The 55454-nt window shown below is 55.2% G+C and carries 54 protein-coding genes; 38 read left to right on the top strand and 16 right to left on the bottom strand.

From position 1 onward, the window contains the following. Positions 1–1462 (top strand): excinuclease ABC subunit UvrB (gene uvrB / locus WC600_15725; GenBank protein MFA4904182.1); only part of this gene is annotated, 1462 nt, incomplete at its 5' end. A 326-nt stretch (positions 1463–1788) separates the two neighbouring features. Next, positions 1789–1998 (top strand): hypothetical protein, encoded by a 210-nt coding sequence (locus WC600_15720; protein MFA4904181.1) that lies wholly within the window; start codon positions 1789–1791, stop codon positions 1996–1998. Between the two features lie 50 nt (positions 1999–2048). On the opposite strand, the gene WC600_15715 is transcribed toward WC600_15720, so the two are convergent. The 4 genes from WC600_15715 to WC600_15700 all read right to left on the bottom strand — a co-directional run bounded on the left by WC600_15715 (position 2049) and on the right by WC600_15700 (position 5338). Further along, entirely contained in the window at positions 2049–3359 is a 1311-nt protein-coding gene (locus tag WC600_15715; GenBank protein MFA4904180.1) for a radical SAM protein, read from the bottom strand. 150 nt (positions 3360–3509) lie between these two features. Continuing rightward, positions 3510–4592 carry a molecular chaperone DnaJ gene (gene dnaJ, locus WC600_15710; GenBank protein MFA4904179.1) on the bottom strand — a complete coding sequence of 361 codons (1083 nt, stop codon included), beginning with the start codon at positions 4590–4592 and terminating at the stop codon, positions 3510–3512. 125 nt (positions 4593–4717) lie between these two features. Then, on the bottom strand, positions 4718–5023 hold the full coding sequence (locus WC600_15705; GenBank protein ID MFA4904178.1) for a DUF167 domain-containing protein: 306 nt from the start codon (positions 5021–5023) through the stop codon (positions 4718–4720). A 15-nt stretch (positions 5024–5038) separates the two neighbouring features. Then, positions 5039–5338, bottom strand: coding sequence for a YggT family protein (locus WC600_15700; GenBank protein MFA4904177.1), 300 nt, complete (start codon positions 5336–5338; stop codon positions 5039–5041). A gap of 318 nt (positions 5339–5656) precedes the next feature. Between WC600_15700 and WC600_15695 the strand changes: the two genes are divergently transcribed. Together WC600_15695 and WC600_15690 are read left to right on the top strand one after the other, a co-directional pair. Beyond that, positions 5657–6937, top strand: a complete 1281-nt coding sequence (locus WC600_15695) for an MFS transporter (protein ID MFA4904176.1) — start codon at positions 5657–5659, stop codon at positions 6935–6937. A 174-nt stretch (positions 6938–7111) separates the two neighbouring features. Further along, positions 7112–9049, top strand: coding sequence for a RecQ family ATP-dependent DNA helicase (locus tag WC600_15690; GenBank protein ID MFA4904175.1), 1938 nt, complete (start codon positions 7112–7114; stop codon positions 9047–9049). Between the two features lie 170 nt (positions 9050–9219). On the opposite strand, the gene nagZ is transcribed toward WC600_15690, so the two are convergent. Beyond that, on the bottom strand, positions 9220–10749 hold the full coding sequence (gene nagZ, locus WC600_15685) for a beta-N-acetylhexosaminidase (protein MFA4904174.1): 1530 nt from the start codon (positions 10747–10749) through the stop codon (positions 9220–9222). 55 nt (positions 10750–10804) lie between these two features. Here nagZ and WC600_15680 point away from each other — a divergent pair, with 55 nt between their 5' ends. After that, positions 10805–12334 (top strand): sodium/solute symporter, encoded by a 1530-nt coding sequence (locus tag WC600_15680; GenBank protein ID MFA4904173.1) that lies wholly within the window; start codon positions 10805–10807, stop codon positions 12332–12334. A 90-nt stretch (positions 12335–12424) separates the two neighbouring features. Here the strand turns inward: WC600_15680 and WC600_15675 are convergent, their stop codons facing one another. Next, the gene (locus WC600_15675; protein ID MFA4904172.1) at positions 12425–13192 is read right to left on the bottom strand and encodes a metallophosphoesterase; all 768 of its coding nucleotides are present in this window, start codon (positions 13190–13192) and stop codon (positions 12425–12427) included. Positions 13193–13607: 415 nt separating this feature from the next. On the opposite strand from WC600_15675, the gene rpsB reads away from it, so the two are divergent. From rpsB to WC600_15650, 5 genes are all read left to right on the top strand, one after another. Beyond that, positions 13608–14399: a 30S ribosomal protein S2 gene (rpsB, locus tag WC600_15670; GenBank protein ID MFA4904171.1), complete on the top strand. Its 792-nt coding sequence runs from the start codon at positions 13608–13610 to the stop codon at positions 14397–14399. 265 nt (positions 14400–14664) lie between these two features. Next, on the top strand, positions 14665–15528 hold the full coding sequence (tsf, locus tag WC600_15665) for a translation elongation factor Ts (GenBank protein ID MFA4904170.1): 864 nt from the start codon (positions 14665–14667) through the stop codon (positions 15526–15528). A 90-nt stretch (positions 15529–15618) separates the two neighbouring features. Further along, positions 15619–16356, top strand: coding sequence for a UMP kinase (pyrH, locus tag WC600_15660; protein ID MFA4904169.1), 738 nt, complete (start codon positions 15619–15621; stop codon positions 16354–16356). Beyond that, entirely contained in the window at positions 16346–16903 is a 558-nt protein-coding gene (gene frr, locus WC600_15655; GenBank protein MFA4904168.1) for a ribosome recycling factor, read from the top strand. The genes pyrH and frr overlap by 11 nt, the downstream gene beginning before the upstream one ends. A 17-nt stretch (positions 16904–16920) precedes the next feature. Continuing rightward, positions 16921–17694, top strand: coding sequence for an isoprenyl transferase (locus WC600_15650; GenBank protein MFA4904167.1), 774 nt, complete (start codon positions 16921–16923; stop codon positions 17692–17694). A gap of 56 nt (positions 17695–17750) precedes the next feature. Here the strand turns inward: WC600_15650 and WC600_15645 are convergent, their stop codons facing one another. Next, positions 17751–18836 carry a hypothetical protein gene (locus tag WC600_15645; protein ID MFA4904166.1) on the bottom strand — a complete coding sequence of 362 codons (1086 nt, stop codon included), beginning with the start codon at positions 18834–18836 and terminating at the stop codon, positions 17751–17753. 360 nt (positions 18837–19196) lie between these two features. Here WC600_15645 and WC600_15640 point away from each other — a divergent pair, with 360 nt between their 5' ends. The 5 genes from WC600_15640 to WC600_15620 all read left to right on the top strand — a co-directional run bounded on the left by WC600_15640 (position 19197) and on the right by WC600_15620 (position 23917). Further along, positions 19197–20240, top strand: a complete 1044-nt coding sequence (locus WC600_15640; GenBank protein MFA4904165.1) for a DUF4331 family protein — start codon at positions 19197–19199, stop codon at positions 20238–20240. A gap of 310 nt (positions 20241–20550) precedes the next feature. Continuing rightward, positions 20551–20943: a class II SORL domain-containing protein gene (locus WC600_15635; protein ID MFA4904164.1), complete on the top strand. Its 393-nt coding sequence runs from the start codon at positions 20551–20553 to the stop codon at positions 20941–20943. 111 nt (positions 20944–21054) lie between these two features. Continuing rightward, positions 21055–21963, top strand: coding sequence for an alpha/beta hydrolase (locus WC600_15630; GenBank protein MFA4904163.1), 909 nt, complete (start codon positions 21055–21057; stop codon positions 21961–21963). A gap of 21 nt (positions 21964–21984) precedes the next feature. Continuing rightward, complete coding sequence (locus WC600_15625; GenBank protein MFA4904162.1) at positions 21985–22734, top strand: SDR family oxidoreductase; 750 nt, start codon at positions 21985–21987, stop codon at positions 22732–22734. 103 nt (positions 22735–22837) lie between these two features. Beyond that, positions 22838–23917, top strand: coding sequence for a serine protease (locus WC600_15620; protein MFA4904161.1), 1080 nt, complete (start codon positions 22838–22840; stop codon positions 23915–23917). Positions 23918–24007: 90 nt separating this feature from the next. Here WC600_15620 and uvrC read toward each other — a convergent pair whose 3' ends face one another. After that, positions 24008–25855 (bottom strand): excinuclease ABC subunit UvrC, encoded by a 1848-nt coding sequence (gene uvrC, locus WC600_15615; GenBank protein MFA4904160.1) that lies wholly within the window; start codon positions 25853–25855, stop codon positions 24008–24010. Between the two features lie 79 nt (positions 25856–25934). Here uvrC and WC600_15610 point away from each other — a divergent pair, with 79 nt between their 5' ends. Further along, entirely contained in the window at positions 25935–26771 is an 837-nt protein-coding gene (locus WC600_15610; protein ID MFA4904159.1) for an aldo/keto reductase, read from the top strand. A gap of 462 nt (positions 26772–27233) precedes the next feature. Then, a complete protein-coding gene (locus WC600_15605; protein ID MFA4904158.1) occupies positions 27234–28340 on the top strand; it encodes a PQQ-binding-like beta-propeller repeat protein in 1107 nt (368 codons plus the stop codon). A gap of 434 nt (positions 28341–28774) precedes the next feature. On the opposite strand, the gene WC600_15600 is transcribed toward WC600_15605, so the two are convergent. Both WC600_15600 and WC600_15595 read right to left on the bottom strand, forming a co-directional pair. After that, on the bottom strand, positions 28775–29425 hold the full coding sequence (locus tag WC600_15600; GenBank protein MFA4904157.1) for a carboxylesterase family protein: 651 nt from the start codon (positions 29423–29425) through the stop codon (positions 28775–28777). Positions 29426–29818: 393 nt separating this feature from the next. Further along, positions 29819–30592, bottom strand: coding sequence for an RNA methyltransferase (locus WC600_15595; protein MFA4904156.1), 774 nt, complete (start codon positions 30590–30592; stop codon positions 29819–29821). Between the two features lie 166 nt (positions 30593–30758). On the opposite strand from WC600_15595, the gene WC600_15590 reads away from it, so the two are divergent. Both WC600_15590 and WC600_15585 read left to right on the top strand, forming a co-directional pair. Beyond that, positions 30759–31277, top strand: coding sequence for a Slp family lipoprotein (locus WC600_15590; GenBank protein MFA4904155.1), 519 nt, complete (start codon positions 30759–30761; stop codon positions 31275–31277). Between the two features lie 68 nt (positions 31278–31345). Further along, the gene (locus tag WC600_15585) at positions 31346–31687 is read left to right on the top strand and encodes an MTH938/NDUFAF3 family protein (GenBank protein ID MFA4904154.1); all 342 of its coding nucleotides are present in this window, start codon (positions 31346–31348) and stop codon (positions 31685–31687) included. A 311-nt stretch (positions 31688–31998) separates the two neighbouring features. On the opposite strand, the gene WC600_15580 is transcribed toward WC600_15585, so the two are convergent. From WC600_15580 to WC600_15560, 5 genes are all read right to left on the bottom strand, one after another. Continuing rightward, positions 31999–32577, bottom strand: a complete 579-nt coding sequence (locus WC600_15580; GenBank protein ID MFA4904153.1) for a hypothetical protein — start codon at positions 32575–32577, stop codon at positions 31999–32001. A 43-nt stretch (positions 32578–32620) separates the two neighbouring features. Next, the gene (locus WC600_15575; protein ID MFA4904152.1) at positions 32621–32929 is read right to left on the bottom strand and encodes a zinc ribbon domain-containing protein; all 309 of its coding nucleotides are present in this window, start codon (positions 32927–32929) and stop codon (positions 32621–32623) included. After that, positions 32916–33455: a hypothetical protein gene (locus tag WC600_15570; protein ID MFA4904151.1), complete on the bottom strand. Its 540-nt coding sequence runs from the start codon at positions 33453–33455 to the stop codon at positions 32916–32918. Before WC600_15570 ends, WC600_15575 begins: the two co-directional genes overlap by 14 nt. Positions 33456–33561: 106 nt before the next feature. Beyond that, a complete protein-coding gene (locus tag WC600_15565; protein MFA4904150.1) occupies positions 33562–33897 on the bottom strand; it encodes a ferredoxin-thioredoxin reductase catalytic domain-containing protein in 336 nt (111 codons plus the stop codon). Then, positions 33894–34151: a glutaredoxin family protein gene (locus tag WC600_15560; GenBank protein MFA4904149.1), complete on the bottom strand. Its 258-nt coding sequence runs from the start codon at positions 34149–34151 to the stop codon at positions 33894–33896. The genes WC600_15565 and WC600_15560 overlap by 4 nt, the downstream gene beginning before the upstream one ends. 294 nt (positions 34152–34445) lie before the next feature. Between WC600_15560 and WC600_15555 the strand changes: the two genes are divergently transcribed. From WC600_15555 to WC600_15465, 19 genes are all read left to right on the top strand, one after another. After that, entirely contained in the window at positions 34446–35195 is a 750-nt protein-coding gene (locus WC600_15555; protein MFA4904148.1) for an RNA 2'-phosphotransferase, read from the top strand. Positions 35196–35344: 149 nt separating this feature from the next. Then, positions 35345–36019 (top strand): YdcF family protein, encoded by a 675-nt coding sequence (locus WC600_15550; protein MFA4904147.1) that lies wholly within the window; start codon positions 35345–35347, stop codon positions 36017–36019. 199 nt (positions 36020–36218) lie between these two features. Continuing rightward, entirely contained in the window at positions 36219–38066 is a 1848-nt protein-coding gene (nuoF, locus tag WC600_15545; protein ID MFA4904146.1) for an NADH-quinone oxidoreductase subunit NuoF, read from the top strand. A gap of 60 nt (positions 38067–38126) precedes the next feature. Continuing rightward, the gene (locus WC600_15540) at positions 38127–38531 is read left to right on the top strand and encodes a heme-binding protein (protein MFA4904145.1); all 405 of its coding nucleotides are present in this window, start codon (positions 38127–38129) and stop codon (positions 38529–38531) included. Positions 38532–38652: 121 nt separating this feature from the next. Beyond that, positions 38653–39585 carry a hypothetical protein gene (locus WC600_15535; GenBank protein ID MFA4904144.1) on the top strand — a complete coding sequence of 311 codons (933 nt, stop codon included), beginning with the start codon at positions 38653–38655 and terminating at the stop codon, positions 39583–39585. A gap of 31 nt (positions 39586–39616) precedes the next feature. Next, positions 39617–39973 (top strand): NADH-quinone oxidoreductase subunit A, encoded by a 357-nt coding sequence (gene ndhC / locus WC600_15530; GenBank protein MFA4904143.1) that lies wholly within the window; start codon positions 39617–39619, stop codon positions 39971–39973. 45 nt (positions 39974–40018) lie between these two features. Further along, positions 40019–40537, top strand: a complete 519-nt coding sequence (locus WC600_15525) for an NADH-quinone oxidoreductase subunit B family protein (GenBank protein ID MFA4904142.1) — start codon at positions 40019–40021, stop codon at positions 40535–40537. Further along, positions 40534–40989 carry an NADH-quinone oxidoreductase subunit C gene (locus tag WC600_15520; GenBank protein MFA4904141.1) on the top strand — a complete coding sequence of 152 codons (456 nt, stop codon included), beginning with the start codon at positions 40534–40536 and terminating at the stop codon, positions 40987–40989. The genes WC600_15525 and WC600_15520 overlap by 4 nt, the downstream gene beginning before the upstream one ends. Positions 40990–41082: 93 nt before the next feature. After that, on the top strand, positions 41083–42285 hold the full coding sequence (gene nuoD, locus WC600_15515; GenBank protein MFA4904140.1) for an NADH dehydrogenase (quinone) subunit D: 1203 nt from the start codon (positions 41083–41085) through the stop codon (positions 42283–42285). A 39-nt stretch (positions 42286–42324) separates the two neighbouring features. Next, positions 42325–42708 carry a hypothetical protein gene (locus WC600_15510; protein ID MFA4904139.1) on the top strand — a complete coding sequence of 128 codons (384 nt, stop codon included), beginning with the start codon at positions 42325–42327 and terminating at the stop codon, positions 42706–42708. A 134-nt stretch (positions 42709–42842) separates the two neighbouring features. Next, positions 42843–45449: a molybdopterin-dependent oxidoreductase gene (locus WC600_15505; protein MFA4904138.1), complete on the top strand. Its 2607-nt coding sequence runs from the start codon at positions 42843–42845 to the stop codon at positions 45447–45449. Between the two features lie 4 nt (positions 45450–45453). Next, the gene (gene nuoH / locus WC600_15500) at positions 45454–46485 is read left to right on the top strand and encodes an NADH-quinone oxidoreductase subunit NuoH (GenBank protein MFA4904137.1); all 1032 of its coding nucleotides are present in this window, start codon (positions 45454–45456) and stop codon (positions 46483–46485) included. Positions 46486–46488: 3 nt separating this feature from the next. Beyond that, entirely contained in the window at positions 46489–46920 is a 432-nt protein-coding gene (locus tag WC600_15495; GenBank protein MFA4904136.1) for an NADH-quinone oxidoreductase subunit I, read from the top strand. Between the two features lie 53 nt (positions 46921–46973). Further along, complete coding sequence (locus WC600_15490) at positions 46974–47471, top strand: NADH-quinone oxidoreductase subunit J (protein ID MFA4904135.1); 498 nt, start codon at positions 46974–46976, stop codon at positions 47469–47471. 25 nt (positions 47472–47496) lie between these two features. Next, entirely contained in the window at positions 47497–47802 is a 306-nt protein-coding gene (nuoK, locus tag WC600_15485; protein MFA4904134.1) for an NADH-quinone oxidoreductase subunit NuoK, read from the top strand. 10 nt (positions 47803–47812) lie between these two features. Further along, the gene (gene nuoL, locus WC600_15480) at positions 47813–49711 is read left to right on the top strand and encodes an NADH-quinone oxidoreductase subunit L (GenBank protein ID MFA4904133.1); all 1899 of its coding nucleotides are present in this window, start codon (positions 47813–47815) and stop codon (positions 49709–49711) included. Positions 49712–49721: 10 nt separating this feature from the next. Continuing rightward, positions 49722–51257: an NADH-quinone oxidoreductase subunit M gene (locus tag WC600_15475; protein MFA4904132.1), complete on the top strand. Its 1536-nt coding sequence runs from the start codon at positions 49722–49724 to the stop codon at positions 51255–51257. Next, positions 51254–52717, top strand: coding sequence for an NADH-quinone oxidoreductase subunit N (locus WC600_15470; GenBank protein ID MFA4904131.1), 1464 nt, complete (start codon positions 51254–51256; stop codon positions 52715–52717). The genes WC600_15475 and WC600_15470 overlap by 4 nt, the downstream gene beginning before the upstream one ends. Positions 52718–52859: 142 nt before the next feature. After that, positions 52860–54329, top strand: a complete 1470-nt coding sequence (locus WC600_15465) for a PAS domain S-box protein (protein MFA4904130.1) — start codon at positions 52860–52862, stop codon at positions 54327–54329. A gap of 307 nt (positions 54330–54636) precedes the next feature. On the opposite strand, the gene WC600_15460 is transcribed toward WC600_15465, so the two are convergent. Continuing rightward, complete coding sequence (locus tag WC600_15460; GenBank protein MFA4904129.1) at positions 54637–55155, bottom strand: SH3 domain-containing protein; 519 nt, start codon at positions 55153–55155, stop codon at positions 54637–54639. Between the last annotated feature and the right edge of the window lie 299 nt (positions 55156–55454).

Below are 55454 nucleotides of genomic sequence, written 5' to 3'. Positions count from 1 at the left end.
AATCTTGTACGAGCGCAATGACATTGATTTCCATCGCGGCACGTTTCGGGTCCGGGGCGACCGGGTGGAAATCTTTCCGGCCTACGAAGAGGACCGGGCCATCCGGATAGAGTTTTGGGGCGACACAGTGGAGGCCATCCGTGAGATCGATCCCTTGCGGGGCAAGGTCTTGCGGCAGCTCAAGCGCGTGACCATTTACCCCGCCTCCCACTACGTCACCCCGGACCTGGTGCGCCGCCAGGCCATGTCCGCCATCGAAGCGGAGTTGGGGGAACGCCTGGATTGGTTCCGGGAGCAGGGCAAGCTCCTGGAAGCCCAGCGTTTAGAGGAGCGCACCCGTTTCGACCTGGAGATGATGAAGGAGTTGGGCTTCTGCCACGGCATCGAGAACTATTCCCGCCATCTTACGGGCCGGTCTCCGGGGGAGCCCCCCCCTACCCTCCTGGATTACCTGCCCCGGGAGTCCCTGGTGGTCATCGACGAGTCCCACATTACCATTCCCCAGCTTCAGGGCATGTATCGGGGCGACCAGTCCCGCAAGCGGACCCTGGTGGATTACGGTTTCCGCCTGCCGTCGGCCCTGGACAACCGGCCGCTCAACTTCGAGGAGTTCAAGACCCGGGTGCACCAGCTTATCTATGTCTCCGCCACCCCCGGTCCCTATGAAGTCAAGCAGGCTGAAGGCCGGATCGTGCAGCAGATCGTGCGCCCCACCGGTCTCATGGACCCCTGGATCGTGGTCAAACCCGCGGCCAACCAGGTGGACGATCTCCTGGGAGAACTCCGGGCCCGGCTGGCCAAAGGCGAGCGGGTGCTGGTCACCACCCTGACCAAACGCATGGCCGAAGACCTCACGGAGTATTACCAGGACCTGGGCCTCAGAGTCCGGTATCTCCATTCCGACATCACCACCCTGGAACGCATGGAGATCATTCGTGATTTACGCCTGGGGGTCTTCGACGTGCTGGTGGGCATCAACCTGCTCCGGGAGGGGCTGGACCTGCCGGAAGTCTCGCTGGTGGCTATCCTGGATGCGGATAAAGAAGGCTTCCTGCGCTCCGAGCGTTCACTCATCCAGACCTGCGGACGGGCCGCCCGGCACGTTAATGGGCAGGTTCTGTTTTATGCCGACCGCGTGACCCCATCCATGGCCGCGGCCATCGACGAAACCAAGCGGCGGCGGCTCCTCCAGGAAGCCTATAACCAGGAGCACGGCATCACTCCGGAAACCATCCAGAGCACAATCAAAGACGTCCTGGCCTCGGTGTACGAAGCCGATTACGTCACCGTGCCCATGGCCGCGGAAGAACAGATGCCTTACCTGGCGGAGAATATCCCCGCCACCATCAAACGCCTGAAAAAAGAGATGCAGGCCGCGGCCAAAAAACAGGAATTTGAGCGCGCCGCCACCTTGCGAGACCGCATCCGGACTCTGGAGGCGGAGAATTTGAAATATGCTTGAGAGTTTTTGAGGGAAGGGCGGGGTAATCAGTGATCAGTAATCAGTAATCAGTGTTATTGTTAAATGGTCAAGGATTGGTGGCACAAGAGAGAGAATAATGAATAATGCCCGTCACGCTCGCAGTTTCAGAGATTTGCTGGTTTATCGTAAAGCTCTTGAAGTAGCAAAAAGAATCTTCGAAATGTCGAAGAATTTTCTCAAAGAAGAGATATATTCTCTTACCGATCAGATAAGAAGAGCCTCTAGGTCCATAGGGGCATAAATCGCGGAGGCCTGGGGAAAACGGCGTTATGAAAAATATTTTATCAGTAAGTTAACAGACGCCGATGCAGAACAAATGGAAAACCCAACATTGGCTTGATGTTGCCACCTCTTGTGGATATCTGGCGAAGGAGGAAAAGGGAATATTAGACATGCAGCTACAAGAAATCGGGCGAATGCTCAATGTCATGATGGCAAAAGCCCCCTCATTCTGTAGACAGGATATTTTTATAATTCAGGAACAAACAGACACTTTTATTATAGAAGATCACTGATTACCGAGACTACTGATCACTGATCACTGATTACCGGCCCTCCCCTCCCCTCAAAAATAATAATTCAACGGCTGAAAGCGGCGGCGCACGGCCCAGGCGAAATAGAGGTTGAAGACCAGCATATTGAAGGCGTAGGGCGACCGGTGGAAGCGCTTGAGCATGCCCAGGGGCGAATAGTACCGCCGGTTAGCGCGCCAGTAGCCTTCTTGCAGTTCCCGGGCCGTCATATGCTTGGGGTGGTAAACCACTTGGAAACCGGTGTAATGGGTCCAGTCGTGATCGAAGATGCGCCCTTCCTGGAGTAATTGCGATTGCACCTTGGTGCCGGGCCGGGGGGCCAGGATGAACATGAACGCGGCCGGAGCCTTGACGTGGTTGAGGAAATCCACTGTGGTATCGAAGATCTCCGGCCCGTCGCCATCCAGCCCGAACATGACGTTGATCGAAAAGCCAATGCCCCGGTCCCGCAAAGCCTTGAACTGCCGTTCATAATCCTTAATCTTATTCTGCTTCTTGTTGATGGCCTTGAGGCTGTCCGGGCTGATGGACTCCATGCCGATGTTCACATGTTGGCAGCCGCTGCGGGCCAGGAGATCCAACACCTCAGGGTCATCCCCAACGTTGGCCGTAGCCAGGCACCCGTAAACCATCTTCAGCGGGATGAGGCGCTCCATGACCTCAAGGGCGTGGCGGCGATTGGCCACAAAGTTGTCATCCACGAAGTAGATAAAACCGCTGTCGGTAAGGCGTTTGATTTCCTTGATTTCGTGGATCACTTCGTCCACGGGGCGATGCCGGAACTTGCCGCCGTAGACCTGGGTGACCTCACAATAACTGCAGTTATAGGGGCACCCCCGGGTCGTCTGGGAAGGGATGTTCCAGACCTTGTAGCGCTTGAGATCCAGCAGGTCATAGCGGGGCACCGGCAGGTTCTTCAGGTCCGAGAGTTTCTCGGCCTGGTAGCGGGGCTGTAACCGTCCGGCCTGGAAATCCTGAAGGAGCCGCGGCCAGGTTGCCTCGGCTTCCCCCAACACCAGGGCATCGACATGTTCCTGGCATTCATCCGGGGCCAGGGTGGCATGAAAACCGCCCATCACCACGGGAATACCGCGGCGGCGGAACCCCGCGGCCAGTTGATAAGCCCGGGGGGCCTGATGGGACATACAGGTAAGGCCCACCAGGTCGCAGTCTTCCCGGAAGGTGATGTCCTCCAGCATGTCATCCTTGATCTCCACCCGAATATCCGGCGGAGTCAGGGCTGCCACGTACGGCAGGGTCATGCCCAGCAGCCAGCGTCCTTTGCGGCGGTCCAAGCGGCCGTTTTCCTTAAAGCCAGTGGGTTGAATCAGCAGGACTTTCATGATTAATCGAGATTATACTGCATTAGGGGGATTTTGGTCAGGAAACCTGGCTCGGCAAGGCACTATCCTAAATTTTATACAACCACGTGAGCCCTTTCATGAGTCGGTCAGGTGGCGGAACCTCGCGCGGCATGCCGGCCGGTTGAGTCCCTAGGCTCTCATCCCCTTTACCCCGTTTAACTCCCCGTTATCTTGCAGCCTGAGGAATTCCCTCAGGAGTTGCTTTTGCAGATCGGTGAGTTGGGTGGGGGTTTGGAGGTCCACCACGACTACCAGATCACCCGGAGCTTTGCCCCGCAGACCGGGCAAACCGAGACCCGGAATGCGGAAGGTGGCCCCAGGCTGAGTACCGGGTGGGATCTGCAGAAGGGTTTGGGACGTCATGGTGGGTACTTCGACCTCGGTGCCCAGGGCGGCCTCTATGAAAGAAATTTGCGCCCGGTAATAAAGGTCTTTGCCTTTCCGGGTAAAGATGGGGTGAGGGGTGACATAAATTTCCAGGTAGAGGTCCCCCGGCGGCGCACCAAAGGACCCTGCTTCCCCTTCCCCCCGGAGGCGCAGGCGGGTGCCCGAATCCACCCCGGGCGGGATGCGCACTTGAATCTGCTTCTTTTCCTTGATCACCCCATTGCCCTGGCAGACGGAACAGGGAGAACTGATAACCGTGCCGGCCCCCTGGCAGTCCGGGCAGGTGTTGAAAACCTTCAAGAGCCCCTTAGACTGGCTCACCTGCCCTTCCCCCTGACAGCGAGGGCATATCTGAGGCTGACTACCGGGTTCCGTGCCGCTGCCGCCGCACCGTCGGCACGCGACGCGCCGTTCCACGGTCAGGCTGGTGCTCAGGCCCCGGACGACCTCTTCCAGGGCCAGCACCACTCGCTGCCGCAGGTCGGCCCCGGGTTGGGGCTGCTCCGGTTGCTCCCGGGTACGGCCGAAATTGAAGAAATCTTCGAAGGCTTCCCCAAAAGAACTGAAAATTTCCTCAAACCCGTTAACGCCCCCCAAGTCCAGCCCCGCCAAGCCGGCATCGCCGTAAAGGTCGTAAAGCTGGCGTTTTTCCAAATCGGCCAGAACCTGGTAAGCTTGGGAAACTCGTTTAAATTTATCTTCCGCGGCTTGATCGCCCGGGTTTTTGTCCGGATGATACTGGAGGGCCAGCCGCCGGTAAGCGGTTTTAATCTCCTCCTGGGTGGCCTCTCGCAAGACCTCCAAAATCTCATAATAGTTCGTCATCCCGAAGCGACCACGAGCCCCTTAGGATTGAAGTTGGCGGTAGATCACATTGTGCCCATAATTGTTATCATCCAGTCCCGCGTTGTCAAGGACAGCCGCGGATGTTGACCTTGCAAACAGTAGCTTTACCGGGGCTCTGGCACCAGGCGATCCAGGCGTTCCCCCAAGTCGGGGGAGAGATCGTACACGGCCACCACTTTGGTGCGGCTTTGGCCGCCGCCAGTGAGTTTGAGGGAACTCTTGGGGAGATCCAGGACCTTGGCCAGGAAGGCAATGAGTTCCTGGTTGGCTGCGCCCTTTTCCGGGGGTGCGGCCAGGCGCACTTTGAGGCGGTCGCCGTACAGGCCCATCACCTGGGTGCGCTGGGCCCCGGGCACCACCGTCAGGCGCAGGACATAGCCCTTGGCGGTCGGCATAAAGAAGCTGGTCATGCGCTCAATCCAGGTTCAGCCGATGCGCTGGGCCAGATCCCATAAGGTCATAACCAGGAAGCGCCGCAGAAAAACGATAGCAATCAGGATCAGTATGGGAGAGAGATCCAGGCCGCCGAAGATCAGAGGCACCCGGCGCCGCACCCAACCCATGACCGGTTCGGTGATATTATAAAGGAATCTAACAATGGGGTTATAAGGATCAGGGTTGACCCAGGACAGGATGGCCCGGGCAATGATCACCCACATGTAGATATTCAAGGCCAGGTCTATAATTGAGGCCAGAGCTTCTATCAGGTGTCTCAAAGCAAACATTCCCACATCTCCACGTCTTAGATATTGAGTATATAATGTTATGTATATAGGGCCGGGCTCGGTCAGTTGTCAAGCCCGGACTCACCGGCCGGCGGCCCGCACCGGGCCTGGGCGATGAGAGCCCAGGGGGACCCCATTGCAGAAGTCCCAGGCTTTTTCTAAAATAAATATCATTACTTATCGACTGCGGCCCACAATCATGTCGAGCTTCGCCAACCTGAACTACAATGAGCTGCCTTACCTGATTATGCTTACCCCTGACCCCGATATGGCCGCTGGCGCCAGCCCCGCCCAGCCCACCGCCCCGTGGGAGGCGAGATGAACCCAGTGCGGTTTCCCACCTTTGCGGCCCTGCGCCACCGCAATTTCCAGCTGTTTTATGGCGGCCAGATGATCTCCCTCACGGGCTCTTGGATGCAGTCCGTAGCCTTTAGCTGGCTGGTTCTGTTGCTCACCAACTCTCCGTTCTACCTGGGCCTGGTGGGCGCCCTTCAGACCCTGCCGGTGCTGCTTTTTTCGTTTTTGGGCGGGGTGGTGGCCGATCACGCCTCCAAGCTCAAATTATTGTTCATCACCCAGGCCGTCCTTATGCTCCTGGCCCTGGTCTTGGGGGTCCTGGTTGAGGTCAACATGGTCAAGGTCTGGATGCTGTGCATTCTGGTGTTCCTGTCGGGCACGGCTATGGCCTTCGACATCCCGGTGCGCCAGGCCTTTATCGTTGACCTGGTGGGCAAACCCGATCTGCCCAACGCCATCGCCCTCAACTCCACCCTCTTCAATGCCACCCGGGTGGCGGGACCCGCGGTGGGCGGCGTAATCATCGCCGCGGTGGGCATGGCCAACTGCTTCTTCCTGAACGCCGCCAGTTTCCTGGCAGTGCTCCTGGCCCTGATGCTGATGAAACTGCCCCGAAACGACATCGCGCCCTGGAAGCCCTTTCTGCATGCCTGGAAGGAGCTTCTGGATTACCTGCTGGAACGGCGGGAACTGAAGCTCATTCTCCTGCTCATGACCACAGTTGCGGTGCTCGCCATGCCCTACTTCGTGCTCCTCCCCATCCTGGCCCGGGACACCCTGGGAGTGGGCCCCCGGGGCTTCGGGCTCCTCATGGCCATGAGCGGTGTGGGGGCCTTCCTGGGCGGCCTCACCCTGGCCCGGCGCCTGCAACGGCGCCCCCCCATGCCCTCCTTTCTGGCGGGCCAGGGCTTGTTTCTCTTGGGGCTCCTGGGCCTGGGCCTTTGCCGCAACTATTACGCGGCCCTGGGCTGCATCGCTCTGTCCGGGTTCGGCATGGTGACCCAACTTTCCACCGGCAACAGCCTTCTGCAACTCAATGTGCCGGATGAGCTGCGCGGCCGTCTCATGAGCCTCTTCGGACTCATCGTCATGGGCTTCGCACCCATCGGCAGTATTGCATACGGTGGTGCGGCCCACTTTGTGGGGGCCGGCCCCACCATTGCCGGTGGAGCCGTCATTGCCGCGCTGGTGGCCGGGGTGATCCTCTGGCGAAACCCGGACCTGCGCCACTTTGGCTTTACGCCGACAGACCAGGAAGCCGCCGACACCGTACCGCCCTCCATCACACCTTTTAGAGGATAGCACCGCTTTTCGGTTGCTTCTTGATTCACAGAATAAATATCGGACTGGAAACCAAGATTGCTATAATTTGATTGATTTTATTATCGGTACGGTCGACAAAGATGATAAATGTATTTCGAATTATATTCCGCAAAAAATGATGACAATTTAACGCGAGCTTAAACTGGAGTGACCATGCTGGAAAAGGAATTACAGAAATATTTCGGATTCAATTCGTTTAAAACTGGGCAAAGAGAAGTCATTTCCAAAATAGTAGCCCAACAATCCGCTGCGGCAATTTTTCCAACCGGCGCTGGAAAATCCCTCTGCTATCAACTCCCCGCAATGATCCTACCTCATCTGACCTTAGTGGTTTCTCCATTACTCGCTCTTATGAAAGATCAAATAGACTTTTTAGTGATCAATAAAATTCCTGCTGCGCGCCTTGATTCCACCCTTAGTAAGAATGATTCTGATCTCATTTTTGAAAGAGCTAACAACGGCGAATTAAAAATACTGATGATTTCAGCTGAACGTTTCAAAAATGAACGTTTTCGTTCCCATCTGCAAAGAATGAAGATATCGCTACTTGTCGTTGATGAAGCCCATTGCATTTCAGAATGGGGACACAATTTTCGTCCTGAATATTTAAAGTTACCTATGCATCAGAAAGAATTTAATATTGGACAGGTCCTATTATTAACTGCGACTGCAACAGAGCAGGTTATTGACGACATGTGTTCTAAATTCAAAATTCCTAGAAAAAATATCATTGTTACCGGATTTTATCGTCACAACCTTTTCTTACAGGTTACGCCAACTATAGAATCTCAAAAGGATACACATCTTTTGCAACGAATTCACGAAGATCAAAAGGCCCCGACGATAGTTTATGTAACTCTGCAAAAAACTGCTGAACATGTTGCAGATTTTCTGCGGGCAAATGGCATTAATGCTTTTCCATATCACGCTGGAATGCCCACTGAGGCAAGGGAACGGATCCAGAATGAATTTTTAGCTGGAAAACTGGATTGCGTAGTTGCAACTATTGCTTTTGGAATGGGAATAGATAAGAAGGATATCCGGCGAGTCATTCATTATGATTTACCGAAATCAATTGAAAATTATAGTCAAGAAATCGGACGTTCAGGCAGGGACGATAAATCCGCATTTTGCGAAGTTATGGTAAATAGAGATAATATTAGCGTATTGGAGAATTTTATTTATGGCGATACGCCGGAAGCGCAGGCGGTTCATAAATTACTACAAAAAATACAATATCACCAAGGTAATATCTGGGAAACTAAAATAACCGCACTTTCTAATGAGTTGAATATTAGGATTCTTCCACTCAAGACCTTACTTGTTTATCTCGATATGGCTGGTATTATCCGTCCCAAATACACCCGCTTTGACGAATACAGCTTCAAATATCAGACTGACCCTTCAGTTATAATAGATAAGTTTCAGGGAGAAAAGCAAGATTTTGTTAGGGTTATTCTCAATAATTCTATTACAAAAAAGCTTTGGACCTATGTTAATATACCGAAAATCATCCAAAATTATGATACGGCAGATCGACAACGCGTTATTACTGCATTAGAGTATTTCAATGAAAAAGGCTGGATTGATCTTCACTCCAGACAAGCAATAGAAATCTACGAGATCATAGCTCGCGATTTTCATATAGATGAGGTGTGCAGAACGTTATGCGATCTCTTCGAAAATAAGGAACACCATGAGATCCAAAGAATTCATAATATGCTTATTTTTTTCGAAAGTTCCTCTTGTATCAGCAAACGGCTTGCCCTATACTTTGGTGAACTTATTGATAAAGAGCGCTGCGGACATTGTTCATTTTGTAAAAATGGTAAAGCTGTTATTCAATATACAACTAAATTAAAGGCTTTTGACTCGTTCAACTTTGGCAACCTTACCAAAGGATTTAATGAACTTATGGGAGAGCATCACTCAATATTAAATGTCACAAAGTTTCTTTGTGGGATTTCATCTCCGATTTTTACAAAATTCAAGGTTAAAAACCTACCGCATTTTGGCATTCTTGAAAAGTATCCTTTCTTGATTGTCAAAAACTGGGTTGCTGAGTTTGTAAAGGAAGCCCCAGGCCAATGATTTTAAACAATCCGCTAGGACCGACTTACTTTTTAGAGACTGCCGCCAGGTTCTGCGCAGCCACAAAAGAGCGCACTTTATCTCGAACCGGCCAAACCTTGACTAACTAAGCGCTTGCAAGTGTGTGCCAAGCCTTCAGTACCTAGCTTCCAGGCTCCCGCCCTCCCCCCTCAAAGAAGAGGAGAAGAGCACATTTTTTCAATGGCAGCCTTGATCTGGCAGGCTCGCCAGCCGAAATCGGTCAGGCAGGCTGCATCTTTCCTTATAAATTCCGCATCATCAGGGTCGCGCAAAAGGTCAACCACCAAGTCTTTGGCGGCAGCCTGGATCGCGTCCAGCAGATATTTATTGTCGGGATAGAGATGCGCATCAAAACAGAAGAGGATGGTCAGGTCTGAGTGCTTTGCCAGGGTCACGGCCTGCTGAATTTCTGCCTCCGTCGGCTCAAAGGAGACCAGTTGAATCTCGGGAGCACAACCAAACTTCTGAAACTCTCTCCGCATGAACTCTTGCTCATCTAAGACTTCCTTTTCAATCATGACGTTGGCATCGAGCCGGGAAAATTGCGGAAAGATAACCCCGATACTTTTTTCGCCGCTCTTAAGCGGCAGTAATTTTCTCTCATCTTGCAGAACCACCACGGTTTCACGGCAGATTTGCGCCGCCAGGCCGGCCCCTGCCGGTTCGGCGCCGGGTTCTCCTCCCGCAAATCTTTGTTTTCTCTTTGACTTCAATCTCCGGATCCGGTCGACGCTCGCCTCCAGTTCTTGCAGGGATAGAAGCTGACCCTTATAGGCCTCCAGAAGTTTTTCGTAAACTTCTTTCTGACCCTGAGGGGTATGACAGACCAAGAGCAGATCATGTCCCGCCTTCGCGGCTAAAATCCCTGCTTCCCCGATAGGGCAGAGCACCTTGACCGCGCCCATCTCCAGATCGTCGCTGGTTATGACACCCTTAAAACCTAGCTCGCTTCTCAGGTAATCGTAAATAATTCTCCTGGAAAAAGTGGCGATCATTTTTGGATAAGGATCAAGTTTGGGGTAGTAAGGATGCGACGACATAACCAGATCAATCCCGATATCAATCGCTTTTACGAAAGGTTTAAGATGGAGCGCTTCCATCTCTTGCCAGGTGGAATTGATGACCGGCAACTCCAGATGGGCATCCACGGGTGCATGACCCTTGCCGGGAAAATGCTTGGCGCAGGCTGAGAGTCGCCCCTGTTGCATGGCGGCAATCCGCGCCGCGCCCAGCTCTGCCACCATTCGCCACTCCTTGCCGTAGGACCGTATGCCGATATTCGGGCTGTAGGCGTCGGTCAAAACATCCAGTACCGGCGCCAGATTCACATCCACCCCCAGTCTTCTCAGCTCTTTGGCCTCGATTTCGCCCTGCTGTCTGGCATAGTCAACTTTGCCTGCGCCGCCCACCGCCAGATTATCCGGGAACACGGTAATGCCGTCCCTGAACATGATGACCCGCCCGCCTTCATGGTCCACGGTCACGAGCAACCTTCGGCCCAGAGCCTCTTCCAGATCACCAATCAGCTTTTTGAGCTGCTGGGGGGAGTTAAAATTTCTCCGATAGAGAATTAGCCCGCCCGCATGCAACTCCTGAAATTGACGGACAATCTCAGGTGTGATTTCGGTTCCGGGAATGCCGATGACCAGACGTTCACCCACTAATTCTTCTAATTTCATGGTACTTTCATTTTAACCATGCAAATAATTTTTTGATACGATAGCCTGGATCTTTATGGAAATTCAAACCTTTTTTGTAAGCGGCAGCAGTTTAACCTGGCAGGATTACTCTGTTCTTTCCGCGCTGCTGGTGCTGTTGATTTTTGTCGGCCTTTATTGTGGCAGAGAAGAAAAATCCACCAATGACTTTTTCCTGGGCGGCAGAACCATCCCCTGGTGGGCGGCCTGCCTTTCCTTTGTTGCCACCGAAATCAGCGCAATCACCCTCATTGCGGTCCCCGCGGTCGCTTACATGGAAAACTGGGAATATGCCCAGTTTTTTATCGGCTCTTTTCTGGCCCGGATCGTCATCGCCTTTCTGTTTATCCCGGCTTTTTACCGCTATAACTGCACCTCCATCTATGAATTTTTAAATTATCGCTTCGGACCGGCAACCCAAATCGCCGGCTCGATCCTGTTTTTCATCACGCGTCTGTTGGCTTCCGGTGTGCGGCTTATGGTCGCTTGTTTGGCGGTCAGCATCCTAATCGGCTGGTCCATCATGCCGACTATCCTGCTTTTTTCCGTCATCTGCATTCTCTATATCGCCTGGGGCGGGATCAAGGCGGTAGTCTGGACCAATGTGGTGCAAGCCCTGACCTTCACCGTTGCGGGAGTAGTCGCGATCGCCTTCCTGCTCACTCACATTGACGGCGGCGCCGCGGCCGTAGTCGCCATTGCCGGCAGCGCCGGAAAACTGAAAATCTTCAACTGGGGCCCCTCCCTGGCGGAAGCCGGACTGCCGGTATTTTTGAAGAGCCTGTTCACGGACCCCAATCTCTTGGTGCTGGCAACTTTGAACGGGTTTTTTGGCTCAATGGCGGCCTTTGGGACTGATCAGGAGATTATGCAGCGGCTTCTCACCGTGGAAACCAGAAAAGCCAGCCAAAAAACCATGCTTATGACCCCCATCGGCTCCTTTCTGGTAATGATGCTCTTCCTGTTTATTGGCGCTTGCCTTTACGCCTTCTATGTTCAGCATCCCGGGCTGGCTCTACCGGGCAAATTGGACAAAATTTTTCCCCATTTTATCGAGCAGACCATGCCCCCTGTGATGCGCGGGCTGATGCTCGCAGCCATTGTCATGGCGAGCATTGACTCACCCTTAGGTTCCCTGACCTCTTCATTTGTCACGGACATCTATCGCCCGGTGATTAATAAGTCGGGAACTGAACGCCACTATCTCTTAATTTCCCGGCTCTGCGTGGTTGTTTTCGGCATTATCTTAGGGTTCATCGCCTACTTTTTCAGCTATTTTGAGAAATTTCTCTGGCTCGCCTTTAAAATCGGCGGGGTCACCTACGGCTCTCTGCTGGGAGTTTTTCTTCTGGGCCTTTTGACCACAAGGCGCTGCAACCGGATCAATGTCGTCGCCATGACTGCCTCCGCCCTGGGTATGCTGGTGCTGTTGATTCTTTCCGAGAAAGCCATAGTCCCGCTGGGCTGGACCTGGCTTTTGTTGATAGGCACCTTTTTGACTTTTATCACTGGTTGGCTGTTTGGGAAAAAACCCGCGAGTGCAACTGACCCGCCGCTTAAACCCTGATGCGCCACTTGAGACCTCGGCGCAAATCTCCTGTATGATAGCCACCCTCAGCTCATTGAACCTCATGCGAGAGCGCCTACGTAGCCTATTTTATGCTGCAGTTGAGCTAATTGGGATGTCTTTTACGGTTATAACCCCTTGCGTAATATCGATTTCCCTAGCCCAATCTTTGCCGGGTGAATTGTCTGAAGCTAAGAAATATTGTATGCCATTAATGTTTTTCCATAATTCTGAAGCATGTTTGTGGCCGAAACATACAATATCAACCCTTTGATAGATAGTGCGGATCAATTCCCGCGCATCTTTTAATTCCAAAAAAGGGTCATTATGTATGAACGGATGGTGATGGAAAAACAAGATTTTTGTCCTATCAGACAGAAATGGGTCCAGGAGAATTGTATTCAAAAAGGACAGTTGCCTCTCTCCTACCTCACCACAAGCAAAATCAAAAGGGTGGTCAGTCTCCAGGTTGCTGTCCAGGGCGATCAGCATTATTTTATCGTGTTCATCCGTGATAAAATTGACTACTGGTGTGAGGTCTCCTGTAAAGGTTCCGCCTTGTTGTAAAGGGAGGCTAAGCATCTCGTCAAACCGCTCTGCCCGCTCTCTACTATAGAAATTCCCTGCTGCCCCAAAATCATGGTTTCCGGGGGCGATAAAGATATCATCTTTAAAAGGTTCCAAGGCTTCATAAGCCCGGTCAAATTGTTCCTCATGGCCATCGTCGGAAATATCACCCGTTACAATGAGTTTATGTTCCGGGTAATGTTGCTTAATAAATTGAAGCAGAATTATTGCATCTTCATTGTCTCTTTCATCCCGATGAAAATGAAGATCACTGATGTGGATGAATTTCATGTTTTCCCTCCTTTTGTATATGTCTTTTTCTACGTACGTCCATAAAGGTTCTCTGGGCCTTCAAACGCGTCTGCACTGCATTCATGCAACTTATCCGTCTTAGATGAGTTTATCAACGCAGAATAACAGCATTACTTCCAAATTTTTTCAATAAAGTTAAGAGCTATAACTCGAATGTCAAGCCAGCCAGATACTTCGAAACTTGCTCCAGATCTATCGCTGGACTGATATGGCCCTACCTTTCATAACCTTGCCAATTCGAATTCCTCCCAAAAACCCTTGTCAAAATTCGACTATTTTGTTATAAAAATATGATTTGAAAAATTCTCACGCACGGTGAGGGCGGGCTGGTGCCGACCATAATTGGCCGGTGGCCCCGCTGGCCACGGTGCGGCGGACCAAACCAGGAGGAAGTATGTCATACGTCACCATGAAGGAATTGCTGGAAGCCGGGGTCCACTTCGGCCACCAGACCCGCCGCTGGAACCCCAAGATGGGTCCTTACATCTTCGGCGCCCGGAACGGCATCCACATCATCGACCTGCAAAAAACCGTCCAGTTTTTTAAAGTCGCCTACAATTACGTGATCGAAACCGTCGCCAACGGCGGCATCGTCTTGTTCGTGGGCACCAAGAAACAGGCCCAGGACGCCATCAAGGAAGAGGCGACGCGCTGCGGCATGTTCTATGTTAACCATCGTTGGCTCGGGGGCATGCTCACCAACTTTCAGACCATCAGCCGTTCCATCGCCCGCCTTAAAGAGTTCGAGGCCATGAAAGAAGATGGGACCTTAAAGCGCTTCCCCAAGAAAGAAGTCCTCGTGATGGAAAAGAAGGCCGCCAAGCTGGAACGTTCCCTGGGCGGCATCAAAAATATGGGCCGCCTGCCGGATATCGTCTATGTTGTGGACCCCCGCAAGGAAGACATCGCGGTGGCGGAAGGCCGCAAAACGGGCGTCTCGCTCTTGGCCATCGTGGACAGCAACTGCGACCCCACGGAAATCGATTATCCCATTCCGGGTAACGACGACGCCATCCGCGCCATTCGTCTGCTCACCTCCCGGGTAGCCGATGCGGCGTTGGAGGGCAAGAAGCTGGCCGAGGAACGCCGCCAGGCCATCACCGACAAGGAGTTGGCCGAAGCGGAGGCCGAGATGCCGGCCGAAGCAGCCCCGGCCCCGGAAGTAGCCGAGGCGCCGGAAGCCTAGCCCGCACTTCGACATATATAACGATTGCCAGAAGTTATTTCCTCTTATTCCCCTCTCCCCTTGTGGGTCAGGGTGAGGGGTTAATAAGAAAAAACTTTTGGCGATGAATATAAAATTCACCTGTCGAGGGACAAGATCGGCAGAGAAATTCCCCCAACCCCCCTTTCCACAAGGGGGGCGTCTGTTGAATCCGCCTTCTTTAAAGGTTGGAAACTTCAGTCCCTCATGGGCTAACGTGATTTAGGGGGATTAAGGAGGCACGACGTTGGAAATTACAGCTGAACTGGTAAAAACCCTGCGCGCCAAGACCGACGCGGGGATGATGGATTGCAAAAAGGCTTTGAAAGAAACCGGCGGTGACCTGGAGGCGGCGGTGGCCTACCTGCGCCAGAAGGGTCTGGCCGTGGCTTCCAAACGGGCCGACCGGACTACCTCCGAGGGCGCCATCTGGGCTGCCATCTCCCCGGATCATAAGTCCGGCACCCTGATGGAGGTCAACTGCGAAACGGATTTTGTCGCCAAGACCCCGGCTTTTTGTGAATTGGGCGCCAGGTTGACCGAGCACCTGGCCGCAGTGGCGCTTCAGACCGTGGACGAGCTGTTGACCCAGCCCTGCCCCCATGATCCCAAGCTTTCGGTGACCGATTACCTCAACGAGACCATCGCCAAGACCGGGGAGGCCATCCGGATTCGGCACTTTACCCGCTATCAGGGTGATCTGGTGGTCGCGTACATCCACCATGGCAGCAAAATCGGCGTCATGCTGGAGTTGAGCGGCGGCACCACCGCGCCCGAGGCTCAAGCCGCGGCCAAGGATCTGGCTATGCAGGTGGCCGCCACCTCACCGGTGGCCGTGGGCCGGGAAGAAATCTCGCCGGAACTCATCGCCAAGGAAAAGGCCATTTACGAAGCCCAGGCCAAAGACAGCGGCAAGCCCGAAAATATCATCGAGAAGATGGTGGTGGGCCGCTTGGAGAAATTCTATAAAGAAGTCTGCCTGGCGGAGCAAACCTTCGTGAAGAACCCCGACCTCACCGTGACCCAGTTCCTCAAAGAAGTGGGCGCCAAGCTGGGCGGCAAGGACCTTAAAATCAAACGCTTCACCCGCTACCAGGTGGGCGCCGAGTAGAATGGTGGCACAGGCGTCTCGCCTGTGCAGGCGCAGGCTTTAGCCTGCGCCCCAAATTACACTTTTGACAAACGGTATAAGAGGTGCCCCATGCCGCCGGAGACCGTTAAATATCGCCGTATCCTCCTCAAAGTGAGCGGCGAGAGCCTGGCCGGGGAGAAGAAATTCGGCCTGGACCCCGCCACCCTTAAGGCCATCGCCCAGGAGATTAAAGCGGTGGTGGATCTGGGCGTGGAAGTCGGCGTGGTAGTGGGCGGCGGCAATATCTTCCGGGGGCTGGAGGCCAGCACCCAGGGGATCGACCGGGCCGTAGCCGATAATATGGGTATGCTGGCTACGGTCATCAATGCCCTGGCGCTGCAAGACGCCCTGGAAAAAAGCGGCATAACCACCCGGGTGATGAGCGCCATCACCATGAACGAGGTGGCTGAGCCCTATATTCGCCGCCGGGCCATGCGGCACTTGGAAAAAGGCCGCATCGTGGTGTTCGGGGCCGGCACCGGCAGCCCGTATTTCACCACGGATACCGCCGCAGCCCTCCGAGCCACCGAGATCGGGGCCCATGCCATCCTGAAAGGCACCCGCGTGGCGGGCATCTATGACGCCGACCCGGAAAAAGACCCCCAGGCGAAAATGATCCCTCGCCTCACCTATTTCGACGTTCTGGAAAAATCCCTCCGGGTTATGGACAGCACCGCCATCACCATGGCCATGGAGCAGAATATCCCGATCATCGTCTTCAAAATGCTGGAGCCGGGAAATATGAGAAAAGTGGTGCTCGGAGAAGGCTTGGGCACCATTGTGGAGAAGCGCCCCGATGAAAGATGAGGTTCTTGCCGAAACCAAGCGTAAGATGGACAAGGTCCTTGAAGTCATGGCCCGGGACCTCTCCCGGGTGCGTACCGGCCGGGCCTCCGTGGCCCTGCTGGAAGGCATCAAGGTAGACTGCTACGGAACTTCCATGCCCCTGGCCCAGGTGGCTTCCCTGGCGGCCCCGGAGAGTCGGCTGCTCACCATCCAGCCCTGGGATACCTCCGTCATGGGAGATATCGAAAAAGCCATCCTCAAATCCGACCTGGGCCTGAACCCCGCCAACGACGGCAAGATCATCCGCCTGCCCATTCCCGCCCTCACCACCGAACGCCGGAAGGAACTGGCGAAAATGGTGAAGAAGATGGAGGAAGAGGCCAAGGTGGCCTTGCGCAACGTCCGCCGGGAAGCCAACGAGGATTTCAAGGATATGAAGAAGGAAAAGCTCCTGGCCGAGGATGACGCTCACCGCGGCACCGAAGAGGTCCAGAAAATCACCGACGAATATATCAGGAAAGCGGAAGCCCAGGGAGCCGACAAAGAAAAGGAGATCATGTCCTTTTAAAGGGCCGGAGAGCAGCGTTGAGTAAGAATTCCAACCCTCTAAGCCCCGGCAACCTCCCCCGTCACGTGGCCATCATCATGGATGGCAATGGCCGCTGGGCCCAGCGCCGCGGCTTGATGCGGGTCAGGGGTCACGTGGCCGGTATGGAATCGGTCCGGGTGGTGACCCGCCTGGCCCGCAATCTGGGCATTTCTTATCTCACCCTGTTTGCCTTCTCCGAAGAAAACTGGCAGCGCCCCGCCATGGAAATCCGGGTCTTGATGGCCTTGATGCGGACCTATCTACGCCGGGAACTGGCTGAGATGCGGGACAACCAGATTGCCCTCAAGGCCATCGGCAACCTGAAGCAATTGCCGGATAAGGTCCTGCGGGACCTGGAACAGACCATCGCGGCCACCGCCCACGGCGCCAAGATGGTCCTGACCCTGGCCGTGAGCTACGGTGGGCGCAGCGAAATCCTCCATGCCGTCAAGACCCTGGCCCAAGACCTGGTGGCCGGACGCCTCAAGCCCGAAGACATCGACGCCGCCCTATTCTCCTGCTACCTCTATACTGCCGGGATGCCCGACCCGGACCTCCTCATCCGCACCAGCGGCGAATACCGTTTGAGCAACTTTCTCCTCTGGCAGTCGGCCTACACCGAACTCTATGTCACCGAGACCCTGTGGCCCGACTTCCGGGAAGACGAGTTCAAGAAGGCCCTGGAATCCTACCGGAACCGGGACCGCCGCTTCGGCCTGACCCAAGCCCAGATCGAGGCCCAAAACGCCTCATCGGAACCCCGGCATTAAAGACATGATTTTAAGCAAATAGTTCAAGGCCCAAGACCCTTTTCTTGCGCTCTTCCCTAAGGCACAGGCACTACCCCCACAGCAAGATTATTTACCGGCCCTCGGATAAAGACTTCAAGTGGTCCCAGGGCTCTAGAAGCCAAAATTGGGTTCACTTTTCCGGTCCATGGCTCCCCAAGGGTAACAGCCCCAGGCCCAGTATCCGGATCCCTCGGCCCCCAGTTACTTGCCTGATCCCGCTGTATTCTGCTAACAACATTTCCACTGATATCGACTACGAATACCTGGAGGGTTCCGAATTGATCTCGAATAGCCACTGGACTGCTGGTGAAAGGACCCGCCGGTAGGTTTTCCCAAGCTGACCAGGGGCCGCTGGCAGGCGCAGGCTGCCACATGTGGTACACATTATAATTGGTGCCCAGCGCAAATACTTCCAGGCGTCCGTCTAAATTCCTGACAACCGAGGGATCACTGGTGTGATTTCCACCCAAAGACTCCCAATCCGACCAGGAGTCTCCGCTTGTTGTGCCATTGCTAAATGAGGCGGTTTGCCAGATGTGCCACATAGCGTTATCGGTCCCGACTGCGAAAACCTCAAGGTGATTGATTGCACCACCATTCAGCTCCACCGCCAGATTGCTGGTATGAATTCCACCGAGGGTACGTCTACTATATGGGCCTGTGTTGGCCGCTTCCTGCCTGACGTATTCACATCTGTTTCCAGCGCGAAGATAAAATACTACAATGCGCCCGGCAGAATCTTGGATCGCAACGGGATCACTCTGGATAAAAACCCCAAGCGGCGCCGGCGTTGAATACGCATTACTATTCGGGGCGGTTTCTACGATGTGGTAAAGCACATTGTCGACCCCTCGCCAAAATACCTCAAGGCGTTCATCTAGATTGAGAGCAACCGTCGGCTTCCCGGCAAGCATCGGCCCCCCGACAGCAGACAGGCCTAACTGTTTCCAGGCTTCCCACGGCGTTGACACTCCGGGACGTCGAATGTTATACAAACCGTTGTCGGCGCCACGAACAAACACCTCAAGACGGCTTCTGGTAGGTGTGACAACATCGTCAATCCGAATAACGGCTGGATCGCTCGTCAGGGTTCCATTTAAATTAGTCCAATTAACTAGCATAAGTCCCCCTTATATTAGTAAAAAATATCCTTCAAAATAATTATTTAGTAAACCCTAGTCAATAGGCGCCCTTAAATCTAGGAAATAATGATTATCGGCTATTAGCAGGTTTGGCCCCCCAATTCTTTTCCCACCTCGCAGGTTAAAAAATTGAACAACATGTAGGGGCGACCCGTTGGGTCGCCCCTTTGGTTATTCTCTTAAGATAATGCCTGGTGGGGAGAGCGCCTGGAGCGCCTTTTGCGCACCTCTCCCTCTTTTACCTTATGTCCTGCCCCCGTCTCTTGACAGAAGAACGGGCCGCCACTACCTTTTGCTCTAAAGAACTTTTACACGCTATATTACCGTAAGGAGAACGCCATGTCGAACCACTTCACTGGCCTGAAGCTTGGTCCCCCCGAAGGGGACACTCGACTCGATCTCACCGATCTCTACGCCTTTCAGGCACCGGCGGACGCATCGCGCTCCGTAATAATCCTCAACTGCAATTCGTTCGTCCAGGGGGCTGAATTCCATCCCGACGCCGTCTACCGGATCAATATCGATAACAACGGTGACGCCGAAACCGAGCTCGCCTTCATCCTGGTGTTCTCCAAGCCGCGCGATGGGCGGCAGCAGGCCACCGTCTACCTGGCCACCGGTTCCGACGCTCGTCAGGCTGAGCCTGCCGGAGAGGTGATCTTCAAAGACGTCGAGGTGTCTTTCGGGCCCGAACCGCATATCCACACGTCGGGCCCCTACACCTGTTTCCTCGGACTGCGCAGCGACGCCTTCTTCATCGATTTCGCCGGCATCCTGAGGATGTTCCACTACCAGGACGGCAACAACTTCACAAACTTCACCAACCTCGAGGGCACGCCGGACCCGAGCCGGTGGACCGGGAAAGACCTTTTTGCGAACTATAACGTTTTCAGCATGGCCTTTGAGCTGCCGACGCAAATGCTCGGCGCCAACCCGGCGGTGCGCATCTGGGGGCGGGTAAGCATCCGCCGGGGCGGCAAGCTTGTTCCCGTCGATCGCTCCGGTAACCCGACCTTTGCGAACTTCTTCTTCACCGACGAGGTCAAACCGATATTCAACCGGAGCGAGCCGGCTCAGGACCGGGAGCTCTTCCTAGACCATCTCATCCACTCTTTAGAGCACGTCGGGGGCTACTCCAGGGAAGAGGCTATAGCCGTGATCGATGCCGAGGGCATTTCGCCCGACATGTTGAGCTTCGACCCCGCCAAACCAGGCGGATATCCAAACGGCCGCCTGCTCACCGACCACATCGTCGCGCACCGCCTGGCCATGCTCTCCAAGGGCAAGATCCCGCCCGACGGGCTGAAGCCCCACACCGACCTCCTCAAGGGCTTCCCCTACCTCGGCACCCCGCACGCGCACCCCGACCCACCCCCCGCGTAAGGGATAGGGGAGCAAGGAGATAATTGGCTAAGTTATAGCGTTTGCCAAAAGTTTTTTCCGTAATCAGGAGATACTTTAACACCCAAATCCCCCCTAACCCCCCTTTGTTAAAGGGGGGAACTATAAGGAATTACTTATAAAGTCCACCTTTTAAAAAGGGGGATTTAGGGGGATTAAAAATCAGCCAGCGGCATAAATTTATGGCAAACACTATGGTTCAATTTACCGCGCCCCAGCGAATTGCTTTTACGTTTCGGTTGGCGGGCTTCTGAAAGCCAGTGCCTTCAATACCAGACAAGGAGAATAAAGCATGAAAATCGGAGAATTATACCAAACCGCAGATTGGCAGATTGAAAAACACGTGCCGGTTATCGAGTGCCCGGACGCAGTGAAAGCCGACGAGATGTTCGAAGTCAAGGTGACCCTCGGCAAAGAAGTTGCTCATCCCAACACTACGGAGCATCACATCAGATGGATTCAGGTCTTTTTTAAACCCGAAGGTGACAAGTTTTCCTACCAGGTGGCGAATTGTGAATTTACCGCCCACGGGGAAGCGGTGGAGGGAGCGAATAAGGGTCCGGTATATACCCATCATGGCGCCACTATCGCGCTGAAAATCAACAAGCCGGGAGTCCTCGTTGCCACCTCGCTCTGCAATATTCACGGCCTCTGGGAAAATGCCAAGGCGATCAAGATTACCTGATCTCGGGACGAACTCAGGTTTGCCTCGTTCCCGAGCCAGTCTTGGGAACGAGGTTGTAAAACCACTATCTACCCAATGAATTTCACGGGCTAACTGAAGGAGATTTCAATTATGACCCTAAAGAATGAGCCCTTGTCCATGAAGCCAACGGTAGCCAAAGTGGCCTATCGGACCGTGAAAATCGACGGCCTGGATATCTTCTATCGCGAGGCCGGGCCTAAGGACGCCCCCGTCGTGCTCCTGCTCCACGGCTTCCCGACCAGTTCACACATGTTCCGCAACCTGATCGCGGCGCTGGCCGATGAGTTTCATCTAGTGGCCCCGGATTACCCCGGGTACGGGAACAGCTCGATGCCGACCGTCGACCAGTTCGAGTACACCTTCGACCACCTGGCCGAGGTGATCGAAAAGTTCACAGAGAAGGTCGGGCTAAAAAAGTACACCTTGTATGTTATGGACTACGGTGCACCCGTCGGCTACCGCCTGGCTGTCAAGACCCCGGAGCGCGTGCAGGCGCTCGTCGTGCAGAACGGCAACGCCTACGACGAGGGCATCGACAACGACTTTTGGAAGCCGATCAAGGCTTACTGGAAGGAAAAGACGGCGGAGCGCGAGGAGCCTCTGCGCGGCCTTCTCACCCGCGCCGCCACCATCTGGCAATATACCGACGGCGTCCGGGACAAGGAGGCGATCAGCCCCGACACCTGGAACGTCGACCAGCCGTTGCTCGACCGCCCGGGGAACGCCGAGATCCAGCTCGCGCTGTTCTACAGCTATGGCAGCAACCCGCCGCTCTACCCGAAATGGCAAGCCTGCTTCCGCCAGTACCAGCCGCCGATGCTCATCGTCTGGGGCAAGAATGACCAGATCTTCCCCGCGGCCGGCGCTGAGCCTTATAAGAGAGACTTGAAGAATCTGGAGTTTCACCTATTTGACACCGGACACTTTGCGCTTGAGGAGGACGGCGACCAGATCGCCGACCTGATGCGAAACTTCCTCCACAAGAACGTCAAGCACTAGACGGCATAAAGGAACCAAACCATGTCCAAGAAACTCACCGGCAAAGTTGCTCTGGTTACCGGCGGCTCGCGGGGCATCGGCGCGGCCACGGCGCAGGCGCTCGCCGACGACGGCGCCGACGTCGCCATCAGCTACGTGGCCTCGGGCGCCTTGGCTGAGGCTCTCGTCCGGGAGCTCGAAAGCAAAGGCGTCCGCGCCGGGGCCTTTAAGGCTGACCAGGCCGATCCCGCTCAGGTCGAGGGCTTGGTCAAAGCGGTCGTTGAACGGTTTGGTCGCCTCGACATCCTCGTCAACAACGCTGGCGTCGCGGTCACTGGCGCGATCGATAATCCGGAGAACGACCTCGCCAAATTCGATCACCAACTTGCGGTCAATGTCGGCGGCGTGGTAGCTGCCATCCGGGCCGCGGCGAGGGTTATGGGGGCAGGTGGCCGGATCATCTCGATCAGCTCGATCGCAGCCACACGCGCGGGCTTTCCCGGTGTGGCCGACTACGCGGCGACCAAGGCCGCCATTATTGGTTACAGCAAAGGCGCGGCGCGAGACCTGGCGCTGAGAAACATTACCGTCAACGTCGTGGCGCCCGGCCCCGTCGACACCGATATGGCCCCCGTTAGTGGCCCCCTTGCAGATGGTCTCCACGCGACTGTAGCACTCGGTCGCTATGGGCGGCCCGAGGAGATTGCCGCGGCGATTGTTTTTCTCGCCAGCCCAGGGGCGTCCTATATCACCGGCGCCGTGCTGGACGTCGATGGCGGCTATGGCGCGTAACCGAACCTTATAATTGCAGAGACACAGAGGACGCAGAAAAATGTAGGGTGGGCATTGCCCACCTTATTTTTTTGTGCATATACTGCCAAAGGGGAGAAGAGCAATGCGGTCACGGCTGGCGCTTTACTGGATGTTGTGGTTTCTACTCCTGGCCTTGTTTACAGCCTTACCGCAAGCGGCGCTGGCACTAACCGCGAGCCAGGTTTACGAGCAGGTGAAAGACTCGGTGGTAGTGGTCAAGGCCTACGACCAGGAGGGTAAACCGGTGGGGCTGGGCAGCGGGGTCATGCTGCCGTCCGGCGACGTTATCACCAACTACCATGTGGCGAAGGCGGGGGGGCGGTACATGGTTGGCCAGGGCAAGAAAGGCGTGCCGGCCTCCTTGAAAGCGGGTGACCCCGACAAGGACCTCTGTCTCCTATCCGCCCCAGGCCTGGCAGCCAAACCGGCCCGACTGGGAAGAGCGGCCGGGCTCAAGGTCGGCGAGCCGGTTTATGCCGTGGGCGCGCCCCAGGGGTTGGAACTTTCCCTGTCCGAAGGGATTGTTTCCCAACTGCGCGGCGGCCCTCCGCCCCTCATCCAGACCACGGTGGCCATCTCCCAGGGCTCCAGTGGCGGCGGCTTGTTCAATGCTGAGGGGGAATTGGTGGGCATTATCACCTTCTACCTGAAGGATAGCCAAAGCCTGAATTTCGCCGTGCCGGTGGAGTGGATCAACCAGGTCGCTCTGAGAAAATTTCAGAGACGCCAGATAAGTAAAGCGCCTGAGGCTCCTGAACAAGGAGCAATTAAGAGAAAAAAAGATATTAAAATTATTAATACTAAATTAGGTGATGTAGCTTTTATTAAAGGCAATCTATTTGAATGTTCAGTTGTATTGAATAATAAAATTATCTACGAAAACAATAAATTAATAATCAGTTTTCACACATTTTTTAATAATTTAGGTGAATACGAAGCAATATTAATTCAAGAATCTTCAGCAACTCGAGCGTGGTTTAGACTTATATTATTAAGGGGTGATGATTTTATTAAGGTTACAGATCAATTTGGCACTGGCAGTGACTACATCTCGATAGATATAAAAAGTGGTAAGACCACTTTTAAATTTCCTGATATGAAAAATAAAGGAGATATATACTACATTTTTGAAAAAGGCAGTTTAAGTAAGGTTGCAAATTGATAGATAAATTTTATTCAGGAAACTATTTCCCTCGTTCCCAAGTTATATTTGGAAACGAGGTTGTAACAGGACTGACACACAGCTCGGCCCCTACGCCCCCTCCCCTGCTGCCAGCCACTCTTTTAAGCTCTCCGCGACCTTTTGATTAAAGCCCGGCAGGCCCGCAAGTTCCGCCGCGCTGGCGCTCTTGATGGCCTCAATATTCGGAAAATGTTCCAGGAGCCGCCGCTTCCGCACCGGCCCGATGCCCGGGGCCTCATCCAGAACCGAGGCCAGCATTTCCTTCCGCGCCCTTTTGCGGTGATAGGTGATGGCGAAGCGGTGGGTCTCGTCCCGAAGCCTCAGCAGCAGAAGCCAGCCCGGGGCGTTGGCCGGAGGAAACAGAGGGTTCTTCCGTCCCGGCAGAAAGAGGCGGTCCCGCACCGGACGGCCGTCCTGTTCGGTGGCCTTGGCCAGGCCTACCACCCGAATTTTCGCCAGGCCCATCTCCTTGAGCTTTTGCGTCACCACGTTTAATTGGCCCCGGCCGCCATCCACCACCAACAGGTCCGGCAACTCTTGCCCTTCCTTACCGTAGTGGCGGCCCACCACCTCCCGCAGCATGGCGTAATCGTCCTGCCCCGCCACCTCCCTGATCTTAAAGCGGCGGTAGCGGGACTTATCCGGCACCCCGTCGGTGAAAGCCACCAACGCTCCCACCGGCTGCTCTCCCTGGAGCGTGGAGATGTCCAGGCACGCTAGAAGCGTGGGAGGCTCGGGCAAATTAAGGCGATTTTTCAGATCACCCAAGGCCACGTTGGGCGCCGGCGGTGTGGTCCGACGCTTGAGCGTCTCTCGGGCATTGTCCGCGGCCATGGCCAGTAACCGCGCCTTCTCGCCGCCCGGGGCCACCAGCAGCCGTACCTTTGAGCCCTTTTCGTCACTGAACAAGGCCTCAAGAAGCTGGTGATCCGGCACCTCGACCGGCAACAGCAGCTCTTCCGGCAAAGGCCGGCCCTCAGCGTAATATTGCCTGAGGAAGGCCCCCAGCAGATCGCCGTCCAGGGGCAGTTCAGAAAAAAAATATTCCCGGCTGCCGCTAACCAGCCCGGCCCGCACCACCAGCACCACCACCGCGGCTTGCCCCGCGTCCTCCACCAGCCCCAGGACGTCCTGGTCTTTGAAATTCGGCCGGGCCATGTCCTGGCGCTCCAGGGTGTGGGTGATAGCCGTAATCCGGTCCCTAAGGATCGTGGCTCGCTCAAAGTCCAGGTCGGCGGCGGCCTGTTCCATCTGAACCTTGAGCCTTCTGAGCAGCCCTTTGCCGGTCCCCTTGAGGAAGAGCACGGCTTCCTGCACCGCTTGCTGGTAGTCGGCGTCGCTGACACACCCGGCGCAAGGCCCCAGGCAATGGGCTAACTGATATTCCAGACAAGGGCGGGAACGGGGCGCCAGGCGCCGCTCCTTGCAGGTGCGCACCCCGAACGCCTGCTTCATCACCTTCAAGGTCTCCCGGGCCATCCCCGCTGAGGCATAGGGACCGAAATAGAGGGCCCCGTCGGGGTTAAAGCGCCGCACGAACCGCAGCGCCGGGAAGCTCTCCTTAAGGTCCAGGCGCAGGCAGAGATAATTTTTGTCATCCCTGAGCATGACGTTGTAGCGGGGCCTATGCTCCTTGATAAGGTTGCGCTCGAGGATGAGGGCTTCCCGCCCCGTGGGGGTGAGGATCACGTCCACCCGCGCCATTTTCTTCAACATCAGCGCGGTCTTGGGATCGTGTCGTTCCGGCGTCTTGAGATAAGAGAGCAGGCGGTTTTTCAGGTTTACCGCCTTGCCCACGTAAAGCACCTTACCGTTCGCGTCCTTGAACAGATAGACGCCGCTGCCCCTTGGGATATTGGGCATGGCTGCGGCCAGCGCCGGATATGGTGAAACGGGCTTTACATCGGGCTTTTGCATCTTATCATTAAGATAACAGGCGGCACCAACCTGTCAAGGCGGGTGGGAAAATGCCAGACCTGCGCCAAGGAGAAGCATAATGACCATTCCCCAGAGAACCCTGGGACAAACCGGTTACTCCGCCACGATTTTGGGTCTGGGCGGAGAAGGCGTCTTGCGCACCTATGGACAGGAGCGTGAGGCGGCGGCCGTGATCGAGGCCGCGCTGGAGGAAGGGATTAATTACTTCGAGACGGCCCGGGCCTACTCCGGCAGCGAGGCCTACCTGGGTCCCAACCTCAAAGGGCACCGGGATAAAATCTTTCTGACCAGCAAATCCCATGGCCGCTCCTTTAAGGAGGCCATGGCTCACCTGACCATCACCCTGAAAAACCTTGACACCGATTACCTGGACCTGTGGCAGGTGCACGATATCCGCACCATGGACGAAGTTGAGGACTTGGGCGCGAAGGGCGGGGCCCTGGAGGCCTTTCACCATGCCCGGGACCGTGGCTGGGTGCGGTTCATCGGCATCACCGGCCACCACGATCCTGAGGTGCTCCGCCGCGCTTTAAAGCTGTACGAGTTTGATACCATACTCCTGCCGGTTAACCCGGCGGAACCGCATCAAGCCAGTTTTCTGCCCCTGGCCAGAGAAGCCATGGACAAGGGAATGGGCGTCATTGCCATGAAAACCTTGTGCCGCGGCCAACTTCCCCAACTGGCGGAAGACTCCGACGCCATTGTGGGGGAATTGCTGGCTTATGCCTGGAGCCATCCGGTCAGCCTGGCGGTGGTAGGGGCCGACTCCGACGCCCAGGTGCGCCAGTTGGCCGCCGCGGCCCGAAACTTTATCCCCATGACCCCGGAAGAACAACAGACCCTGGAAGAGGCCGTGGACCCCATCGCCCGGCAGCTGATGTACTATAAGCCTTAGGGCTAACTCCTTGATATAAAATGCAATTAAAGGTGATTTGAACTGACAACCTTCGAATCGAGGTCAGATTAGATCTGACCTTGAGGGTTAAATTTAACAATTGCCATGGTATGAACTGCCATTTATGATAACCATATGAGTTACTTATTATTTTTAGCTTAAATCGCGCATTTATAGCAGCTAGTGAAGGCCTAAAAAGGGGACTTCTGCCCTCTGGTAAACCCACTCCCGCTTATCTCTTTGCCCATCTCCCTGCCTCCCTTTGGTCCATTACTTCTTGAAAACACTTCTAAAATATGATAAATTTTCCCAATAAGTGCATAGTTAAACTATTTTGGTAGAAGGCAGCGAAAGCTTACTGATTTCTGAATACTCTTTTTGTAAGCGGCCAAGGGTTTATGGAAAATCTTTAAAAATCTTTTTAAAGATTTATTAATTGATGGCATTAAGGAGACCCTCTACATGACCCAAAGACTTAGACCATGGTCCTTGTTAAGTTGCCTCTTATTAACTACGATGATTTCCGGTATTATTCCTGGCTCCAGCCTGTTCGGCTCTTTCATCGGCTTGCGAGATGCATTAGCTGATGGTACCCTAAAGTGGAGCTATAGAACTGGAAGTTATGTGAGCACCTCCCCGGCCATCGATAAAGACGGCACCATCTATGTTTCATCTTGGGATCATTATCTTTATGCGTTTTACCCCAACGGCACCTTGAAGTGGAAGTATTCAACCGGTGACATAATTCGTTCTTCCCCGGCTATCTCAGATGGAACTATCTACGTAGGATCTTGTAACGGATACTTCTATGCCATGAACCCTAACGGCACACTGAAGTGGAGATTTGTATATCATCCAAGTAATTTTGAATCTTCTTTTTTCTTCTCTCCAGCTATCGGTCCGCATAGTCTTCCCAGCCAGGCGATAATCTTAGTGGGGGTTAAGGCAAGCACGAGTACCGACCATTGCCTCATTGCCATTAGGCCAAACGGCACCTTGAAGTGGCGGTATATGACCCCGTGGCCGGCTGGGGTCGAAGGTCTGGCCATCGGCTACGACCGTACCGTGTATGTGGGTGTAAGTGGAGGCCAAGACATGGGAACCCTCTATGCCCTTAACCTCGATAACGGCAGCTTGAAGTGGAAGTATTCAGCCGGGCCTGGTTATGTTAGTGCTCCCGCCGTAGGAGCGAAGGGCACTGTTTATATAGGCTCTTATGACAAACATCTTTATGCCCTTAACCCCAAAAACGGCAGCTTGCAGTGGAAATATTTGAGCGGGGGTTCTGTAGGCTTTCCAGTCGTCGGGGCTGACGGCACCATCTATGTGGGGTCTGGGGATGGCTACCTCTATGCCCTTAACCCCAACGGCACCCTGAAATGGCGTTATCGGGGATTTGGCAGTAGTATAAGCAACCCGCCGAACATCGGTAAGGATGGCACTGTCTACTTCGGGGACGCCGGCGGCACTGTTTATGCCCTCAATGGCTCATCCGGAGGCCGGGCGAAATCCTGGTCCATGTTTCATCATAACTCTATGCATACCGCAATGCCTGTACCGCGTATGTAAGTACTTCTACGCCGTTAATCCAAACGGCAGTCTGAAGAGGCGTTATCGGGGATTTGGCAGTTACGATAGACAGCCCGCCGACCATCGGTTCGGATGGCACTGTCTATTTCGGGGACGACGGCATCATTGTTTATGCCCTCTATGGCTCATCCGGAGGTTTGGATTTGGCGAAATCATCCTGGCCCATGTTTCATCATGACTTTAGGAATACCGCAGTCTCTATATGGCGTCGCTGTGCCGCAGCAGGTGAGGGTAGATGGGCTTCACGATGCCGGCCTTCTTCGCGGCGGCCGTGATGATCTTCCAGGCCCTGGTGCGGTTGATCCAAAGAGCTTGTCTTCGGGCCGGAGCTTTTGGTCAAAAGCTTAGCTCTTGAGTCGGTAGGCCAGGTTGTTGGTACAGGCCACCCGCCGCGGCTTTCTGCCCTTGTAGGTCTATGTCCAGGCCGATAGCCTTACCGCATGCTGCCCAAAGAACTGGAGCGGCTCTATGTGCGCAATGATGCCGGGACGATGATGCCCTTCTTCTCTTTCGCCGCCGGCGGACTCCCCGGCGATGGTCACGTTGTTCGGATCGCCACCGAATGCGGCGATATTGCCCTTGACCCATTGAAGCGCCGCAATCTGGTCCATGTGACCGTAATTGCCCCGTAGCGCCTCAGGTGCCTCGGCCGCCAGCGCCGGGTGGGCGAAAAATCCAAAGCGGCCAAGGCGATAGTTGAAACTGACAACCACGATACCCTGCCGGGCGAGAAATTCTCCAGGATAAATGGAAGCAGCGCCTCTGACGAGCGCGCCGCCATAGATCCAGACCATAAACCGGCAAGGGCTTGTCCGCGGCAGACCCCGGACGCCACACGTTGAGATAGAGACAGTCCTCGGAAATGTTGGTGCTGGGTTCCCGGAGCTGAAGGCGATCACCCCGTTTGCAGCGGTGCCGCGCACCTGGCCGCTGTCGATCCGCACCAGCGCTGGGTCGGCCCCGGCCGGCTGCGCGAAGCCGGTTCCGGTCATCATAATGACGATGAGCGCCAGTCCCATTACTGCGGTAAGCAAAGTAGAGTGTTTTGCAGTTAGGTGCTTCATGGTTGTTCTCCTTGTTGTTTTATGGGGAGAGGGAACCCGCCTCGCAGTTAACTATATTTTTAAATAATCACCTTCTTAAACAGATTCAATTGATACACAGGAAGAATAGCGACTAGCTTCCAATGTGCAGAGTCAAGTATTCAGAGTACCCGGAGGTTCTTTTAGAATCAAAGCCGGTCCCTTAATCGTGGTTCTCGCTGCAGGTAGGACCGGCGCATTGCTTGCCAAAACCGCAGCTTCTCAAAAATTCCAACCGACTACTGATATGATCTAAATATTAAAATGTGGTTCTGTGGGTGCAGCATGGAAAAAGCCAAGAGAGGAAGCATATCTAATGATATTAAAATGTGATACATAGGTTGTCTGTTTGCTGAAGGCATCACAAATTATTTTCTATTTCTGCATATCTTCCAACCGCTTGCCCACATACCAGTCGATCTGGCGGCAGATGCCTTTGATCACCTGGGCCTCCCCGGCCCTCAGGCCATGGCGGGAAAAGAGGCGGCGCACGTTGAACATCCAGTGCTCCGGGTTCTGGTGGCTGATGAAGTTGATCTTCACTAAGGTCTCCTGGAGCATGGTGTACATGACTTGCAACTCCTGGGAGTTGGCCAGGCGGGGGACATAATGGGGTTTGGGGCTGGCGGCGGTGAACAGTTCATAGGCCATAACCATGACGGCCTGGGCCAGATTTAAAGAGGAGCACTCGCCGGTGGGGATGGTGACCAGGGCGTGGCAGAAAGGCAGTTCCTCGTTGGTGAGGCCCCAATTTTCCGGCCCGAACAGCAGGGCGACCTCGTTTTCGGCCGAGATTGAAACCAGCCGGGAAGCCATCTCCCGGGGGGAGGCATAGTCGGTGCGCACCCCACCCAACCGGGCAGTTGTGCCCACAATATACTGGAAAGGCGCCAGGGCCGCGGCCAGGTCGTCGTGGACCTCCATGGTGTCCAGAAGACGCACCGAGGGTCCGGTGGCCATCATGGCCATGCGCTCTGCGTGCAGCTCTAAGGGCTGCACCAGCACCAGGCGGTTGATCCCCATATTGCAGGCGGCCCGGGCCACAGCGCCAATGTTCTCGGGTAGCTGGGGCCGAAACAGGACAATGGCCACCCGCTCCAGGCGCACCCGCGCTTCCGGCTCAACTTTTCTCCGTGATTCAATCATCATCCGCAGCCATTAGTTAGTTCTTATCCAGGAATATTTATCCGGTTATTATATATCAAATTAAAAGATAACTGCGGACAATCAGCAGCCAGAGCTATCCCTTGCGACGAGGATTATGATTCTTATATTTTTAGAAGAAGATGTAGCCGTACCGATAGAGAGACCTGCGATGCAGATTTTCTGGCTGATTCTGGGGTTGTTCCTGGCTCTGGCGGGCTGTGTGCCGGCCATCTCCCCTACCCTGCAGCAGGAGGCCGCTCCCCCGGTGGGGTTTGCGGAATTAACCGCGCACCCGGAGCAGTATAAAGGCCGCTTGGTCATTTTGGGTGGCCTGGTTATGAGCGTACAGCCCTGGCAGAAGGGCAGCCTTTTGGAGGTAGACCAGCGGCAGATGGATGAACGGCTCTATCCCATCGGCGCCGCCTCGGGCGGGACTTTTCTGGTGGAAAGTGATAAGTGGCTGAACTCCACATGGTATATTCCCAAGAGCAAGGTAGTGGTGGCCGGAGTAGTTGAGGGCGCGAAAGATGGTGTGCTTCTCCTCAAGGCCCGCCAGGTCAGGTATATAGAACCCCCCACTTGGGAAAAGTACTATTATCCTGTCCCCCGGGATTGGTATCCGCCGGAGTTGGAGTACTGGTACACGCCGCCCTATTGGAACCCCTACATTGACGGAGGACGCCGCTAAAGGGTTCTGGGCGCAGGACGGCAATCAAGGAAGTATTTGCAGCCTAAACCGAAGCACCAGAGGAAAGCATGCATATCGACTTCTATGAATTCGGGCTAATACGGATAGACGAGCAGACTTTTAAGAACGATGTGCTGATTTGGCCGGATCGGATTAAGAGTGACTGGTGGCGCCAAGAAGGCCACTTGCTGCAACTGGACGACGTGGCCGAGGCTTTGGCCGCAGCCCCCCAGGTGCTGGTAGTGGGCCAGGGCGATCCCGGAAACATGGCGGTAGACCCGGCCCTGGCGGCTTACCTCCGGGACCAGGGGGTGGATCTGATGGTTTTCCCCACCAAGGCAGCCTGTCAGGTCATCAACGACTTGAGCTCCAAGCGTCGCCTGGCCGCGGCATTGCACCTCACCTGTTAACGCCGCGAGACCATTCTCTTATGTCTGATTTGATAATTGATCGAACATATGCGTTCTCTGCGCCTCTGCGGTGAAAAAAATAATTAATACCAAGTTGCGCTCATACAGGTAATTTTGTTTTTGTAGGGGCGGACCTATGTGTCCGCCCTCGTGGTGGCCGCACATGCAGGTACGATCCTACAAAACCGAAGCTATTTTTACTTCTATGGACGCAACTTGGTATAACCGCAGAGGCGCAGAGATAAATATTCCAGACGCAAAAAGGGCGACCCTGTGGTCGCCCCTGATTTTTTATAAACTTTGAGTAATCTTTAGGCCAGGAGCATCTTCTCCTTGAGTCCTGCCAGCATGGGCTCGATTTGGTCCTGTAGCTGACCCATAAACCGGCGCCACTCTTCCTGAAATTGCGGCAGTTTCTCTACATCGAGGCGGGCGTTTTGGCCGTATTGGGCTTCCATGTTGCGCTGCATCTGCGCGGCGCCGGCGGTAAACCTGCCTTTAAGTTGCTGCAAGGCGTTGTTGCGAACCTGGATGTATTGTTGCAGGAGCTGCTCCAGTTCAGTCTGGAAGCGAGCCATGTCCTTTGGGTTGCCGGCCACCAGAACCAATCCTTCCAGCGCCCGGTCCTGGCGGGGGTCCACGGTATTTTCCCGAGGCAGGCCGATGTTCCGCAAAAAGACTTCTTTTACGGCCAGCCGCGCGGTAGCCTGGGCCTCAGGGGGAAGATTCTTCAGGTCCGCCGCCAAGTCCCCTTCCCCTTTAAGGAACTGGACCGCCAGGTGCCGTCCCTGTTCCTGATACTGGGCGGCCGCCATCTCCTCGCGGCTTGCCCGGCCGTAATGCTCCGCTTTTTCCAGGGCCAACTCTAAGGCACTCTTGATCTCTGCCACTATTGCTCTCTTTCTCTCCCAACCGGGAGAATCATCAGGTAGCTCACTTTATCTTAGGCGCAGGAGAGGCCTCGGTTTTGGTCGCTTCCGCAGGTTTACTGTCGCCACTGTCGCTGCAACTGCTTGCGGCCTTGGCCCCGTCGTTGTTGTCACTGGCCCCGGAGGCGGGGTTTTTACCGGCGTAGTCCGTTACATACCACCCGCTGCCCTTGAGGTGAAAGGCGCAGGAACTGATCAGTTTATGAAGACTACCGCCGCATGCCGCACATTCAGTCAGGGGAGCCTCGGAAATTTTCTGCCAGCGCTCCACTACCTGGCCGCACGCGGCACACTGATACTCATAAATTGGCATACTGCAAACCTCCTTGAAGCTTATCATCATAATATTGTATCACTGGCGGCAAATCCCGAACCGAAAGGGGCGCCAGGATCTGTTGGGTCAGGCGATGCACCCGCCGCTCCTCCTCCTGCTTGCCCTCTTCCGGGGTCTCGAAAAGCGCCAAAAACTGGCTGAACCGCACGATATGCACCAACTCGTGGGTGACGATGTAGAGCAGCAGGGGAAACAGGCGCAAGTCATGACAACATTTCAGAGTTTTAAGAATATTGTGGTCTTGCAGACAGACCCGGTAAAAATCGAAGACTGCAGACTGTAAGAGGCGGTCCTGGTGGCGCCCGTCATACTTGGCCACCATGGCCAGGGCGTGCTCCGAGATTTCTTCCGCCCGCAGGGCCTCCAGGGTCAGGATGTCGTAACGGGCCCGGCGCCAATGGCTGCCCGAGAGCTTGAAAAAGTCAGAGGTCACCTCCTCGGCGATGACCGTCGCCTCTTTCAGAAGCTCCTTTTGATGCTGGAGAAAATAATGCGCCTGGTCCATTTAACTAGATAATTTTATCATTTCGAAGCGCTTTGTCAATGTCATTAAGGACGTTTGGCATTGAGTTGTGCAGGTGTCTTTATCAGGAAAGGCGCCTTGAGCAACCTTACAGCGGGAATCTCTTTTCCAAGGGCCGCCGCTCCGGCACGTAAGCATGGGGACTGGTTTCAGCGTTCCACTCCTTGGAGACATAGAGGTTGCAATAGCAACTGCCGTATTCGGCCACATCCGGCCCCCGGTAAACACAGGGGCAGATGATGTCCCGGTCCCACTCCCGGTTGCTGGCAGCCAGCCGGCAGGGGCAGCACATATAGCCGTAGCGCTCCTTATTGGTTAAAAGCCCCTCCAAGAGTTGCCAGACCCGCGCCTTATCTTGATTGAAATAGAAGCCCTTGGGCTCCTGGGCCTTCTTCAAGATTTCATAGAGTTCCTCGACTTTCATGGAATCCCCAGAGCCTCCTTGATTTCAGCTTCGTTAAACCCGATAATGACTTTTTCGCCCGCAACCAGCGTAGGAAAAGTGCATTGAGGGTTCATTTTTTTGATTTCTTCCAGGATGGTCCGGCGTTTTTCCGGCTCCAACTGATCGACATCCACACAGTCATAGTTAATGCCGCATTGATTCAATAAATCTTTGGTATCCCGGCAATGGCTGCAGGTGCTCAAGGAATAAAGTTCCACATGGCATTGCGGCATGGCGATCTCCTTAAGTATGAGACCTCTGCACAACCCATTTTGTCATCCTGAGTGCAGCGAAGGATCTCCTATTTACTGTACTTAAGAGATGCTTCGGTCGCTGGGCTCCTCAGGCTGAAAGGTATGGGACTGTCACAGAGGTATCTTTTATTAAGCTCTGGCGCGCCCCCAAAGTTTCGCAAGAAACAGTGACGCGCCTGATAAAGTTATTTATAATATGGTCAGTCAGGGCCTTTTTGTAAAGGCCTTATAACACGGCCTAACCGAAAACTGGAAACCGAAAACCGCCTGATTATGTCACGTCTGCCGAAACAACTTGAATCCCTGGCCCGGATGCTTACCTACATCCTCTGCCACCGGCCTGACGAATTTGGCTTGGTGCTCTCCGACGATGGCTTCGTCCCCGTCAAACACCTGCTCCAGACCCTGGTGGCCGAACCCGGCTGGGGTTTCGTGCGGCGGCACCACCTGGACCAGGTGGTGGGCCTGATCTCGCCCCCGGTGTTTGAGATCGTGGCGGAACAAATCCGCTCCCTTAACCCGGAGCCGGCCAGTCTCCGCCGCCCTCCCGGAGAGCCCCCCCCTGCCCTGCTCTATGTGGCCATCCCCCCCAAGGCCCACCCCAAGGTGTGGGAAGAGGGGCTGAAAACGCCCCCGGACCGGGATCTCGTCTTGACAACCACCAAGGACGCGGCCGTGAAACTGGGGCGCCGCCGCGCTCCGCATCCCATCCTGGTCATTGTCCAGGCCCAGGCCGCGGACCGGCGCGGCCTTAAGTTTACCGGTTACGGCGAAGGCCTGTATCTGGCCCCGCCCCTGCCCCGGGACCTGCTGCAACTGCCGCCCCCGCCCCAGGCCCCCGACAAGCCCAAACCGGAAAAAATCCAGCCGCCCACCCCCGGCAGCTTTTTTTTGGACCTCCCCGGGACGTTACCGCCCGCGCCCAAACCTAAACGCGGAGGCAAGAAGGAAGAGCCCGCCTGGAAGGCCGGGACTAGAAAAGAGAGGCGAAAAGGCGAAAAGGATAAATGGCGAAAAGGTTAAAATGACTTGAGGAAAAAGGGAAAAAGGGGAAGGGCGAAGGGGGTTTTCTTTTCTGGTTCCCAAGTTGTACTTGGGAACCAAAGGTTAACCCAAGCTTCGCTTGGGGACCTTAAACATTAAGAATACTACTCCTTAATGCAAACCGAACCGTGACTCTTAAAAAGAAAAATTTTAGAAACCCTCAAGACCGCGACCAAGAAATTTCCTCTTTTCGCCTTTTCCCCTTTTCGCCTTTTCGCCCTGCTTCTTCCTCCCCCTTTCCCCCCAATCTTTCTCTTGACGGCCTCATTGTTTTGGGGGCTCGCCTCAATCCTGAAAATAAACCTGGCCGGGTGGCCCGGCTGCGCCTGGTCCATGCCCTTACCCTCTGGCATCACTGCGATTCCCGGGTTTATATGCTCCTCACCGGCGGCTGCCGGCCCGGCAGCCACTGCACTGAGGCCCGGGCCATGGCGGACTGGGCCCTGGCCTGGGCCGGCGAGCACTGGGGCGACGATATCCGGGCAGCCTTGCACCCTTGTCTGATTTTGGAGGAAGCCAGCCGCAGCACCGCAGCTTCGGCCCGGCACACCTTGCCGTTGGTACAAACGTGCGGCAGCCGCGCCGTTGGTTTGGTGACGGACTCAGTCCACATTCACCGGGCCCGGTTCCTTTTTCAGCGTCATTTCCGCCCCCATAACATCATGGTGTATCCCCTCCCCGCCCAGGGCCTGGTGCGCCACTACTGGCGCAATCGCCGCTACTTTTGGTTATCTAAGCTGGCGCTCCGGGAAGGCGGCGCCTGGCTCAAGCTCCTGGGACGCCTGGCCTGGCTGCGGCCCTAAGGCCCGCTGGAACAGAGGTGAGCTAACTTACCCAGAACCAAAGAGAAAATCGCGTGAGTTATTGCAACCTAACTTGTGCGCATAATTATCCGCCCAGAAAAAAGAAAAATTTGCTTGACACCCGTGGGGATTGATATTAAAAAGACCAGAGTCAATAAAGAAAATTTTCACAAAGAATCAACACAATGGATCTATGCTAATGGAGATTAAGACTCCCGTCAGCGCCGCGTTAAGCCCCGAGCAGATATCCGCCATCGCCGAAACCGTCAGCCGCTTCAAAGCCGTCAAGGGGGGGCTGCAGCCTGCTCTCCATACGGTTCAGGGTATTTGCGGCAACTGGTTGCCCATGGAAGCCCTGAAGCTGATTTCCGAGGGCATGGATATTCCTTATGCCTATCTCTACGGCGTCATGAGCTTTTATACGATGTTTTCGCCGACGCCCCGGGGAAAGTACATCATCCGCATGTGCGAGTCGCCCCCCTGCCACATCCTGGGGTCCGACAACCTCCTGGAAGCTCTCAAAGCCGAACTGGGCATCAAAGCCGGTGAAACCACCGGCGACGGTCTGTTCACCCTGGAGCACACCGCCTGCTTAGGCGTCTGCGAAGTCTCCCCGGCCATGCAGATCAACGAGGTGGTCTTCGGGCGGCTTACGGTCGAGCGCATCAAGAATATTATCAGCGACTATCGCGCCGGCAAGACCGTGGACTATCGGACGCTCCCCCGCACTACGAATCCCATGAGCGATTATGTCTCGAGCGGTGATGAGATGGTCCTCCTGGCCAACGTGGATCAGATCGATCCTCTGAGCCTGGACGCCTATCTCGAACGGGGCGGCTACGAGGGCTTGAAGAAGGCCCTGGCCATGACCCAGGCCGAAGTGGTGGATACGGTGAAAAACTCCGGTCTCCGTGGCCGGGGCGGCGCCGGCTTCCCCACCGGGCTGAAGTGGTCCTTTACCATGCCCAACCCCACGACCCCCAAGTACATCGTCTGCAACGCCGATGAAGGCGAGCCCGGCACCATCAAAGACCGCTATATTATGGAAGGCGATCCGCACCGGGTGCTGGAAGGCATGGCCATCGCGGGCTACGCGGTGGGCGCCACTTACGGCTACATTTACGTCCGGGGCGAATATTATCTGTCCATGTACCGGCTGAACAAGGCCATTGCCGACGCCGAAGCCAAGGGCCTCTTGGGTGATAACATCCAGGGCACCGGCTTCTCTTTCCATATTCAGGTGCAGACCGGCGGCGGCTCGTATGTCTGCGGCGAGGAAACTGCGCTCATCGAGTCCATCGAAGGCAAACGCGGCAACCCCCGCGTCAAGCCGCCTTTCCCGGGTGTGGTGGGCGTCTGGAACAAGCCCACAATCGTCAATAACGTCGAGTCCCTGGCCAGCGTACCGGGCATCGTCGTCAACGGCTCCGAGTGGTACAAGGCTAAGGGCACCGCGGACGCCGCGGGCACCAAGATCTTCCAGGTGGTGGGCCAGGTGAAGAACCCCGGCATCGTCGAAGCCAACTGTGGCATGACCGTGCGCGAGCTCATCGACAAGTACGGCGGCGGCGTCAAAGAAGGCCGGCAGTTCAAGACCTGTCAGACCGGCGGCTCTTCTTTCGGGTTCTTTAAAGACGAGCATCTGGACACCCCCATGGAATACATGGCCATGGCCAAGGCTGAAGGCGCCCTGGGTTCCGGCACCATGCTGGTGATGGACGACACCACCTGCGTCGTGGACGTGGTCAAGTCCATCCTGTATTTCTTCCAGCACGAGTCCTGCGGGTTCTGCCTGCCCTGTCGCCGGGGCACCCGGGTGCTCTACGAGCTCATCAGCAAGGTGGCCGCGGGCATTGGCACCCAAGCCGATCTGGATAGGATGATTTCGGTCTCCCAGATCATGGTGGATTCGTCCAACTGCGCTTTGGGCATGAGCCCGTACTTCTTTATTAAGACCACCATCGAGCGCTTCCGGGACGAATACAACGCCCACCTGGCGGGAAGTTGCCCGTTGGGCGTCTGCAAGGCCGAAGAGCCTTCCCATTAACAAATGATATTGTAGGGGCGGGTTTCAAACCCGCCCTCATTCGGCACTAAGGTATTTGTCATGGCGAAAAAAATAGATCTTGAAACTGCCTTGCGCCTCATCGATGCGGCCAAAGCCAAGGCCAAAGAGATCAAGGTTCCCATGAACATCGCCGTGGTGGACGAGGGCAATAACTTGGTGGCCTTTGAGCGTCAGGACGGCGCCTGGCTGGGCTCCATCAACATCGCCATGAACAAAGCCTACACCGCCCGGGCCTTCAATATGGAGACCAAAACCCTGGCCCCCTTGTGCCAGCCGGGGCAACCGCTCTACGGCATCCACGCCAGCAATGATGGCCGCCTCATTATTTTTCCCGGGGGCATCCCTCTTAAAGATGGGGACACCGTGATCGGCGCCATCGGGGTGAGCGGCGGGGCCGTGGAGCAAGACCAGGCGGTGGCTGCGGCCGGGGCTGCGGCCCTATAGATCAAAAAAACAGATAAAATGTAAGGAGGCGCTAACCATAGGGCAATTTTTTGATGCATGGATATTTTTAATTAATTGAATTTATAAATTTAATTAAGCAGCTTAATGAAGGAACTTAGCAATGGGATCAGGGAAGATTATTAGAGCCTTATTCTCTGTAGCATTATTATTGATAGGAATAGCTTTATTGTCATTTAGCTTTTGGATTAAAGAAGAAGTAACAAATAAAATAATAACGTTCTTGGGTTCGGCATCGATAGTTACAGGAGTTTTAAGTTTATTTAGAGAATTGTGCATTCTCAAAAGAGAAACCGAAGATATAGGAAATGAAATAGCCGCAAAAGTAATAGATAAGCTACCAGGAACTAAACCTGATCCTCCGGGAATGCGCCTCATAACTAGAGATAGGTTGTCAAATTATGATATTTATAATGATTGGGTGTTATCAAATGAACCTCAAGAGATTAACTGTTTTGGACGCTCAGTTCTTCACAGAATTGATCACAATTTAAGACAAGATTTTGGCGATTCGGCTGAAGAAACAATAGCAAAAAGATTATCAGAAGGCTGCAAGATTCGAATCATATTTCTTGATCCTCAAACTGAATATGTTAAGCTCATAGCTAAAGAAGAAGGAAAAGAATATGAAGCTATGATTGATTATATAGCTAAAACTATTGGTATTTGTAAACGATTATTTGAAATTATCAAAGAAGTAGAATTTGACTCAAAAGCGCAATTACGGATTAGAGTTTCTCATGAAGCGCCTTATTTTTCATATCATAAGGTAAATGAAAACGCTATAATAGGCTTCTATATCTCAGATAGTGCAATATCTTATTCTCCAGCGTATGAAGTTATAGGGAAAAATGAAGCTCAAGTCTTTGAACTTCACTTTAATAAGATTTTTCAAGATTCCACTCCACTCTTGGAACTGGTTGGACATGACGGTCCTGCTAAATTTAATATGCCTTTATATAATAAACTGTATGAATTTTTATGCTTAACATTTGATAAGGATAAACTTGATGCAATAATTAAAGGTATCAATTAATTGATTTAAAAACATTTTTAAGGTTATCCCTATGCTGATCGATTATTTACCGGTTCTGATTTACATGGTTATCGCCATCGGGCTGGTGGGCGTCATGGTGTTTTTGTCCGAAGTTCTGGGCAAAAAGAAGCATTTCCCCGCCAAGGACCTGCCGTACGAATGCGGCATGGACCCCATCGGCGACGCCCGCAGCCGCTACACGGTGCGCTTCTACGTCATCGCCATGTTCTTTATCGTGTTCGACATTGAAGCGATTTTCTTCTATCCCTGGGCGGTAATCTTCAAATCCCTGGGCTGGTTCGGGTTCGTCGAGATGCTGGTGTTCATCGGCATCCTGACGGTGGGCCTGGTGTACGTGTGGGGCAAGGGCGCCCTGGAGTGGGAATAGCATAATCCGGTAGGGCGGGCGTCCTCGCCCGCCGTGGAGCGTTACATGGGTATTGAAGAACATCTTGGCTATAACGTCTTGACCACCACCCTGGAGAAGCTGGTGGACTGGGGCCGGAAGAACTCCCTGTGGCCCGCCACCTTCGGCCTGGCCTGCTGCGCCATCGAGATGATCTGCACCGCGGCCAATCGCTGGGACATCGCCCGCTTCGGCATGGAAGCCTTTAGGGCCAGCCCCCGCCAGGCGGACGTGATCATCATCGCCGGCACCGTGTGCAAAAAGATGATGCCGGCCATCCAGCGGGTCTATGACCAGATGAGCGAACCCAAGTGGGTCATCGCCATGGGCGCCTGCGCCACCTCCGGCGGGATTTTCGACTCCTATGCCGTGGTCCAGGGCATCGACACCTACCTGCCGGTGGATGTCTACGTGCCCGGCTGCCCGCCCCGGCCGGAAGGTTTATTATATGGGATTTTGAAGCTCCATGAGACCATCTTAAAAGATCCCTTCCTGACCAAGCAGTACAAGGAACGCCTGCAGCTCCGGCGGGAGGAGGCGGCATGAAACAGGCCCTCGCCTTGCTCGAAGAAAAGTTTGCCGACGAAGTGGTGGAAGTGGTGGAGTTTCGCGGCGATACCACCGTCATCGTCAAGCCCGAGAAGATCGTAGAGATCTGCACCGCGCTCAAAGATGGTCATGACACCGGCTGCAAGTATCTCTCCATGATTGCGGGCATGGATTACTCGCCCGATAGCCCCCGGTTCGGCGTGGTCTATAACCTTTATAGCCACAAACACCACAGCCGCATCACCTTAAAGACGCGGCTGGCGGATGATCAGGCCCCGTCCATCGCTTCCGTCGCCGCAGTATGGTCCACGGCCAACTGGCACGAGCGCGAGATTTACGACATGATGGGCATACGCTTCAAAGGCCATCCGGACCTGCGGCGCATCCTCATGCCCGGAGACTGGGTGGGCCATCCCCAGCGCAAAGATTATCCCTTACGGGGAATGTAATTAGGCGAACTGTTGCCGCAGGCCGTCCGCCTGCGCCGATTTAGAGCATATAACTTACGCGGGCTAAAAACCTGCGGCCATGCGGGAAGTCATATGAACCCAGCTGAACCCATGAAACGCACCGAAACCATGCTGCTGAACGTGGGTCCGTCACACCCCAGCACCCACGGGGTCCTTCGGGTCCTGGTGGAGCTGGACGGCGAGCTCATTGTCAGCGCCGACCCGGACATCGGTTACCTCCACCGCGGCATCGAGAAGATGTGCGAGTACCGCACTTACCACAAGTGCCTGCCCCTGATGAACCGGATTGACTACCTGGCCGGCGAGGTCAACAACTTCGGCTTCTGCCTGGCGGTGGAAAAGCTCCTGGACGTCGAGGTTCCCAAACGGGCCCAGTATATCCGGATAATGATCGCGGAATTAACCCGGATCGCCTCCCACCTCTTCTGGCTGGGCACCCATGGCCACGACTTAGGCGCCATGACCCCGTTGTTCTACGCCTTCAGGGAGCGGGAAAAGATCATGGACCTGTGCGAAATGGCCTCAGGCGCCCGCATGTTTCCGCTCTATTTCCGGATCGGCGGCCTGGCCGCTGACTTACCCGAGGGCTTCATCCCGGCGGCTATGGAGTTCGTCAAGTCCTTCCCCAAGCTCTGGCAGGACTACGACAACCTCCTGACCAAAAACGTCATCTGGCATCAGCGCACCATGGACGTGGGCACCATGAGCGCCGCAGACGCGCTGGACTGGGGTTGGTCCGGTCCCATGGCCCGGGGCTCCGGAATTGATTGGGATCTGCGCCGGGATAACCCGTACTCCAGCTATGACGAATTCGAGTTCGAGGTCCCCCTGGGAACTCAAAAGGGCGACACCTACTCCCGGTATATGGTGCGGATGCAGGAGATGCTCCAGGCCAACCGTATCGTTGAGCAGGCCCTGAAAAAGATCGCCCAGACTGAGCCCGGCGACATCAAGTGTGCCGACCCCAGGGTGTCTCTGCCGCCCAAAGAAAAGGTCTACACCGACATCGCCAGCCTGATCAACCATTTTAAATTGATCCAGGAAGGCATCACGCCGCCCAAGGGTGAAGTCTACCAGTGCATCGAGGCCCCTAAAGGCGAAATGGGCTTCTACATCGTCAGCGACGGCGGGCCTAAGCCTTTCCGGATCAAGGTCAGGACCCCTTCCTTTGTGGTGCTGGCCTCCCTGGATAAGCTATGCCAGGGCAGACTGCTGTCGGATATGATCGCGATGATCGGCACCATGGACATCGTCCTGGCGGACGTGGATAGGTAGGGCGGGCGTCCCGCTTGCCACTTTAAACTTGGGTAAATTATGGCGACCCGCAACGGTAAAATTGTCCTGGGATTGACGCTGGTCCTCCTGATGGCCGGTGTGGGGGCTGTTTTTGCTCAAGCCACCAAGACTTTTACCGGCAAAATCACGGAGATCGCCAAGGGGACCGAGCTGGACGTCAACAAGAAGGATATTTTTTATGTAGTGCGGCTGGATGAACACCCCAATATCCAGTTTCGCCTTTCCCTTGAAGATGCAAAGAGGTTCGAGGTGATCGGGCCGACCGGAGCCACCGCAGTGTTGTCCCCCAAGATGAGCACGGGCCTGGGGTGGAAAGTAAAGCTGACCTGCGACGCCAATAAGACCGGGCCGCTCAAGTCCCCGATTTATAAGGTAATCTCTCTAGAGAGGCTTGACACTTAGGCAACTGTAAGCGGGCAGTTGCCCGCCAATACATATAACAAAGGATGGGCGTGCCCACCCTACATTAAAAGCTGAATGCTGATAGCTGAAAGCTGACAGCTTCAAGCCCAACGCAGTTAACACGGGATTGAACTATGGTAAATCTGACCATCGACGGCCGAGCCATCCAGGCAGAACCGGGTAAGACCGTTCTGGAAGTGGCCAAAGAGAACGGGATTTTCATCCCCTTCCTCTGCTATCACCCGGCGTTGAAACCCATCGGCTCTTGCCGCATCTGCGTGGTGGAGATCAAGCCCGGGCCGCCACGGCCTCTGCCGGCCTGCGCCACCACCGTGAACGAAGGCATGGAGGTGGTGACCAACTCGCCAAAGCTTTTGGCCTTGCGCCAGGAATTGATGAAGCTGGTGCTTATCAACCATGCCCTGGAATGCCCCATCTGCGACAAGGGCGGGGAATGCGAGCTTCAGGATTTGACCCATGCCCTGGGCGTGCCCACGGTGGACCTGGACGCGGTCAAACTTGATCCCAATCCGGACTACGTCTCCCAACTGGTTGAGCGCCACCCCGACCGCTGCGTCACCTGCGGCCGCTGCGTGCGCATCTGCCGGGACCGGGTCGGGGCCATGGCTATCAACTTCACGCTGCGGGGCTACTTCACCGAACTGGCCAGCGGCGCCCAGCCCCTGGACTGCGAGTTCTGCGGCTCCTGCATCGACATCTGCCCGGTTGGCGCCCTGATCAACAAACAGTTCAAGTACCGCTCCCGGTCCTGGGAAGTTGCCAAAACCGAGATCGCTTGCCCCTTCTGCGGCGGCGGCTGCACCTACCAGGTACACACCAAAGACGGCAAGATCATGCGGGTCTTGAATGAAGACAGCGTGCTGCTCTGCGGCCGGGGCCGCTTCGGCTGGCCGGTGGTGGAAGCGCCGGACCGTTTGAAGACCCCGCTCATCCGGGAGAACGGCAACTTCAGGGAAGCCTCCTGGGACGAAGCCCTGGACTTGGTGGCCGCCAAGTTAAAAGAGACGGTGGAGGCCGGCGGCGCCAAGGCGGTTTACGGCGTCGGTTCGCCCCGGGCCACCAACGAAGCGAATTTTACCTTCCAGAAATTCTTCCGGCAGGGCCTCGCCACCAACCAACTGGACAACCCGGGCCGTTATAACTATGTCCGGGCCATCAAGGCCTTATCCGAGGTCTTTGGCCTGCCCAACGTCGAAGGAATCGAAGTCAGCAGCGCTTTGAAGCCGCCCTTCAACTCAACCTTCGATGTGAAGGAAGAGGCCACCGGCAGCGGCTTCCCCTTTGTCCTGGGGAAACTGGAGGATCTCGCCAAGGCCGACGTGGTCCTGGTGGTGGACACCGACGTCACCCCGGAAATGCCGCCCCTGGGCTGGCAGCTCATGGAAGCCAAAGAGCGGGAGAACTTCCGGCTAATAATGGCCAATCCCCGCAAGACCAAGTTCGACCGCTACGCCAGCCTGTCTCTGCGCTATAAGCCCGGGAGCGAACGCATTCTCATCGCCGGCCTGATAAAATTCTTCCTGGCGGATAACCCCGACTGGTCCCCGGCCATAAAGGCCAAAGGCCTCGACGAGTTCAAAGAGAGCATCAAACTCACCCCCAAAGAAATCACCACCAAGACCGGGGTGGAGGAAAGCGTCCTCAAAGAAGTCGCGGCCCTGTTGGCCCAGGCCCAGGCCCCGGCTATCATCTTCGGCACCGAACTGCTCGCCCAGGATAAGGGCCAACAAAACGCCCTGGCCCTGGCCGATCTGTTCCTGCTGGTGGGGAAACCCGAAACACCCGGTTCCGCTCTGTACCCCATAGCCGAGAAGAACAACTCCCGGGGCGTCAGCGAAGTGGGCGTCCTGCCGGACATGGGTCCCGGCTATGTTCCGGTTGAAGGTCACGAGCCCGGCGCCACCCTTGAAGAGGTCCTGGACCTCCTGGAGAAAGACGACCCCGCCGCTCCCAAAGCCTTGTACCTCTTGGGCGGCGACCTGCTCCGCTCTCTTCCCCATAAGAGCCGGGTGGAAAAGCTCCTGAAGAAGGTGCCGTTCATCGTTGTGCAAGACGCCTTCCTGACGGAGACCGCCAAGCTGGCCCAGGTGGTCCTTCCGGTGGCGGTGCATGCCGAGCAGGACGGGACCTTTATCAGCAGCACCGGTCAGTTGGGTCTGATCAGCCAGGCCTTGCCCGTGAACGGCGTGCGGCCCGACTGGCAGATCATCAGCCAGGTTGCAGTCAGGATGGGGTTTGCCGGCCTCAAGTACACCAGCCCCAAGGAAATCTTCAAGGAATTGGCCAAGAAGATGCCCCTGTGGGCAGGCGTTGCACCCAAGCTGAGTACGCCGTGTCCCAAGATCAAGGCGAGCTTGAGCGGCACCTTCGTGCCCTTCGAGGTGGACTTGAGCCTGCCCGGCCGTCGGCCTTACACCCTGATCGTCGGCAAATCCTTGCAGCACTCCGGGTCGTTTACCACCCATCACCCCTGCGGCACCATGGTCGTCACCAAAGCGGCGCTCTTGAAGATGAGTCCCGAAGACGCCCAAAGCCTGGGGTTGGCCGCAGGTGACGCCGCCAAGGTCATTTCCTCCCACGGGGAAATCACGGTGCCGGTAAAACTGACCAACGAGATGCCTGCGGGTGTGGTGTTTCTGCCGGAGCATTTCGCCGCCCCGGCAGCCAACGATTTAACCTTAAACTCCAACCTGGTGCGCGTGACCATCCAAAAGGGTTGAGAATATGAATCTGCCCCTCTTAATACTGATCAGCGTCCTAAAGATCGCCGTGGTGATGGGGGTCCTGCTTACCTGCGTAGCCTACACGGTACTCCTGGAACGCAAGGTCCTGGGTTTCATCCAACTGCGGTACGGCCCCAACCGGGTAGGCCCCTGGGGCTTGTTTCAGCCTCTGGCTGACGTTCTCAAGCTCATGTTCAAAGAGGACTTCACGCCGCCGGGAGCCAACAAGGTCCTGTTTATCCTGGCGCCGGTCCTCACGGCCGGGGCAGCGCTCCTGCCCTTTGCGGTCATCCCCTTCGCCGGCGAAATCCTGCCCCCGGAGATCACCCTTTACGGCTACAAGATCGACCTGACCGTGGCCCACTTGAATCAGGGCGTGATCGCCGACACCAACATCGGCCTGCTCTACATCTTCGCGGTGGCATCTCTCGGGGTGTATGGCGCGATCCTCGGCGGCTGGGCCTCCAACAACAAGTATTCCTTGTTGGGCGCGCTTCGTCTCTGCGCCCAGATGGTCAGCTACGAGTTGGCCATGGGGCTTTCCGTCGTCGGCGTGATCATGCTGGCCGGGTCTTTAAGTACCGTCAAGATCGTCGAGGCCCAGAAGTGCATCCCCTTCGTGGTTTACCAGCCCCTGGGCTTTGTGGTCTTCATCATTGCGGCCCTGGCGGAATGCGGCCGGACGCCCTTCGACCTCATCGAGTGCGAAAACGAGTTGGTGGCCGGCTACCAGACCGAATACAGCTCCATGAAGTGGGCCCTGTTCATGATGGGGGAATATATCCACATTATCGTGGCTTCGGCCCTGGCCGTCACCCTGTTCTTAGGCGGCTGGCAGGGACCGGTGCTGCCCCCCGTTATTTGGTTTATGGGCAAAACCTTTGCCCTGGTCTTCTTCTTCATCTGGGTAAGAGGCACCTTTCCCCGGTTCCGTTTTGATCAGCTCATGCAGTTGGGCTGGAAGGTTCTGTTACCCCTGGGCCTGGTGAACATTATGCTCACCGGGGCAGTAATCTTATTTATCAAGGGTTAATCCATGATTATTCCTTTGCTCAAAGGGTTGGCGACCACCTTACGAATGGTCTTCTCCAAACCCATTACCCTGCAGTATCCGGAAGAGAAACGACAGGTCTCTCCCCGTTGGCGGGGCCATCCGGAACTTACCATCAACGAGGACGGCACCCGGCGGTGCGTGGCCTGCACCCTGTGTATGGTGGTTTGCCCCTCTGGCGCCATCAAGGGCATTGTCCCTGACGAAGGCTCGGAACACGAGAAGTACCCCATAGCCTTCACCATCGACCTGCAGCGCTGCATCTTCTGCGGTTTCTGCCAGGAGGCTTGTCCCAAGGGCGCTATCAAGTTGAATAACCTGTACGAACTGGCCCAATACGACAAACAGGTGCTCATTCTCGACATCGAGCATGCAACCCAGAGCAAGCCGCAACTGCGCTTGGGGGATTGGCTATGATTTTTTGCAGCCTTACACCCCATGCGGTGCGGCAGGAATAGGAGGCCCGAGGGATGCAGATTCTCTTTTTCATCCTGGGCGCCATGGCCCTGGTTTCCGGCGGTCTGGTGGTCTTTCAGAAGCACCCCTTGCGGAGCGCCCTCTGGCTCATCGTGAATTTCTTTGCGGTGGCTGGCATCTACCTGTTGGCCCACGCCGAGTTCATCGCGGCCATTCAGGTGATCGTCTACGCCGGTGCCATCATGGTGCTGTTCCTGTTTGTCATCATGCTCCTGAATATCCGGCAGCCGGAAGACTCCCCCAAGATTCCCTTTATCGGGCAGAAACTGGTGGGCACTGTTCTGGCCGGCTTCACCGGGCTGATCCTGATTTACGCCGTAAATCGGTCGGCGTTGACGGCAGGCAAGGAAATGGCCCCGGGCCTGGGCAACACCGAATCCATTGCCCGGAGCCTGTTTACTGACTATCTACTGCCCTTCGAGGTCACCTCCGTCCTGCTCCTCGTGGCCATCGTGGGCGCCGTAGTCTTGGCTAAGAGCAAGTTAAAGTGATACGTACAAAAACCGGAGAGCTTTTATGGTAGTCCCTGTCTCCTATTTCCTGGCCTTGAGCGTGGCCCTGTTTGCCCTGGGGGTGATCGGGGTCCTGATCCGGCGCAACGCCCTGGTCATCTTCATGAGCATTGAAATGATGCTCAACTCCGTCAATCTGGCCTTTATCGGCTTTGCCGACTATTTCAAAGCGGTGGATGGCCAGATGTTCGTATTCTTTGTCCTGACCGTGGCTGCGGCGGAAGTGGCAGTGGGCTTGGCCCTGATCGTCGCCATCTTCCGCAACAAGGGCACCGTTTACGTAGATAATCTCAACATCCTCAAGTGGTGAGGCGAACCCCATGATGGATTATGTTTGGCTGATACCTCTCTTTCCCCTCATCGGCTTTCTCATTAACGGCCTGGTGGGTAAGAGTTTGCCCAAGGGAGTGGTGGGTGCCATCGGGTCTGCGGCTGTGGGCCTGAGTTTCCTGGTCACCGTGGCGATCTTCCTGGAATTCTTGAAGCTCCCGGCGGATGCCCGTTCGGTAGAAAAGGTAGTCTACACCTGGATTTCCTCAGGTCCCTTCAAGGTCTCGGTGGCCTACCTTATCGACCCTCTCTCCCTCATTATGCTGCTGGTGGTCTCAGGCGTTAGCACCCTGATCCACATCTACTCCATCGGCTACATGGCGGATGACGAGGGCTTTTATCGTTACTTCGCATACCTTAACCTCTTCGTCTTCGCCATGCTCACCCTGGTGAGCGCCAACAACTTCCTCTTGATGTTTGTGGGCTGGGAAGGCGTGGGACTCTGCTCTTATCTGCTCATCGGGTTCTGGTATGAGAAAAAGTCGGCTTCCGATGCGGGCAAGAAAGCCTTTGTGGTCAACCGGATCGGTGACTTCGGGTTCCTGCTGGGGGTCTTCCTGATCTTCTGGACCTTCGGCTCCTTGGACTTCAAGGAAGTCTTTCCCCTGGCCGCCAAGTTCCCCATGGGCTCCGGCGTCCTCACCGCCATCACCCTGTTTCTCTTCCTGGGAGCCACCGGTAAATCGGCCCAGATTCCCTTATATACCTGGCTGCCCGACGCCATGGAAGGTCCCACCCCGGTGTCCGCCTTGATCCATGCGGCCACCATGGTCACCGCCGGCGTCTTCATGGTAGCCCGGTGCAGCACCCTGTTTGTGCTGGCGCCCATCTCCTTAACGGTAGTGGCGGGAGTCGGGGCGTTGACCGCCATTTATGCCGCCACCATCGGCATAACCCAATTTGACATCAAGCGCGTCCTGGCTTACTCGACGGTAAGCCAATTGGGGTATATGTTCCTGGCCTGTGGCGTGGGGGCCTTTACCTCCGGCATCTTCCACCTCATGACCCACGCCTTCTTTAAAGCTCTCCTCTTCTTGGGCTCCGGCTCCGTCATCCACGGTATGCACGGCGAACAAGACATGCGCAAAATGGGCGGCTTGAAAAAATATATGCCCATTACTTACTGGACCTTCTTCCTGGCGACCCTGGCCATTGCGGGCATATTCCCCTTTGCCGGGTTCTTCAGTAAGGACGAAATCCTCTTCCACTCCCTGGTGAGCGGCCACTATATCTTCTGGGGGATTGCCACCGTCGCGGCCTTCATCACCGCGTTCTACATGTTCCGCGCGGTGTTCATGACCTTCCACGGCGAGGAAAAGTTCGATCATCACCATGTGCATCCTCATGAGTCGCCGTCGCTGATGACGGTGCCTCTGATGACCTTGGCGGGTTTGAGCGTGGTGGGCGGCCTGGTGGGCTTCCCCATCATCGAAGGCGCCAATAAGTTCAAGGAATTTTTGGCGCCCTCCATCACTCCCCTGGTGCATGAAGTGCATGCCCCGGCCTGGTTCGAAATCACCATGATGATCTTCTCCATGGCGGTGGCCGCGTCCGGCATTTACATGGCCTACAAGTTTTACATGAAGCGGCTCGATCTGCCCGAGAAAGTGGTGGAGAAAATCCCGGTCGTCTACGACCTGGTGTACCACAAGTACTATATGGACGAAATTTATGACGCCACAGTGGTGGAGCCCCTCAAGAACGGCTCCGAGTTCCTGTGGCACGGCGTTGATGAAAACGTCATTGACGGCGCAATCAACGGCAGCGCCACAACCGTCGGTTGGCTGAGCAACAACCTCCGCAAGCTGGAGACCGGGTATGTGCAACAATATGCCCTGGCCATCTTAGTCGGCGTGGTGCTCGTCACCGGTTACCTCATCGGGCGTTAGGGGGGGCTCAATGCAACTACCAATCCTCTCCATTCTGGTCTTCCTCCCCATCGTGGGGATAGGGATCCTGGTCATCTTAAACCGGAAGCGCCACAAGGCGCTGAAGGTTGCCACCATGGCTATTTCGGTGGTCGAGTTTCTGGTCTCCCTACCCCTCTGGTTTGACTTCAACAGCCAGACTGCGGCCATGCAGTTCGTGGAGCACTACGATTGGCTGCCGGCCTACGGCGTCAGTTACTATGTCGGGATAGACGGCTTTTCACTCTTGCTCATCATGCTCACCACCTTCCTGACCCCGCTCTGCGTACTGGCCACCTGGGAAGACATCAACGTCCGGGTCAAGGAATTCATGGTGTGCCTGCTGGCCTTGATGAGCGGCATGATCGGCGTCTTCGTCTCTTTAGACCTCTTCCTGTTCTACGTCTTCTGGGAAGTGATGCTCATCCCCATGTATCTGCTCATCGGCGTCTGGGGCAATCCGGCCCGCCGGGTCTATGCGGCCGTCAAGTTCTTTTTGTTCACCATGTTCGGGTCGTTACTGATGTTGGTGGCCATTTTGGTCCTCTACTTCCACTACGGCAAGACCACCGGCACCTATACCTTCGATCTGATCAAGCTCTACGGTGCTGGCCTGCCCTTTAACATGCAGTTCTGGATGTTTTTGGCCTTCGGTTTGGCCTTCGCCATCAAGGTGCCCATGTTCCCCTTCCATACCTGGTTGCCGGATGCGCACACCGAAGCCCCAACCGTAGGTTCGGTCATCCTGGCTGCAGTGCTCTTGAAAATGGGAACGTACGGCTTCCTGCGCTTCAACATGCCGCTGTTCCCCGAGGCGGCCCATTACTTCGTGCCCCTATTCAGTATCCTAGCGGTCATCGGCATCGTCTACGGCGCCCTGGTCTCCATGGTGCAGAAAGACTTAAAGCGCTTGATCGCCTTCTCGTCGGTGAGCCATCTGGGCTTCGTCATGCTGGGCCTGTTCACTTTCAACATGCCGGGGGTCCAGGGCGGTATCATTCAGATGATCAACCACGGGCTCTCCACAGGCGCCCTCTTCTTGATTGTCGGCGTGATTTACGAACGCCGCCACACCCGCCTGATCTCCGAGTTCGGCGGTATCTGCACCCCCATGCCGATCTATGCCATCATATTTATGATCGTGACCCTGTCCTCCATCGGGTTGCCGGGCTTAAACGGCTTCGTGGGTGAGTTCCTCATCCTCCTGGGGGCCTTCAAGGCCAACATGTGGTATGCCACCATAGCCGCTACCGGCGTCATATTTGCGGCCTGTTACATGCTGTGGATGTTCCAGCGCGTGATATTCGGCAAAGTGGAAAACCCGAAAAATAAGGACCTGAAAGACCTGTCTTGGCGGGAGATCGCCATCTTTGCGCCCCTGATCCTCTTTATTATCTGGATCGGGGTCTATCCCAGTACCTTTTTAGATAAGACCAAGGCGTCGACGGAGAACTTCGTGGCTATGATGGCAAAGGCCAAATCCACACAGGTTTCCCAACTCCAAGTGTTTAAGGGGGAGGCGAAATGAACCTCACCATACCCGTCTTCCAACTGAGCAGCATCGGGCCATGGTTGACCCTCACCGTGACCGCCATCCTGATCCTGGTGCTGGATGCTCTCTCCCCCAAAGGCGGGAAGAAGGCCTGTTTTTCCTGGCTCGCTCTGGTGGGCCTGGTGGTGGCCGCCTTGCAGACCATCGGTCTCTGGGGCAAAACCGGCACCGATTTCGCCGGCATGGTCTACTTGGACAACTTTTCTTGCTTCTTTTATATGATCTTTCTTCTGGGCGCGGCGTTGACGATCCTCATTTCCCGGCAGTACCTGGAAGACTACGGCAAGAATCTGGGTGAGTACTACGCCCTCATCCTCTTTGCCACCATGGGCATGATGCTCATGGCCGCGGGCGCCCATCTCATCATGATCTTTCTGGGCTTGGAGGTCATGTCCATCGCGGTCTACGTCCTGGCCGGCCTTTTCCGTGAGGATGTGCGCTCCAACGAGGCTTCGCTGAAATACCTCATCCTGGGGTCCTTTTCCAGCGCCTTCCTGCTCTTCGGTATGGCCATGCTCTACGGCGCCGCGGGCGGCACGCTGTTCTTAAGCGAACTGCCCCAGCGCCTGGCCCTGGAGACCGCCAGCCATCCCTTGATTTTCGCGGGCATCGGTCTGTTGCTGGTGGGCTTCGGCTTCAAGGTGGCTTCGGCCCCCTTCCACATGTGGACCCCGGACGTCTATGAAGGCGCGCCCACGTGCGTGACCGCGTTCATGGCCGTAGCCGTCAAGGCCGCCGCGTTCGCGGCGTTTGCCCGGGTCTTCTTCGTGGCCTTCGGAGCCTTCCAGGTTGACTGGACCATGCTCCTGTGGGTCCTGGCCGTGGCGACCATGACCATCGGTAACATCACCGCCATCGCCCAGACCAATATCAAACGTATGCTGGCCTACTCCTCCATCGCCCACGCCGGTTATCTGCTGGTGGCCCTGGTCGCCGCCAACGAGTTGGGCGCGGTGAGCCTGCTCTACTATCTGCTCGCCTATACCCTGATGAACCTGGGAGCCTTCGGCGTGGTGATCCTGGTGGGTAGGAAAAAAGATAGCTACCTTAACATCTACGACTACTCCGGCTTGGCCGCACAACACCCGGTCCTGGCCGCTTCCATGGCCCTGTTCATGTTCGCCTTGGCGGGGATTCCCCCCACCGCGGGCTTCGTGGGCAAGTTCTATATCTTCTCCGCGGCCATCAAGGCCGGGTACATCTGGCTGGCCATCATCGGCGTCATGAACTCCCTGGTATCGGTCTACTACTATCTGCGCATCACCGTGCTCATGTACATGAAGCCGGCCGAAGCCGACTTGGGCCCCGTAAGCTTCTCCCCGGCCCAGACCGCCGTGGTGGCCGTCACCGCCGCCGGCGTTCTCCTCATCGGCATCTTCCCGGGCTTCCTCTACAACCTGGCAGTCAATTCCGTCAAAATATTTCCCGGCTTATAGTAGTAAGGGGAGCTGAAGCAGCCAAACTTCAGCTCCCTTCCTTCTCCTTCTCCCTCTCCAGTTCCATCTCCAGTTGAAGCAGTGACATTCGGCGATAAATCTTGTACATTTGTAGATATACTATCTAATATATGGGAGTTTTATGGTCGTCGTTCATCACAGTCTCTTGGAGATCATTAATTTTTTACCCGACGCCACCTTTGTCATAGACGAGGAAGGAAAAGTACTGGCCTGGAATAAAGCCATTGAAACCATGACCGGCGTTAAGGCCGGTGACGTGGTGGGAAAAGCGGAATACGAATACGCCCTCCCCTTTTATGGGACCAAGCAGCCTATCTTAGTCGACCTGGTTCTCAATCCAGACCATGCCGTAAACGCCCGCTACTCTTTCATAGAAAATGAAGACGGCACCTTGGTGGCAGAGGTCTACACACCCAGTCTCAAACCCGGAGGCGCCTATCTCTGGGCTAAAGCCGCACCGCTGTTTGATGATGCGGGTGAGATTGTTGGGGCCATTGAAACCATCCGGGACATTACTGACCAAAAAATCGCCCAGGCAAATCTCCAGGAGCAGCTTTATTTTTTGCAGGTTATCCTGGACGCCATTCCCACACCCATCTTCTACAAAGATAGCAACGGAAGCTATATGGGGTGTAATTCCGCCCTGGAAAAATGCCTCGGATTAACCAAACAACAGATAATAGGCAAAAATGTTCATGAGATCGCGCCCAGTGATTGGACGGCAAGATATGCCAGGGCGGACCAGGAATTATTCCAGCACCAGGGCACCCAGACTTATGAGAGTTCGGTGATCTACGCTGATGGCATCAAACGGGATGTCCTCTTTAATAAGGCGGCCTTTTTGAAACCAGACGGGAATCTGGGCGGCCTCGTGGGCACGGTCTTAAACATCACGGAACTCAAACAGGTGGAGAAGGCCTTGAGGGAATCGGAAAGAAAATTGCGCTTTCTGTCTTCCCAGCTCTTAACCCTCCATGAACAGGAACGCCGACGGCTTTCCCGAGAATTGCATGATGAGCTGGGGCAGACCCTCAATGTGCTCAAGATGCAGATCGGGTATATAAAGAAGAAAATGCGGGGGGACCAGAAGGACCTGCAGGTAGACTGCGAATATTGCATGGACTACATTGATGAAGTCATTGAAACTGTGCGCCGTATTTCCAAGGATCTCACCCCTGCCATCCTGGTGGATGTTGGCCTGGGCCTCACCCTGAAATATCTATGCGAGGAGTTCCAGAGAAACCATGGGATTGAGTGTTTTTGCGATATCACCAACCTCGACCATTTGTTCCCCTCGGATTCCCAAATCCTTATTTACCGGATTTTTCAGGAATCACTCAATAATATCGTCAAGTATGCCCAAGCCACCCAGGTCCACTTGACCATTCGCAAAGAGAACAAGGGCTTACGCTTCAGCATTGAAGACAACGGCAAGGGCTTCGATGCCGATCAAGTACTAGCCGCTCCATCGGCCTCAAAAGGAATGGGGCTGGTCGCCATGGACGAACGTATCCGTATGTTGGGGGGGGCACTGGAAGTCCGGAGCCAAAAAGGGCTAGGGACAAAGATTAGCTTTTATCTAAAGATCTGATGGATGGGGAATCCTTGATGCTCTTCACCTCTTTAATGGCGCCCAACAGTTCCTCTTTGTTCATGCCCTAGACGCCGCTGATCTCCATATCGAAAAGCCATTATTTTTTGGGTCCGCACATACAGCGAAGATCTTGCCGCCAGCAAAATTTATTAGAAATTCAAAGAGTTGCGGATATGAATTGAATACCTGGCGTGGTCATTTGTGGCGTGTATAGCTTCGGCTATTTGTGAGGCGCAGGATAGCCCAAATTTCCAACAAGATGTATCTTAGCCTGCAAATCCAGGATGTTGACTCATGCCTCCTCCTACATGACCCGGGGGAGTGGAGATAAAGGTTCCTGCGTCTTGGGCTCGGCTTCCCCTTCTTTCCCCGCCGCTACAGGGGGCTGGGTGGCTTTGGGATGTTTTGCCTTCTTGAGTTTTTTCTTGGTGAGTTTTTGACCTTTCACGAGTTGCGGGGCGAGATAGCGTGAGCCTACATACCCTATGGTACCATCCTTTTTTACCTTGACCTGCGTCCAATCCCCGATCTCCCCCATCTTTTCCACTTCTGTATTGAATTCCAGGGTGGAGGTTTTGGGGCAATCTGTACCAGGACAGGCCCGCAAACTAAGCTGGTTAATGGTCACATAAAAAGTGGGGCGCACCGTCCGGGGTAGCGGCGCCGCCGACGCCAGTGGCGGCGGCAACGGTGGCGCTCTATTTACCCGTGGCTGACAGCCCATTAGGCAGATGACCATCCCCAAGGCGCAGATCCAGGCGCCATGGCGCCCCAAGCCAATAAAGCGGCCGGTGCCGGAACCGATGGCCGCGCTGCTAAACATGATTTCCACACAGGACATGCATAATGATAAAAAAGGGATGGATAAGAACCAATAACCGAAACGACCATTCTCCATAGTCAGAATAGTCATTAATCAGTTGAATTCTTATAACTTCAATGATTCTCGTGGATTGAGTCGGCGGGGAAAATACCTGGAAAACTTCTTCAGACGGCTAATACCAAGTTGCGCTCATACAGGTAATTTTGTTTTTGTAGGGGCGGACCTATGTGTCCGCCCTCATGGTGGCCGCACATGCAGGTACGATCCTACAAAACCGAAGCTATTTTTACTTCTATGGA

It is taken from the genome of Desulfobaccales bacterium (assembly GCA_041648175.1).
Lineage (GTDB): Bacteria > Desulfobacterota > Desulfobaccia > Desulfobaccales > 0-14-0-80-60-11 > 0-14-0-80-60-11.
Note: the sequence above shows the minus strand (reverse complement) of the source record. Positions and strands in the feature narration are given on the sequence as shown.

Bases quoted from the DNA above. Each gene is read 5' to 3' on its own strand.
- nuoL (MFA4904133.1), top strand. From the start codon at position 47,813: ATGATGGATTATGTTTGGCTGATACCTCTCTTTCCCCTCATCGGCTTT.
- pyrH (MFA4904169.1), top strand. From the start codon at position 15,619: ATGCCGCCGGAGACCGTTAAATATCGCCGTATCCTCCTCAAAGTGAGC.
- WC600_15520 (MFA4904141.1), top strand. From the start codon at position 40,534: ATGAAACAGGCCCTCGCCTTGCTCGAAGAAAAGTTTGCCGACGAAGTG.
- nagZ (MFA4904174.1), bottom strand. From the start codon at position 10,749: ATGAAATTAGAAGAATTAGTGGGTGAACGTCTGGTCATCGGCATTCCC.
- WC600_15715 (MFA4904180.1), bottom strand. From the start codon at position 3,359: ATGAAAGTCCTGCTGATTCAACCCACTGGCTTTAAGGAAAACGGCCGC.
- WC600_15595 (MFA4904156.1), bottom strand. From the start codon at position 30,592: ATGATGATTGAATCACGGAGAAAAGTTGAGCCGGAAGCGCGGGTGCGC.
- WC600_15705 (MFA4904178.1), bottom strand. From the start codon at position 5,023: ATGACCAGCTTCTTTATGCCGACCGCCAAGGGCTATGTCCTGCGCCTG.
- WC600_15695 (MFA4904176.1), top strand. From the start codon at position 5,657: ATGAACCCAGTGCGGTTTCCCACCTTTGCGGCCCTGCGCCACCGCAAT.
- WC600_15495 (MFA4904136.1), top strand. From the start codon at position 46,489: ATGATTATTCCTTTGCTCAAAGGGTTGGCGACCACCTTACGAATGGTC.
- WC600_15675 (MFA4904172.1), bottom strand. From the start codon at position 13,192: ATGAAATTCATCCACATCAGTGATCTTCATTTTCATCGGGATGAAAGA.
- WC600_15630 (MFA4904163.1), top strand. From the start codon at position 21,055: ATGACCCTAAAGAATGAGCCCTTGTCCATGAAGCCAACGGTAGCCAAA.
- WC600_15570 (MFA4904151.1), bottom strand. From the start codon at position 33,455: ATGGACCAGGCGCATTATTTTCTCCAGCATCAAAAGGAGCTTCTGAAA.
- WC600_15610 (MFA4904159.1), top strand. From the start codon at position 25,935: ATGACCATTCCCCAGAGAACCCTGGGACAAACCGGTTACTCCGCCACG.
- WC600_15620 (MFA4904161.1), top strand. From the start codon at position 22,838: ATGCGGTCACGGCTGGCGCTTTACTGGATGTTGTGGTTTCTACTCCTG.
- WC600_15475 (MFA4904132.1), top strand. From the start codon at position 49,722: ATGCAACTACCAATCCTCTCCATTCTGGTCTTCCTCCCCATCGTGGGG.
- WC600_15645 (MFA4904166.1), bottom strand. From the start codon at position 18,836: ATGCTAGTTAATTGGACTAATTTAAATGGAACCCTGACGAGCGATCCA.
- WC600_15505 (MFA4904138.1), top strand. From the start codon at position 42,843: ATGGTAAATCTGACCATCGACGGCCGAGCCATCCAGGCAGAACCGGGT.
- WC600_15560 (MFA4904149.1), bottom strand. From the start codon at position 34,151: ATGCCGCAATGCCATGTGGAACTTTATTCCTTGAGCACCTGCAGCCAT.
- WC600_15720 (MFA4904181.1), top strand. From the start codon at position 1,789: ATGCAGAACAAATGGAAAACCCAACATTGGCTTGATGTTGCCACCTCT.
- nuoK (MFA4904134.1), top strand. From the start codon at position 47,497: ATGGTAGTCCCTGTCTCCTATTTCCTGGCCTTGAGCGTGGCCCTGTTT.
- WC600_15525 (MFA4904142.1), top strand. From the start codon at position 40,019: ATGGGTATTGAAGAACATCTTGGCTATAACGTCTTGACCACCACCCTG.
- nuoD (MFA4904140.1), top strand. From the start codon at position 41,083: ATGAACCCAGCTGAACCCATGAAACGCACCGAAACCATGCTGCTGAAC.
- WC600_15465 (MFA4904130.1), top strand. From the start codon at position 52,860: ATGGTCGTCGTTCATCACAGTCTCTTGGAGATCATTAATTTTTTACCC.
- frr (MFA4904168.1), top strand. From the start codon at position 16,346: ATGAAAGATGAGGTTCTTGCCGAAACCAAGCGTAAGATGGACAAGGTC.
- WC600_15635 (MFA4904164.1), top strand. From the start codon at position 20,551: ATGAAAATCGGAGAATTATACCAAACCGCAGATTGGCAGATTGAAAAA.
- rpsB (MFA4904171.1), top strand. From the start codon at position 13,608: ATGTCATACGTCACCATGAAGGAATTGCTGGAAGCCGGGGTCCACTTC.
- WC600_15700 (MFA4904177.1), bottom strand. From the start codon at position 5,338: ATGTTTGCTTTGAGACACCTGATAGAAGCTCTGGCCTCAATTATAGAC.
- WC600_15600 (MFA4904157.1), bottom strand. From the start codon at position 29,425: ATGAAGCACCTAACTGCAAAACACTCTACTTTGCTTACCGCAGTAATG.
- WC600_15535 (MFA4904144.1), top strand. From the start codon at position 38,653: ATGGGATCAGGGAAGATTATTAGAGCCTTATTCTCTGTAGCATTATTA.
- nuoF (MFA4904146.1), top strand. From the start codon at position 36,219: ATGGAGATTAAGACTCCCGTCAGCGCCGCGTTAAGCCCCGAGCAGATA.
- WC600_15625 (MFA4904162.1), top strand. From the start codon at position 21,985: ATGTCCAAGAAACTCACCGGCAAAGTTGCTCTGGTTACCGGCGGCTCG.
- WC600_15470 (MFA4904131.1), top strand. From the start codon at position 51,254: ATGAACCTCACCATACCCGTCTTCCAACTGAGCAGCATCGGGCCATGG.
- uvrC (MFA4904160.1), bottom strand. From the start codon at position 25,855: ATGCAAAAGCCCGATGTAAAGCCCGTTTCACCATATCCGGCGCTGGCC.
- WC600_15460 (MFA4904129.1), bottom strand. From the start codon at position 55,155: ATGTTTAGCAGCGCGGCCATCGGTTCCGGCACCGGCCGCTTTATTGGC.
- WC600_15690 (MFA4904175.1), top strand. From the start codon at position 7,112: ATGCTGGAAAAGGAATTACAGAAATATTTCGGATTCAATTCGTTTAAA.
- WC600_15510 (MFA4904139.1), top strand. From the start codon at position 42,325: ATGGCGACCCGCAACGGTAAAATTGTCCTGGGATTGACGCTGGTCCTC.
- WC600_15590 (MFA4904155.1), top strand. From the start codon at position 30,759: ATGCAGATTTTCTGGCTGATTCTGGGGTTGTTCCTGGCTCTGGCGGGC.
- WC600_15490 (MFA4904135.1), top strand. From the start codon at position 46,974: ATGCAGATTCTCTTTTTCATCCTGGGCGCCATGGCCCTGGTTTCCGGC.
- WC600_15540 (MFA4904145.1), top strand. From the start codon at position 38,127: ATGGCGAAAAAAATAGATCTTGAAACTGCCTTGCGCCTCATCGATGCG.
- dnaJ (MFA4904179.1), bottom strand. From the start codon at position 4,592: ATGACGAACTATTATGAGATTTTGGAGGTCTTGCGAGAGGCCACCCAG.
- ndhC (MFA4904143.1), top strand. From the start codon at position 39,617: ATGCTGATCGATTATTTACCGGTTCTGATTTACATGGTTATCGCCATC.
- WC600_15640 (MFA4904165.1), top strand. From the start codon at position 19,197: ATGTCGAACCACTTCACTGGCCTGAAGCTTGGTCCCCCCGAAGGGGAC.
- WC600_15555 (MFA4904148.1), top strand. From the start codon at position 34,446: ATGTCACGTCTGCCGAAACAACTTGAATCCCTGGCCCGGATGCTTACC.
- WC600_15575 (MFA4904152.1), bottom strand. From the start codon at position 32,929: ATGCCAATTTATGAGTATCAGTGTGCCGCGTGCGGCCAGGTAGTGGAG.
- WC600_15605 (MFA4904158.1), top strand. From the start codon at position 27,234: ATGACCCAAAGACTTAGACCATGGTCCTTGTTAAGTTGCCTCTTATTA.
- WC600_15565 (MFA4904150.1), bottom strand. From the start codon at position 33,897: ATGAAAGTCGAGGAACTCTATGAAATCTTGAAGAAGGCCCAGGAGCCC.
- WC600_15585 (MFA4904154.1), top strand. From the start codon at position 31,346: ATGCATATCGACTTCTATGAATTCGGGCTAATACGGATAGACGAGCAG.
- nuoH (MFA4904137.1), top strand. From the start codon at position 45,454: ATGAATCTGCCCCTCTTAATACTGATCAGCGTCCTAAAGATCGCCGTG.
- WC600_15680 (MFA4904173.1), top strand. From the start codon at position 10,805: ATGGAAATTCAAACCTTTTTTGTAAGCGGCAGCAGTTTAACCTGGCAG.